This is a genomic window from Mesorhizobium sp. M8A.F.Ca.ET.181.01.1.1 (assembly GCF_004792025.1).
In the GTDB taxonomy this organism is placed as follows: Bacteria; Pseudomonadota; Alphaproteobacteria; order Rhizobiales; family Rhizobiaceae; genus Mesorhizobium.
The window spans coordinates 57,672-105,351 of the sequence record NZ_SRTV01000013.1; the positions used below are offsets into that span (position 1 = coordinate 57,672).

General features: G+C 60.7%; 42 protein-coding genes and 1 pseudogene (1 of these 43 running past the window's edge). 17 read left to right on the forward strand and 26 right to left on the reverse strand.

What is annotated here, in order from left to right; all coding sequences use genetic code 11:
• The 6 genes from tssM to EN824_RS30675 all read left to right on the forward strand — a co-directional run.
• On the forward strand, nt 1-2,101 hold the 3' portion of the coding sequence (gene tssM / locus EN824_RS30650; RefSeq protein ID WP_135917253.1) for a type VI secretion system membrane subunit TssM. Its footprint begins 1,448 nt before the window's first position; 2,101 of the gene's 3,549 nt are visible here — the last part of the coding sequence; its start codon lies beyond the left edge, outside the window; it ends in the stop codon at nt 2,099-2,101.
• A gap of 159 nt (nt 2,102-2,260) precedes the next feature.
• Nucleotides 2,261-3,034, forward strand: a complete 774-nt coding sequence (locus EN824_RS30655) for a PP2C family serine/threonine-protein phosphatase (protein WP_135880699.1) — start codon at nt 2,261-2,263, stop codon at nt 3,032-3,034.
• A gap of 5 nt (nt 3,035-3,039) precedes the next feature.
• Nucleotides 3,040-5,607, forward strand: a complete 2,568-nt coding sequence (locus EN824_RS30660) for a serine/threonine-protein kinase (RefSeq protein WP_135917254.1) — start codon at nt 3,040-3,042, stop codon at nt 5,605-5,607.
• Nucleotides 5,608-5,619: 12 nt separating this feature from the next.
• Nucleotides 5,620-6,126 carry a DUF1036 domain-containing protein gene (locus EN824_RS30665; RefSeq protein ID WP_245511664.1) on the forward strand — a complete coding sequence of 169 codons (507 nt, stop codon included), beginning with the start codon at nt 5,620-5,622 and terminating at the stop codon, nt 6,124-6,126.
• Entirely contained in the window at nt 6,123-8,546 is a 2,424-nt protein-coding gene (locus EN824_RS30670; protein WP_135907056.1) for a M23 family metallopeptidase, read from the forward strand. Before EN824_RS30665 ends, EN824_RS30670 begins: the two co-directional genes overlap by 4 nt.
• 186 nt (nt 8,547-8,732) lie before the next feature.
• Nucleotides 8,733-10,349 carry a caspase family protein gene (locus EN824_RS30675; protein WP_135907087.1) on the forward strand — a complete coding sequence of 539 codons (1,617 nt, stop codon included), beginning with the start codon at nt 8,733-8,735 and terminating at the stop codon, nt 10,347-10,349.
• Between the two features lie 10 nt (nt 10,350-10,359).
• Here EN824_RS30675 and EN824_RS30680 read toward each other — a convergent pair whose 3' ends face one another.
• Nucleotides 10,360-10,905: an OmpA family protein gene (locus EN824_RS30680; RefSeq protein WP_135880703.1), complete on the reverse strand. Its 546-nt coding sequence runs from the start codon at nt 10,903-10,905 to the stop codon at nt 10,360-10,362.
• A 190-nt stretch (nt 10,906-11,095) separates the two neighbouring features.
• Here EN824_RS30680 and EN824_RS30685 point away from each other — a divergent pair, with 190 nt between their 5' ends.
• On the forward strand, nt 11,096-11,671 hold the full coding sequence (locus tag EN824_RS30685) for a hypothetical protein (RefSeq protein ID WP_189521918.1): 576 nt from the start codon (nt 11,096-11,098) through the stop codon (nt 11,669-11,671).
• Between the two features lie 6 nt (nt 11,672-11,677).
• Here EN824_RS30685 and EN824_RS30690 read toward each other — a convergent pair whose 3' ends face one another.
• The 3 genes from EN824_RS30690 to EN824_RS30705 all read right to left on the reverse strand — a co-directional run bounded on the left by EN824_RS30690 (nt 11,678) and on the right by EN824_RS30705 (nt 17,114).
• Nucleotides 11,678-12,922, reverse strand: coding sequence for a caspase domain-containing protein (locus EN824_RS30690; protein WP_245521047.1), 1,245 nt, complete (start codon nt 12,920-12,922; stop codon nt 11,678-11,680).
• A gap of 7 nt (nt 12,923-12,929) precedes the next feature.
• Nucleotides 12,930-14,021: an OmpA family protein gene (locus tag EN824_RS30695; RefSeq protein WP_135907054.1), complete on the reverse strand. Its 1,092-nt coding sequence runs from the start codon at nt 14,019-14,021 to the stop codon at nt 12,930-12,932.
• A 543-nt stretch (nt 14,022-14,564) separates the two neighbouring features.
• A complete protein-coding gene (locus EN824_RS30705) occupies nt 14,565-17,114 on the reverse strand; it encodes a caspase family protein (RefSeq protein WP_135907044.1) in 2,550 nt (849 codons plus the stop codon).
• 1,637 nt (nt 17,115-18,751) lie between these two features.
• Between EN824_RS30705 and EN824_RS30715 the strand changes: the two genes are divergently transcribed.
• Complete coding sequence (locus EN824_RS30715; protein ID WP_135917255.1) at nt 18,752-18,988, forward strand: hypothetical protein; 237 nt, start codon at nt 18,752-18,754, stop codon at nt 18,986-18,988.
• A gap of 387 nt (nt 18,989-19,375) precedes the next feature.
• Here EN824_RS30715 and EN824_RS30720 read toward each other — a convergent pair whose 3' ends face one another.
• Together EN824_RS30720 and EN824_RS30725 are read right to left on the reverse strand one after the other, a co-directional pair.
• On the reverse strand, nt 19,376-19,615 hold the full coding sequence (locus EN824_RS30720; protein ID WP_135880709.1) for a hypothetical protein: 240 nt from the start codon (nt 19,613-19,615) through the stop codon (nt 19,376-19,378).
• A gap of 274 nt (nt 19,616-19,889) precedes the next feature.
• Complete coding sequence (locus tag EN824_RS30725) at nt 19,890-20,375, reverse strand: hypothetical protein (protein WP_135917256.1); 486 nt, start codon at nt 20,373-20,375, stop codon at nt 19,890-19,892.
• A gap of 478 nt (nt 20,376-20,853) precedes the next feature.
• On the opposite strand from EN824_RS30725, the gene EN824_RS30730 reads away from it, so the two are divergent.
• Complete coding sequence (locus EN824_RS30730) at nt 20,854-22,677, forward strand: adenylate/guanylate cyclase domain-containing protein (protein WP_135933045.1); 1,824 nt, start codon at nt 20,854-20,856, stop codon at nt 22,675-22,677.
• A 262-nt stretch (nt 22,678-22,939) separates the two neighbouring features.
• Here the strand turns inward: EN824_RS30730 and EN824_RS30735 are convergent, their stop codons facing one another.
• Nucleotides 22,940-24,493, reverse strand: a complete 1,554-nt coding sequence (locus EN824_RS30735) for a winged helix-turn-helix domain-containing protein (protein WP_135933046.1) — start codon at nt 24,491-24,493, stop codon at nt 22,940-22,942.
• Between the two features lie 109 nt (nt 24,494-24,602).
• On the opposite strand from EN824_RS30735, the gene EN824_RS30740 reads away from it, so the two are divergent.
• Nucleotides 24,603-25,064 (forward strand): cupin domain-containing protein, encoded by a 462-nt coding sequence (locus EN824_RS30740; protein ID WP_135917258.1) that lies wholly within the window; start codon nt 24,603-24,605, stop codon nt 25,062-25,064.
• A gap of 274 nt (nt 25,065-25,338) precedes the next feature.
• On the opposite strand, the gene EN824_RS30745 is transcribed toward EN824_RS30740, so the two are convergent.
• From EN824_RS30745 to EN824_RS30775, 7 genes are all read right to left on the reverse strand, one after another.
• Complete coding sequence (locus EN824_RS30745; protein ID WP_135907034.1) at nt 25,339-26,148, reverse strand: ATP-binding cassette domain-containing protein; 810 nt, start codon at nt 26,146-26,148, stop codon at nt 25,339-25,341.
• A gap of 19 nt (nt 26,149-26,167) precedes the next feature.
• Complete coding sequence (locus EN824_RS30750) at nt 26,168-26,860, reverse strand: ABC transporter permease (protein ID WP_135880714.1); 693 nt, start codon at nt 26,858-26,860, stop codon at nt 26,168-26,170.
• A gap of 2 nt (nt 26,861-26,862) precedes the next feature.
• The gene (locus EN824_RS30755) at nt 26,863-27,576 is read right to left on the reverse strand and encodes an ABC transporter permease subunit (protein WP_135880715.1); all 714 of its coding nucleotides are present in this window, start codon (nt 27,574-27,576) and stop codon (nt 26,863-26,865) included.
• Nucleotides 27,573-28,736 (reverse strand): FAD-dependent oxidoreductase, encoded by a 1,164-nt coding sequence (locus EN824_RS30760; RefSeq protein ID WP_135907032.1) that lies wholly within the window; start codon nt 28,734-28,736, stop codon nt 27,573-27,575. Before EN824_RS30760 ends, EN824_RS30755 begins: the two co-directional genes overlap by 4 nt.
• Nucleotides 28,729-30,273, reverse strand: coding sequence for an NAD(P)/FAD-dependent oxidoreductase (locus tag EN824_RS30765; protein ID WP_135933047.1), 1,545 nt, complete (start codon nt 30,271-30,273; stop codon nt 28,729-28,731). The genes EN824_RS30760 and EN824_RS30765 overlap by 8 nt, the downstream gene beginning before the upstream one ends.
• A complete protein-coding gene (locus EN824_RS30770) occupies nt 30,270-30,575 on the reverse strand; it encodes a (2Fe-2S)-binding protein (RefSeq protein ID WP_135880718.1) in 306 nt (101 codons plus the stop codon). The genes EN824_RS30765 and EN824_RS30770 overlap by 4 nt, the downstream gene beginning before the upstream one ends.
• Nucleotides 30,576-30,666: 91 nt before the next feature.
• Nucleotides 30,667-31,515, reverse strand: coding sequence for a transporter substrate-binding domain-containing protein (locus EN824_RS30775; protein ID WP_135907026.1), 849 nt, complete (start codon nt 31,513-31,515; stop codon nt 30,667-30,669).
• Between the two features lie 131 nt (nt 31,516-31,646).
• On the opposite strand from EN824_RS30775, the gene EN824_RS30780 reads away from it, so the two are divergent.
• Nucleotides 31,647-32,537, forward strand: coding sequence for a LysR family transcriptional regulator (locus EN824_RS30780; protein WP_135917260.1), 891 nt, complete (start codon nt 31,647-31,649; stop codon nt 32,535-32,537).
• A 267-nt stretch (nt 32,538-32,804) separates the two neighbouring features.
• Here EN824_RS30780 and EN824_RS35670 read toward each other — a convergent pair whose 3' ends face one another.
• Complete coding sequence (locus tag EN824_RS35670; RefSeq protein WP_210236373.1) at nt 32,805-32,951, reverse strand: hypothetical protein; 147 nt, start codon at nt 32,949-32,951, stop codon at nt 32,805-32,807.
• 221 nt (nt 32,952-33,172) lie between these two features.
• Between EN824_RS35670 and EN824_RS30785 the strand changes: the two genes are divergently transcribed.
• The 4 genes from EN824_RS30785 (at nt 33,173) to EN824_RS30800 (ending at nt 35,494) form a co-directional block, all read left to right on the forward strand.
• Complete coding sequence (locus EN824_RS30785) at nt 33,173-33,691, forward strand: hypothetical protein (RefSeq protein ID WP_135907022.1); 519 nt, start codon at nt 33,173-33,175, stop codon at nt 33,689-33,691.
• Nucleotides 33,688-34,086 (forward strand): phage holin family protein, encoded by a 399-nt coding sequence (locus tag EN824_RS30790; protein WP_135907020.1) that lies wholly within the window; start codon nt 33,688-33,690, stop codon nt 34,084-34,086. The genes EN824_RS30785 and EN824_RS30790 overlap by 4 nt, the downstream gene beginning before the upstream one ends.
• Nucleotides 34,083-34,952, forward strand: a complete 870-nt coding sequence (locus EN824_RS30795; protein ID WP_135917261.1) for a hypothetical protein — start codon at nt 34,083-34,085, stop codon at nt 34,950-34,952. Before EN824_RS30790 ends, EN824_RS30795 begins: the two co-directional genes overlap by 4 nt.
• A 341-nt stretch (nt 34,953-35,293) precedes the next feature.
• Entirely contained in the window at nt 35,294-35,494 is a 201-nt protein-coding gene (locus tag EN824_RS30800; RefSeq protein WP_135907018.1) for a plasmid partitioning protein RepB C-terminal domain-containing protein, read from the forward strand.
• Between the two features lie 409 nt (nt 35,495-35,903).
• Here EN824_RS30800 and EN824_RS30805 read toward each other — a convergent pair whose 3' ends face one another.
• The 8 genes from EN824_RS30805 to EN824_RS36590 all read right to left on the reverse strand — a co-directional run bounded on the left by EN824_RS30805 (nt 35,904) and on the right by EN824_RS36590 (nt 44,334).
• The gene (locus EN824_RS30805) at nt 35,904-37,037 is read right to left on the reverse strand and encodes a substrate-binding protein (protein WP_135907016.1); all 1,134 of its coding nucleotides are present in this window, start codon (nt 37,035-37,037) and stop codon (nt 35,904-35,906) included.
• Between the two features lie 71 nt (nt 37,038-37,108).
• Nucleotides 37,109-37,381 (reverse strand): hypothetical protein, encoded by a 273-nt coding sequence (locus EN824_RS30810; protein ID WP_135907014.1) that lies wholly within the window; start codon nt 37,379-37,381, stop codon nt 37,109-37,111.
• A 90-nt stretch (nt 37,382-37,471) separates the two neighbouring features.
• On the reverse strand, nt 37,472-39,049 hold the full coding sequence (locus EN824_RS30815; RefSeq protein ID WP_135917262.1) for an HD domain-containing phosphohydrolase: 1,578 nt from the start codon (nt 39,047-39,049) through the stop codon (nt 37,472-37,474).
• Nucleotides 39,050-39,316: 267 nt separating this feature from the next.
• Complete coding sequence (locus EN824_RS30820) at nt 39,317-40,315, reverse strand: sensor histidine kinase (RefSeq protein ID WP_135881131.1); 999 nt, start codon at nt 40,313-40,315, stop codon at nt 39,317-39,319.
• Nucleotides 40,316-40,400: 85 nt separating this feature from the next.
• The gene (locus EN824_RS30825) at nt 40,401-42,326 is read right to left on the reverse strand and encodes a PAS domain-containing sensor histidine kinase (RefSeq protein ID WP_135907010.1); all 1,926 of its coding nucleotides are present in this window, start codon (nt 42,324-42,326) and stop codon (nt 40,401-40,403) included.
• A 142-nt stretch (nt 42,327-42,468) separates the two neighbouring features.
• Nucleotides 42,469-42,771, reverse strand: coding sequence for a hypothetical protein (locus tag EN824_RS30830; protein WP_135880727.1), 303 nt, complete (start codon nt 42,769-42,771; stop codon nt 42,469-42,471).
• Nucleotides 42,772-43,351: 580 nt separating this feature from the next.
• The gene (locus EN824_RS30835) at nt 43,352-43,597 is read right to left on the reverse strand and encodes a hypothetical protein (RefSeq protein ID WP_135880728.1); all 246 of its coding nucleotides are present in this window, start codon (nt 43,595-43,597) and stop codon (nt 43,352-43,354) included.
• Between the two features lie 179 nt (nt 43,598-43,776).
• Entirely contained in the window at nt 43,777-44,334 is a 558-nt protein-coding gene (locus tag EN824_RS36590; protein WP_135917263.1) for a cold shock domain-containing protein, read from the reverse strand.
• Nucleotides 44,335-44,923: 589 nt separating this feature from the next.
• Here EN824_RS36590 and EN824_RS30845 point away from each other — a divergent pair.
• A pseudogene (locus tag EN824_RS30845) lies at nt 44,924-45,653 on the forward strand (IS5 family transposase).
• 144 nt (nt 45,654-45,797) lie between these two features.
• Here the strand turns inward: EN824_RS30845 and EN824_RS30850 are convergent.
• The 3 genes from EN824_RS30850 to EN824_RS30860 all read right to left on the reverse strand — a co-directional run bounded on the left by EN824_RS30850 (nt 45,798) and on the right by EN824_RS30860 (nt 47,123).
• Complete coding sequence (locus EN824_RS30850; protein ID WP_135907006.1) at nt 45,798-46,073, reverse strand: hypothetical protein; 276 nt, start codon at nt 46,071-46,073, stop codon at nt 45,798-45,800.
• 170 nt (nt 46,074-46,243) lie between these two features.
• A complete protein-coding gene (locus EN824_RS30855) occupies nt 46,244-46,453 on the reverse strand; it encodes a cold-shock protein (RefSeq protein ID WP_027145347.1) in 210 nt (69 codons plus the stop codon).
• Nucleotides 46,454-46,772: 319 nt separating this feature from the next.
• Nucleotides 46,773-47,123, reverse strand: a complete 351-nt coding sequence (locus EN824_RS30860) for a hypothetical protein (protein ID WP_135907004.1) — start codon at nt 47,121-47,123, stop codon at nt 46,773-46,775.
• Between the two features lie 192 nt (nt 47,124-47,315).
• Here EN824_RS30860 and EN824_RS30865 point away from each other — a divergent pair, with 192 nt between their 5' ends.
• Entirely contained in the window at nt 47,316-47,669 is a 354-nt protein-coding gene (locus EN824_RS30865; protein WP_135917264.1) for a hypothetical protein, read from the forward strand.
• Nucleotides 47,670-47,680 lie beyond the last annotated feature (11 nt).

The window sequence follows — 47,680 nt, forward strand, 5'->3', positions numbered from 1 at the left end:
TGTCGACCTCGAAAACGTCATTGGCCCACTCGACCAGTTGCGCGATCTGCCGGCCGGGTTCGAAACCGGCGACGTGCCGACACCGATCGAGGAAACGTTCGGCCTCAGCCAACGGGAAAGACTGCTTTCGGCATCCAGGACGGCTTACCGGCAAGCGCTGGAACGAATGTTCCGATCGCGTCTGCTGATCCAGGCGGAGCGGACGATCCAGGCCAAGATGGCCGATCCCGCCGCGCTCTACGAGCCGTTGAAAATCTATCTGATGCTGGGCGGCAAGGCGCCGAAGGTCGACGACGCGTTGATCGTCTCCTGGATGAAGCAGGATTGGGAGCAGAACCGGTATCCAGGCGAAAACAACCGCGCAGGACGCGAGCAACTTGAAAAGCACTTGCGCGCCATGCTTGCGCTGGACGACGCCTATGATCCGGTTTTCCAACTCAACCAACCACTCGTCGAGGCGGCTCAACGCTCGCTTGGGCGGATGAGCCTTGCCGACCGTGCCTCCGCGCTGATCAGGTCTGCCGTATACGCGGCGGCGCTGGATGATTTCTCCGTTTCAGCGAAGGGCGGACCGGAAACGCCGCTGGTATTCGAGCGTGTCGATGGCGGCGACCTGTCAGGCCTTCGTGTTCCCGGCCTCTATACCTATGCCGGCTTCAACCGTTTTTATCTCGGACAGCTCTCGCGCATTGCGCAGATGCTCGTCGACGACCAGTGGGTGCTTGGCGGCGGCGGCGAACAGGGCGGCATCGATCAGGAGTTGCTGAAGCTCGGCCCCCAGCTCCTCGATCGCTATGGCAAGGAGTTCGCAACCGCGTGGAACAGCGTTCTCGATGGGTTGAAATTCAAAGCGATGCTGAAGGACAAGCCGCACTATATCGCGCTTTCCGCCGTCGCATCGCCAACCTCGCCGATCGAACAGCTGTTTACAGCGATCGCCGCCGAAACTGCCCTTACGCGGGGCGCTGCTTCTGGCAAGGAGCCAGCCACCGGGGTTGAAGCCGGCACGGTTCAAGGCCCGTCGATGGCCAGGGGTCTGGCTCGGATCGGCATACAAATAGCTACCGGAAAATCGCAAAGCCGTGCCGGCACGGGATCTGCGGCGGCGCAAAACCAGAGCCCCGGGGGCAACATTGAAGCGCAGTTCCAATCGTTCCAGGCCTTGGTGAGCGGTCCTGCCGGGCGCCGACCGATCGATGCCTTGACCCAGAACTTCCGCGACATCTACAAGAGCCTGCAACTGGCGACCGACGTGCCGTCGCAGACGGATCGCGTCAACGCCAATCTGCAGCTGCAGATAGCCACCCTTCGTGCCAATTCCTCGCGCCTGCCCAAGCCACTCGCCAGAATGGTCAATGCGACGGCGGACGAATTCGAAGGCAACGTCGCCGAGACTTCGGTGGCGAATTTGAACCAGCTGCTCGACCGGGCGGTCACGGCTCCTTGCGAGGCGGCTGTCAACGGCCGTTATCCTTTCGCCGGCGATGGCACCGAGGATGTGGCGATGGCGGATTTCGCGAAACTGTTCGCACCGGGCGGGCTTCTGGACCGGTTCTTCGCGCAGAATCTCGCATCGCTGATCGACATGAGTGGCCAGGACTGGAGCTGGAAACAGGATGTGCGCTTCGGGCGCGACCTGTCGAAATCGACGCTGAAAATCTTCCAGCAGGCGGCCGAAATCCGCAGCGCCTTCTTTCCCCAAGGCGGTTCGACGCCCTCGATCAGCATCACCTTCACGCCGTTCTCACTGCATGGCGATGCTGATGCCGCGGTGCTCGATGTCGATGGCCAGACCGTCCAGAGCAACCAGGTGGGCAACGCGCCGAGCATCGTGACCTGGCCCAGCGGCGCGGCTTCCGGTTCCGCCAGCCTGAGGCTGACGCCGGAGATGCCAGGCCGCGAATCCACCATCAAGTTCGAAGGGCCGTGGGCGCTGAAGCGGCTCATGGACAAGGCGTCCATCACCGGCACCGACAATAATGTCCAAGCGCGCTTCGTGATCGGCGGGCGCGACGTCAGCTATACGATCCAGACCGGCTCCGGCCCCAACCCGTTCCTGCTTCCGGCACTTTCCGGATTCAGCTGTCCGAAGGCGTTTTGAGATGGGCTTCGAACTTTTCAATGCGGTAGCACCCTTCGGGAGGCTCAGGCGCCCGGACCTTAATTTCGATACTTTAATGGTCGAGCCTGTGGCAGACTGCCGTGAGCGAGCGCCCGGGATTGGGCCGCAGAGGACGCGTGAGAAGCGTTTGGTGGCAAGGTGAGCGATGTCGCCCTTCCCTTTGACAGTTTCGGCGTGAGCCACAAAGGCTGTGTCCGCGAGCACAATGAGGACAACTACCTGCTCGAGCCACGAACCGGGCTTTGGGTGGTGGCCGACGGAATGGGCGGGCATGAGGCCGGAGAAGTCGCCTCGGCCAGCATTGTCGACCACCTGGCCACGATCGGCATCGCAAGCTCCGCTCCGGACCTGCGGGCGCGCTTCGAGGACAGACTGAGCCGGGCCAATGCCGAGATCCGCGGCATATCGGAATCGCGCGGCATCACCATCGGCTCCACGGTCGCCGCCCTGTTGGCGATGGACGGACGGTTTGCCTGCCTGTGGGCTGGCGACAGCCGGGTCTATCTGATCCGCAACGCCGCGATCTCGCAGATTTCGAAAGACCACACCGAAGTGCAGGAACTATTGGATCGAGGCATGATCAGCGCGGCCGAGGCGCTGACCTGGCCGCGCCGCAATGTCATCACGCATGCGGTCGGCGTCAGCGACGACTTCGTCATCGATTTCCAGCAGGGCGAACTGATGCCGGGGGACATTTTCGTGCTGGCCACCGATGGGCTGACGGCACATGTCACAGATGCGGAGATCGAGGCCGCGGTGGTGTCGGCAACGCCTCAGGCGGCCTGCGAAAATCTCTTGCAAACGGTGCTGACGCGGGGCGGAACGGACAATGTGACCATTGTACTGGTGAAGATCGGAACCGGGCGCAATGGACAATCGCTCCACCCTGATCTGTCCAGAGCGGAGGGCTGAGGCCGATGAGCGCCGATGACAAGACGCGAATATCGCCGCAGGTGGCCAACACCGCGGTCGGCACGCAGCTCAGCGGCATCTACGAACTTGACGAGCGGATCGCATTTGGCGGCATGGGCGAGGTCTATCGCGGCCACAACATCCAGACCGGCGACCACGTCGCGATCAAGATAGTGCTGCCCGAGTTTGCCCGTGACCAGACGATCCTGTCCTTGTTCCGCAAGGAGGCCTCGATCCTCAACCATTTGTCGCATGACGCGGTCGTGCGATACCACGTCTTCACCATCGATCCCGGAATCGGCCGGCCCTACCTCGCCATGGAATTCGTCGACGGCGAGTCGCTGTTCGACATAATGCGAAGGGGGCCGATGCCGACGGAAGAGGTGCGCAAGCTCTGCCATCGCCTCGCATCCGGCCTAGCCGCCGTGCATCAAGCCGGAGCAATCCATCGCGACCTGTCGCCCGACAACATCATCCTGCCGGGGGGCCGGGTCGACCGCGCAAAGATCATCGATTTCGGCATCGCGCGATCAGCGACGGTGGGCGGGGAAACGCTGATCGGCGGAAAGTTCGCGGGAAAATACAACTACGTTTCACCCGAACAGCTCGGGCTGTACAGCGGCGACGTCAGCGAGCAGTCCGACATCTACAGCCTTGGGCTGGTGCTGGCCGCCGCCCTGCGCGGCAAGCCGATCGACATGAGCGGATCGCAGTACGAGATCATCGAAAAGCGCCGAACCGTGCCTGATCTCTCTGACATCGACGACGATTTTCGTGACATTGTCGAAGCCATGGTGCAACCGGATCCGCAAGACCGGCCGGTCAGCATGGCTGACATCGCCAGGATGACGCGCGGCGAAGACGAAGCGACAACACCGCCCCCATCCAGGACACCCCGCGACCGGCCGGCTTTGCCACCAGCCGAGCAAACCCTTGCTCCTGATCCCAAGCCCCAGCCATCCAATGTCGCGGGGCACAACGTGCCGGCGGCGACGGGCCCGGGCGAGCAGGGCTTCGTTCCGCATGTCCGGCCAGCGCATCTGTCCAAACCGTTGCCTTCGCCGGCCGCCAGCCCGCCGCGCACGGCCGCGAGCAATGTCCCCGGGAAACCCGCGAAGACCCGAACCATCGCGATCGCTGCTCTTGCGACGCTGGCTGTCGTCTCGGTCGCCGGCCTTTACCTGAGCGGCTTCATGACACCTGTGACGCCGACTGCCGGCAAGACATCGCTTTCGCCCGAACCATCGAAGCCGGCGCCGACGGACAAGGTCGCGAGCGCCCCCGAGCCGGCAATGACAGGTCCGGCCGCGGAGCCGGGAGCCAGCGTCCAGCCTACTGAAAAACAGCCAGATGCCGTGGCAACCCAACAGCCGCTGCCGGCCAAGCCCGCCGAAATCCCCTCGCAGGCTAAAGCCCCGAAGCCGCCGGCAATGGCAGTCCAACCGCAAACAGAGGCGAGCGCACCGCCGGCTGGAAACCAGGCAGATGCCAAGGCCGTGCAGACGGCAGAGCCGGCGAAGCCTATTGCTCTCCCGCAAGCCATGGAACCCCCAACGCCATTGGCAACGGATGCGCAGCAACCGTCCGCAAAGGCATCGCCGACACCCCAGCAGAATACGATGGTCAGCAACAGTCAGACGGCAGTTCCAGCGCCTGAGACGACAGCTCCAGCCGCACCGGCAGTTCCAGCCCCGCCAGCCGAGAAGGTGGCAACGCCGCCATCGGCCAAGCCAAAGGTTGTGGAGACCCCAAAGCCCGAACCACAGATCAGCCAGCCGGAAGCACCCAAGGTGACCGTGCCAGCACCCAAACCAAGCGTAAGCCAGACGGATACCGCGAACGCCGAGGGCCAAAACGCCTCGCCACCGCCGGCCAAACAGCCGGACCTACCAGTCGTCGCGTTGAACGTACCCAAACCGGCGATCCCCCCGGTCGTCGACGATAGCGCGCAACGTGTCTCCTGGGTTCGCGACTTCGGCGGCGGCGACTGTTTCTATGCCACCATGACGTCGTCGACCGACAAGGCCGCCGCGATCGAAGGCTTTGGCACGGCGGTCCAGCCATTCGAACGGATGCTTGGCGATTTCCAGGCAAAATTCCACGTAGAGCCGGACATCAGCGTCCGCCTCATCGAGCCGAGCCAATGCGAAGTCACCAACTTTCTGCGCTTTCTCGGGCAGACCACGGCCGACAAGCCGCAGCTTGTTCTCGACCGGACATCGGTGCCTGATGGTACGCCGATCAGCGGCACGCTGGTGACGCACGGCGGGCTCATCTCCAGTGTCCTGCTGATCGATCACAAGGGCATGATGTTCAATCTCGACGACCGCATCGTCGCACAATCCGACAAGGCCACCTTCAGCATCCCGATTGGCCTCGGCGCCGCCGACAAGGCCGCCGGGAAGGCCGTGCCGCAGATCATAATGGTGATCACGGGTCCGCAGGATATTCAGGCGGCAGCCTTCGCGACGCCGACGCCGGCCTCGGTGCTGCTGCCCAAGATTCTCGAAGAGATCGAGACCGACGGATCGCAATTTTCAGCCACTGCCAAGTATTTCCGGCTCGGCGGATAGCATGGGCGCCCGATGGAACGCTGCCGCTCGCGTTTCCCCAACTCGTCCGCCGACCTGCCCTTGGGGCAGCGTGAGCCGGCTCGAGCCCTGGTTGCCCTGACGGGCCGCATGAAGCTTGCGGTCATGGCAGGGGCGGCATTGCTGGCCGTGCTGGCGCCCGGCGAAGCGCGGGCCGAATTCACGGTCTGCAATCAGACACTCGACGTCGTCAATCTCGCGGTCGGCCAGAAGGTCGACAATGCGGACCAGACTGACGGCTGGTGGACCATCGGCGCAAATCAATGCGTGAACGTCATCCGCGAGGAACTGACGAACCGCTACATCTACATCTACGCGACTGATGTCTTTGGCCATGCGATCCTGACCGGGTCGACCGAGATGTGCATCGAGCGGCGGCGTTTTTCGATCCGCGGCATCGACGAGTGCTGGCAGCGCGGCCATATCGCAGCGCAGTTTCTCGAAGTCGATACGCTTGAACAGGTGCGGTGGACCTTCTTCCTGACCGGAAGCAATCCGTGACGCACAGTATCGACACCAGCTTCAGGGAGAAAAAACTGGCGCGCGCCGCGCTGCGCAGGCGCACGCTCTGGCGCCGGCTCATTGCCGGTTTCGCCGTGGTTGTCCTGCTATCGATCGCCACCGGTTTCTACCTCACAGCGGACTATTGGTCGTTCGGCGACGAAGACGAGGAGCTGCACGCGGTCGAAGGCACGGACGATGTGCCGGCAGATGCATCCGTCTATGTGCCTGCCATTATCGAACTGGCCGGAGATCCGATGTGGATCACGCTTGCGCCCGACGCCGACACGGCAAGCAAGGGCCATGCGGTAGCGCGCCCGTCCGAACTCGACAGTTCCGGCGCCTCACCGCAGATCGAGATCCTCTCCGACGTCATGCTGAGTGCCAGCGAAAAGTTCATGACGACGATCCCGTCGACGCAGGAGGACTTCGCCTTCTTCCAGGCACAGCGGCGGACCGCTCCGACATCGCCGGCCGCCGCACCCACCGAGCAGGCCGCTCCGCCTGCCCCGCCGGTGGCACCGAACGACCAGCAGGGGGACCTGGATAATGAGCTGGCTGCACCCGATGCGAGCGAGGCCCCGGCCGGTTCGGCGCCCAAGGCGGATGCCGGCGACGCGGAGGCCGGCTGGGGAGAGACCATCGATCAGGGCGAGGCAGCGCTGCCCGCCTTCAAGAAGACCCAGATCGAGAACAATACGACCGTCGCAACCGCGACCAACGAGTACCAGCGCTTCGAGGCGACCGAAGACACCTTCGTGAAGATCCTCAACGACCGCAGCCTGGACAGCGTTGCGCTCGATGCGCATTTCTCCGCCGACGATGCCAAGCTGGCGGGCGAAGCCTTGAAGGCGCTCTTCAACCGGGACGGCCTGGAAGCGGGTTATGTCGTCGCCATGCGCGGATTCCGGCCGAACCGCGAAACGACGACGATGTCGCTCATGCAGGTCTCGATCTACGCCAAGAATGTCTTTGTCGGCACGTTGACGCGCAATGCCCCTGGCGCCTTCGTGTCGGGTGTCGATCCCTGGGTGCAAGAGGATCTGTTCAACTACTCCGGTGCAGATCAAGGCGGGCCCAAGCGTCAATACCGCCTGCTCGATGCGATCTATTCGACGGCTGCGCGCAACAAGGTCCCGACCGGCGTCATCGGCGAGGCGATCATGTACCTGTCGCGAGGACAGGATCTCGACGCCTTCACCAGCGAGGACCAGCGCCTAGTGCTGATCTACTCGCAGACGCCGCGTGGCAAGGATGAGACGTCCGGGCGGGTGCTTTATGTCGGCGTCCAGGGCGGTGAGAAGACCATCGACTGTTTCGTCTTCCAGCAGAGCGACGGCCAGTACTCCTGCGTCACCGGCAATGACGAGGTGCGTTCGCTAACTGTCGCCAACGGCATGGTCACGCCGGTGAACGGGGTCATGACATCCACCTTCGGCCCGCGCAAGCACCCGATCCTCGGCGTCGTTCGTATCCACAAGGGCGTGGATTGGGCAGCCCCTGTCGGCACGCCGATCATGGCGGCCTTCGACGGCGAGATCAGCTTCCAGGGCGATGGCGGCAGCTATGGCAATCTGGTGAAGATCTCGCATGCGAACGGGCGCGAGACGCGCTATGCGCATATGCAAAAATTCGCCATTGCGAGCGGAGTCGGTACCAAGGTGAAGGCCGGCGACGTCATTGGCTATATCGGCACTACCGGGCTCTCGACCGGCCCGCATCTGCATTTCGAGCTCTACCAGAACGGCGAGGCGATCGATCCGCTAGGGACTGCCACCACGGTCGCCACCTATGAGACTGGCAATTCCGGCAATTCTGGCAATTCCGGCGATGTCGCCGTCGAAACGCTGACCGAGCGGATCGTTCATGTCGAGAGTGGCGGCAGCGCCCGCGCCAAGAACCCGAATTCCTCGGCGACCGGCGCCGGCCAGTTCATAACGAAGACCTGGATTCGGATGATGAATACCTACCGTCCGGACCTCGCGCGCTCGCTGTCGACCGCCGACCTGCTCGCCCTGCGCTACGACGCCACGATCTCGCGCGAGATGGTTCGCAATCTGGCGCGCGAGGGCGAAGCGTATCTTCGGGCGCGCGGTCACCAGATCACGGCCGGCCGGCTCTACCTCTGTCATTTCCTGGGAATGGAAGGCGCGCATCAGGTGCTGTCGGCGCCAGCTTCGGCACAATTGAGCGCCGTGCTGGGGTCCGCCGTCATCCAGGCCAACCCGTTTCTCACGGGCAAGACAGCCAGCTATGTGGTGGACTGGGCCGAAAGGAAGATGGGCCAGAAGCTGAGCCGTGTGGCCACCGACGCCAACCCGCCGTCGACGACTACGGAGATCCGCCAGACATCGCCGGAGTTCGAAAAATACAAGCAGGCCGTCACCGCCCTCATCAGCTCGATCCAGAATACGCTTTGACCCGGCCCGTGCGGCATCAGCCCCTCAGGCCATTGGTGTCACTATCTCTCGGGCCTCTGTGAACCAAAGTTGGGCTCAGCATCACATATGTCCAAGGATCCATTTTTGGCACAAGCGACCCAGTCGCCGACGAAATCTGGCATCCGCAGACATCAACAGTGCCCCCAGTGGGTAGAGGGCTGGTCCATGAAAACGATCACAGTCTTTCTGAGCGGGATTATCCTGGCTTTCGTTGCCGCCTTCGGCGCCGAGGCAGCCGTGCCTGACGCCAAGCGCGTCGCGCTGGTGATCGGCAACACCAACTATGTCCATGCGGTTACCTTGCCCAACCCCGCCAACGATGCCCGCCTCATCGCATCGACACTGCGCGATGCCGGCTTCGAGGTGATCGAAGGGGTCGATCAGGACAATGCAGGCATGCACAGCCTCATCAGCCGGTTCACCGAGCAAGCCTACGACGCCGACCTGGCGGTCATTTTCTATGCCGGTCACGGCATGCAGGTCGACGGCAAGAACTACCTGATACCGGTCGACGCCGATTTGACATCGCCAGCCTATCTCAAGACGCGCACCATTCAGATCGACGACTTCATGGCCGCGCTTCCGCCCGACCCGGCGATCGGCGTCATCATCCTCGACGCTTGCCGCGACAATCCGCTGGCAAGGACGCTGGCGGCCTCGCTGCCGAAAAGCCGATCCACCTCGTTGGGCACCGGCCTGGCGCCGGTCGAAGCAAGATCGGACGTCGTCGATACTGGTGGCCTGCTTATTGCCTATGCAACGGATCCGGGCGCCATCGCCTTCGACGGCGACGGGGTCGACAGTCCTTACTCCACCGCGCTCGCCAGGCATCTGACCGAGCCCGGCGTCGAAATCCAGAGCGCGCTGACGCGCGTGCGCGGCGAGGTGACCGAAACCACGCAAGGTCGCCAGCGGCCGTGGCATAACGCATCGCTGGGACGCGAGGTTTTCCTGGGTAAACCCGTCGCCGCTGCGGCGCCGCCGGCCGTAAATCCGGTAGCCGACGCATCCGCGACATCCGCCCCTGCCCCTGTCGCCAATGGTTCTCTTTCCTGGGAAGTCGAGCAACGTCTTTGGGATGAGGCCTCGAAGCACAATTCTGGTCCGTTCTACCAGGCCTATCTCGACCAGTTTCCGAACGGTCGTTTCGCCACCGTAGCGCGGCTGAACATCGACGAATTGGACGGCCCGAACGCTCAAAACCGGCAGGTCGCGGCACTCGATACGAACCAGGCGAACGCCGGTCCCGGCTCCGCCGTGCGCACCTCTGTCAGCGTTCCGGACGAGATGAAGCAGAAGCCGGGCACCGAGTTGACGGAAAGTGCGATGGGCCTCGACCGCCAGAGCCGCATCGACCTGCAGTTGCGGCTTGAAGCGTTAGGCAACGAGCTTGGGCTGATCGACGGAACCCTGGGCTCTCAGACCCGTGAGGCGATCGGCATCTGGCAAGCCGATAACGGACTGCCACAAACTACCTATCTGACGCGCGAGCAACTGGCGTTCCTGGTGATCCAGTCAGATCCCGTGATGGCAGCCGTGCGCGCCGGATATGACGCCGATCAAGCCCGTACGGCACAGCCGAGGAAGCCCGTCGTGCAGAAAGCCCGCGCGATGAAGCCGGTGGCACAAGGACCCCGCAAACAACGGCAGGTCGCTCAGAAGTGGCGCGACCGCGAGATCATGGTGCGGCGGGATGAACCTGCTCGGCCGCGGGACAATTTTCTCGCCAGGGCACTGATTTTCGGCGCTGGTGTGGCCGTGGGCAGCGTGCTCAAACACTGACCGCCGCGCGTTACTGCGCCTTAATCCGCATTTCCACGCGACGGTTGACCGGATCATACGGGTTGGGGCTGCGTGGATTCTTTTCGCCCATGCCGATGGCGTCGATGCGGGCGGGATCGACACCACTGGCCGTCAGGAAGGCTGCCACCGATTTCGCTCGTCGTTGCGACAGGCCCTCATTGTAATGCACAGTGCCAGTGGCGTCGGTGTAGCCTTCGACGACGAAGCTGAACGTGCTCAGCCGGCTGTCCTTCAGCGCCTTGGCGAACTCGTCGAGTTCAGAGCGCGCAGTGGTGTCGAGTGCGGCCGAATCTAGGCCGAAATTGATCAGCATATCGAGACTCGATTTCTCTCCCGGCGCTTCTTTTGCCTTGGTCTTGGTCTTGCTCTTGCACTCCTCCTCGGTGCCGACGCAAATTCCCCGCGACTTGCCGAGATCGGCCGCGCCGGCAAAGAACTTGACAATGTCTTCTGATTTCTGAACAGGATCGGCGAAAGCGTGGGTCGAGAAAAACACCACGACCGCCAAGACAAAAGTTGAACTGCCCCACTGCATAACGGTTACTCCTATCTGAGCATCCGATTTCGATGATGGCGATCATACCAAATTCCAGTGCAATTGTCTGTCGATAAACGCCGGCGGCACGATAGTGCCGTTGGCTGTTACCGGATCATTGGTCGAGACTTGACCCGCGCCGCGCCTGAGGCTTGAGTGACCAAGGCTTCTCGATGAAAGCGTGGCGGTCATGGCCAATGGGCTCCGATTCAAGACGGCACGAGATCTTTTCACGGCTTGTCCGGCTATTGCCGAGGACATGAGAACCCTTCCAACCGACCAAAACTCGATCGCGTTTTGCCGCCACCTGCTCGCCGGGCGCGTTCCCGAGGAAGCGATCACATTCTGTGCCTACCTGCTTGCCGAGCGGGCCGCGGTCTGGTGGGCGCATGAATGCCTGAGCCATCTGACCGAGCTGTTCGATGGAACCGATCAGGAATTGCTTGCGCATGTTCGCGACTGGGTGGCTGAACCGGACAATCCCCGCCATCAGGCAGCCGTCCGCACGGCCGCGACGACACCAGCAACAACGCCAGTCGGCTGGATTGCGCTGGCTGCTGGATGGCGGAACAATGGTTCGGCCATGGACGCGACGACAACACCGGCCTTGCCGCCATTACCTGCTGCCCACGCCGTCAATGCCGGGATTCTGGCCGGCCTGGCGCGTGTCGCTCTCGCGGACCGGTTTGCGGTTCTTTCCGCATTTGTCGAAATGGGCATCCAGATGGCGGAGATCGAGGCGCGCCAATCGGCTGATGCCTATTAGAGCCGCTTACTTGCAGCCGCCTTGCGCCCATTTGGCCAGCGCCACCTTGAAGCGTGTTCCCAGCGGATGTTGCAGGCGCAAGACAGAGACATCATTGGCGGCGAAATTCTTCGCCTGATCGCACAGCCGGGCCTCGTTCCATTCATGGCAGCCGTCGCAGTGCTTGCCTTCCCAGACCGACTTGTCCAACCCCTCCACCGGGCTGAACAGGGGCTTGCCCTTGATCAGTTCGGCGATGCTCTTGCCGTCGATCGCCGCATCGCCGAAGTCGACCGGATGATTGAAAAGGATCGGGGCATCCGACGCCAGTTTGGGGATTTTCTGGCGCAGCACATCGAGCGCAAGCTGGTCGTTGCTCGGGCCTGACGGACTAGCCGGGCTGGTGTTGCGCGCGTCGGAGCCGCCTTCGGCTTGAGGTGTGCTCGCCTCGCCCACGATCAATGGCGCATTGAGATCGACCTTGTGCAGGACGACCTCCGTTGTCAGCGAAACGTTGAGCCAGGGGCGCTGCTTGCCGGCGGTTGCCTTGAAGACATCACCGGTCACCCGGTTCATCGCCTCGGTGATGGAGACGTTGGCTTCGCCGATGTGCTGAAGCAGCGCCGCAGTGAACGGCGAATGTTCGCCCGACCCGTCATAGGCGACCTGATTGGGACTGGCGGCGAAAGCGACAAGCGTGCCGGCGCCACCGTTCTCGATCGGGATCTCGGCCAGGCCGCTCATCGCACCGTGGACGCCCGCAGTCTTGGCCAGCACTTCGGCGAGGGGATTGTCGCGGCAAGCGTCGAGGAACACCAGCCTGATGCTGGTCTCGCGTGACATCTGGCGCAAAACAAAATCAAACGACACGGCCTCGAAGTCGAGGGAAGTCTCGTCCTCCAGCGCGGCGTCGACCGGAAGCAGGTAGTTCTTGCCCGAAACCTGCAAGCCGTGGCCGGCGTAGAAGAACAGCGCGATATCGGCACCGCGCACCTGTTTTGCGAACTGGGCGATCGTCGCCTGCGTCTGCGGCTTGGTCAGGTCGAAGCCCGAAACCACCTCGAAGTCGAGCTTCTTCAAGCGTTCGGCCATGGCCTGGGCGTCGCGCACCGGATTGGCGAGGGGTGCCGCGTGCTGATACTGGGCGTTGCCGAGGACAAGGGCGACGCGGCGCTCGGCGCTGGCGGCCGTCATAGTCAACAGCAAGGCGAGTACCACGAGACCGGCGGCGCGAAAGAAGCGGCCGCAACGGGCGATCAGACCGGACCTCACCGCACCCTCAGAGCTTGGTCGCGGAAAACTCGATCCGCCGGTTGAGCGCCTTGTTCTTTGGCGTATCGTTGGCGGCAACCGGCCGCTCCTCGCCATACCCGGTCGCCGTGATCTGCGTGCGCGCAATCCCCGCGGCAACAATGGCATCGGCGACCGCCTGGGCCCGCCGTTCGGACAATTGCTTGTTCGCCTCCGGCGAGCCGTCGGAATCGGTGTAACCGGAGACCTCGACCTTGAGGCTCGGGCATTTGCCGACGACACCTTCGACCTCTTCAAGCAACGGCCGGCTCTTCGCATCGAGCCGCGCGCTGGCCGGCCGGAAGTAGATGGCGCCGGTGCGCGACAGCACGGCGAACCGGTTCAGGCATTCCTCGTCGCTGAAGTTCGCCTTGGCGGCATCGGTGGCAACGGGGCCAACCTCGGCTGAATTCGCCGCGGCGGTCGGAGCGGCGGCCGGCTTGCTGCCGTCAGCGGTGAAGACGAAATCGAACGATACCGACGCGGTCGGCACGATGTTGGTGACATTGGCTGCCTGTTGCAGCTTGTCAACGTTCGGCAACAGGCCGAAATCCTCGACATGGACAGCGACCGGAGCCTCCGAAGCAACCGACACCATGGTGTCGCTGATCATAGTGACGACGACGCTGGCCTCGAGGTCCTTGTCGACGCCGTGCAGATTGAGACGGAAAGGCAAGGTTGCCTTCACCCTGCGCTTTGTCGCGAGATCGGCGAATGCGGCGGGATCCACCTTCGCCGTCAGCTCGGCCGTCGGGTACTTGAATGTCTCGAAGAACAGGAAGCGCATGCGAACATTGCGCAGGTCGACGCCGGTATCGACCGAGTTGAGGTCGAATGTGACCTTGGCATCACCCGCCGCGCTCAGCGTGCCGGTGATGTTCCTGATCTTGTTGGTCTCGACGATCGTGTTCTTCTTGACCGACTGGTAGGTGATCACCGAAGCTGCGGGATCGAGCGTCCAGTTCGGCGCGGCGCTGGCGGCTTGCGACCCGAGCAACAGCAACAACGTGAGGCCAAGAGCCCTTGCTGCAGCAAGGCCTTTCGACGTTGTCTTCCACCAGAATGCGACGACTTCGAACATGGAACGCCCCTGCCCAGGACCACCGTATCGACCCGACATCAAGCGGGGAGCATAGAGCACTCGCGGTTGGTTGGCGAGTACGGCTGCAAATCCTAAGAATGCAGGATAATCGGCGAAGAACTGATGCTGCCCCATTCCTGAACTAAGCCTAAGCCGGTGTGAAACGATCCGGGAGTCAGTGCCGCCACGACCAGGACATGGTCGTAGCTACGTCCGGCATTCTTGAGGTTTGATCAACCTCCCCAACCGCCGCCTCCACTACCTCCGTTCCCGCCTCCACCCATGGACGGAGTGACTGGCGGGGGGACAGGTGCCGTTTCCTCAACCGGCTTGATCACCTTTTTGGCGGTGACCTTCTTCTGCTGGTCGATCTTTGGCGTGGACGTCGTGCGAACGAGCTTCTGTCTGTGCTTCGTCGTCGTCACCGTTGGTTCGGCCGTGGGCGAAACGGACATGCAGCCCGCTAGCGCCGCCAGGGCACCGGATAGAACCGTTGCAATCAATGCCTGCTTCACTGCCGTGCCCACCATTGCCTCCTTGTGATCAAAACAAGTCCCGACGCGGATTGGCTTGCTCCCAGACCGCTCTGGCCGTCTTGACCAGTTGGTCGTCCAGCGAGCCGTTCGCCGCGATCTTCGACTTGAGTTCGCCGTGCAATTGCTTCAGCGCCGCCGTTTTCGCCTTCACGCCGAATTTTGTCAGCGTCGCCTGGGCGCCCGGCAATTCCTTGCGAAGATCGAGTGCCACCGCGAAGGCCAGGTAGCGCACCGCTATCGCCTGGTCGGCCTTGTCGCCCTTCTGCATTTCGAGAGCCGCCCGGTCATAGGCGCCGGACTGATCGCCGCGGGCCGTGGCCAGTTCGAACAGTCTCTGCGCTTCATCGAGGTTCTGCCCGACGCCGACACCGTCCCGGTACATGCGCGCGAGGCTAGCCGGAGCGTAAGGCTGGCCGAGATCCATGGCCTTCTGGAAGAGCCCGTGCGCCTGGCTGGGATCCTTCCCGACACCTACGCCGGCGAGGTAATTTCGGCCGAGCAGGTTCATCGAATACATGTCCTGCCGCTCAACGCCCGCCTTCAAGAAGGCCACGGCGCGGGCCGGATCGGCGGGCACGCCATTGCGGCCCTCCGTGAAGATCGCGGCAAGATCATTCATCGCGTAGGTATGGCCCATGGCTGCCGCCTTGAGCAGAAGGTCCAGCCCCTTGCCAGTGTCGCGCTCGACGCCATAGCCGTTGAACAGGGCACGTCCCCATGACGTCATCCCGTAAGGATCGCCCTTGTCGGACGCCGCCGCATAAAAGGCATTGGCTTGCTTGCGGTCGGCAGGCATTCCCGTGCCCGTCGCGTTGAAGTAGCCAAGCTCGAACACGGCACGGACGTGACCATTGTCGGCTGCCGCCTGGACGGCTTTCTTGGCGTACTCGACCTTGCCGGCTGCCAGCAGCGCTCGGCCCAGTTCGTAGCGGAAGCGGGCGACGTCGGGATAGGCTTTCACCGCCGCCTCGCAGGCCTTCACGGCCTCGGTGCCGATTTCATTCGGAAGCAGGCCGGGGACGACGCCTTGCAGGTCGAGAGGCTCGCCGGCGGCCTGGTCGCAAGGATCGACGCGTGGCGACAGCTTCATGGTGGCGGGCTTGGATGAACTGCTGTCGGCGCGGATTTCGAAGCCGACCTCTACCGGCTGGGCAGCACCGATCTGGGGTTCGTAGCGCAGCTGGTCGACCTCGTCCGCCATCAGGCTCGACTCCGGCGACAGGGCACGATCCGGCAGGGACAGCGTTCCCGTTGCCGGATAGCTCGCGAGTTTCAGGCTGACGGAGGGATCCTTTGTGGGGAAATCCAGATTCAGCGGAACCGGGCCTACTCCGACCGGGACGCTGATCTCGCGGTTTTCGATCGCCTCGGCGGCGCCGGTGATATGAATGCCCCGCTCCAGCACCTGCTGCTTCTGCTCGGTCTCGAGCGAAGCCGCAATCTGTTCGCCTTGGGCGCCGTGGCCATCCTTGACACGGAACACCATGATGCCCCGGGCTTCGCCACCCCAATTGTCATGCGTGGCGTAGGCCAGCATGTCCACCTCTTCGGGCGCACCGGCGCCCTTGGGCACATCCATCTTCAGGCGTGGCAGGTCCACGCCCTGAATCTCTTCGCCGACCTCGACGGCCCTGCCGTCCAGCAGCAGGCGTCCGAGCACGGGCGGCCTTTCGATGCTGACGGTGATCGATCCGCCATCGACATCGACCGGTTCCGGCAGGTCAAGGGCAACAGGCCCGACACCCGACGGCACGACTTTCTCAAGAACCGGCGGCAGCGAAGGCCGGCTGGCACGGCGCATCAGGACAACTTCGTCGATGAGCGAGGAGTTTTCCCAGGGAACCTGCTTGCCGTCGGTGGCCTCGACCACATCCCGGCGCACCGCGGCCATGACCGTGCGTATCTCTTGGTTCGGCGCCAGCGCCCGACGCGAAAATGCGGACGAAAACGGGCTGAGGTCTCCGCCTCCATCATAGGCGACCGCCCCTGGCTCGGTGGCAAAGGCGATCAGCGTATTCAGCGAGCTTTTGACCTGTGCAAGACCGGTGTTGCCGGCCGTGATCAGCTGGTCCCTCAGCCAATAATCCTTGCGCGGAAACGGATTGTTGCGACAGGCGTCGAGGATGATCACCTGGATCTTCGATTTCGCGCGCAATTGCTGCAGGACATCATCCAGCTTGACCGCCTGGACCTCTATGTCGGCTGCATTCTTCAGCGAGGCATCGACGGGGATCAGGAAATTCTCGCCACCAATCTGAAAGCCATGACCGGAATAGTAGACGACGGACAGATCGGCGCCGTCCGCCGCAGCAAGGTAGTTGCGGAACTGCTCCTCGAATTGCAGCTTTGTGAGGTCCTTGGCAACGAACACTTCGAAGCCGGCCAGCCGAAACGTCTTGGATACGTCCTCGGCATCCTTGTCGGGATTCTTGAGGGCGGGGATTTCCCGGTACTCGGAATTGCCGATCACCAGCGCGACCCTTCGATCGGCCGACGCATCGAACGTCGTGAAGGCGGCCACGAGGAAAACCGCGATTAATCCGCACAGCCGGAGCATGGCAACCGCCTCAACCGCCGCGACCTGACGACCACAAGCTCCCCAGATTGCGGTATCAAGGTCTGATGAAGAACTCACAATCCGCCGAAACAGCAACAGGAAAAAGACTGAAAAACCATCGCGGCAGCAGGCACCTTCGGAATGTGCAAGGTACCTCAGAGCAGACCCATCCGCAATGAGTGTCTAACCGCACCGGCATGGCCGTCCGGATCCGACGCATTCACCAAGCTTGAACCCAGAGACGGGGTGCAGTGAAGTCGGAAGGCCTCGTCATGGGATGGCCAAAGACAAGACGAGCGGCAATTCCATTCCGAAGTGCCGGATGCGCCAGATTGTCGAGGAAAACTTTCAAGCCATGCCGGCAGGCAGCGAGTGATGCAGGATTCCAATATCAAACCATCGCTGCTGGTTCAGCCGCCTATGTGCACGTCATTGTACGCCAAAGCGCGACACGGTTCTAAGGACGCTTTACATCAATGCTTGACATGTTCAGCATTCAGCTTTGCCACCATCTTTTGGGAGGCGACTGATACTGGATGCAATGGGTAGAAGCGAAGGCTACAGTGCCGAACCCGCCCTATCGCCGCCGTTTCCCCTGCTCCCACTCGATCGTTTCCAACCCAGCTAGGACCTTGATCTAGCTTGGTTTTTTCTTTCCTGCGGCACTGAAAGCCGACACACGGCCCCTCAAAAAGTTACACTATTGACTTTAAACGGAAAATCGCCGCAAAAAAAGTTTTGAGGTTTCATAGACTATCGGAGCCAATCGGTCGGTTTTCGCTCTCTCGGTGCTCAGTCGCACACTCGACCCGATCTCAAAAAGTACCGTCAGCACAGTCTATCACGCCCCGCTGGAGCGATCCATCCATCGCAACCAAAAGAGCCAGCCTGCTCCATTGGCACTTGGTAGCGCCATCATTCATGCAAGCCCCAGTTTCGATCAGGGTCGTTGCGTCGATTGTCGGCCTACGGCGGGACCGTCTCGGAATGCCGGGGCTGACCATCCGATCCTGTCCAGTCAACCGAAGGCGCCAACCTGTGCTCTTCCCGCTATCGCTCTTGTAGCCGATGACCTGCTTATGCACAGTGATGCCCGCTAACACCATCGGACCTGATCCGGTGCCAATGTTAGCAATAAACACGCTGTCGATCAGGCGATGCATGAGATCTCGCTCTAGAATGAGCGATGGGTCTTTAACCGCTTGCTCTGCTCCTTCTCTCCGCGAGTTGCTTCCTAAGTTTGTCTCCTTCGGCAAGATAAGCTTCTGCTTGAGGCGAATTCGTTGGCGTACAGCCTCTCTTCATCGGAAGGCGCCCGTTTTTGTAGGCTAACAGGATCGCTGCGGCTGCATCAGGACCAACCTCAAGAACGAGATCGAGCCAATTCCTTTCGGGTATGTAGATGTCGGCGCGCTCAGCTTTCGACAGAACATCTCCTTCAAGAACGAGCCTTCTCGTCTTAATGGGCATGATACCAGGCAGGCTAGCAAGGAAGTCCGTAAGAGAGCGCATCGCCGATTACTATAGAGTCACTCGTAGGCGGCTAGAGCAGCCGATGTCTTACTGCTGTCGATCGATCAATATTGCGCCAGCCTTCCCCCATGATCCAAATCCGACTACAGAGGGATGCTGACCCGGTGACCTTGCAGGAGGGTGATTTCGTGAGACCGCACTCGACCACTCGTCGTCCGGTCACTACCGAGCGCATCGAACGAGTTCTCGACCGCATCGCAGAAATCATCGTCGCACGCGGCGAGCAAGGCGAGGCATGGCTTCCGCTATATGACCACCTGGAGGCCGCGCTGCAGAATCTTCAGGCGAAGGAAAGGCGCCTTTCCGCAGTGCGTGAGCGAGTCAAACGTTCTAAGGGTTGAACGAGGACTCGACCTATGGCCCGAAGCTTAGTCCAGGCATTTTTCACCCCAGGGCTTGCCAATACATAGCGAAGAGACGCGTTTGTCATAAGGCCCCGTTGGCTGGGGTCGATATGCGACATAAGAATGTTGTTTTTATTTAGTTTTATCACAATATGTAGCACATTCAGGGCAACTGCCGTAAACTGTGTCGATGAACACCTTCCGGCGCGACCCAGCACGACTGGCTGCAGCTTATGGTCGGTGCAATCGGTGCGAAATTCCGCTCGCAATGGGAGCGGCCATTGGCGCGCGTGGCCGCGAGGGCTTGAGCCCGCAAGCGGACGGGTCCGCACTTTATTCCGCGCGTGACGATCCCAGATGACAATACTCGCTGGCTTGGGCTGATCACGCGATGCGCAACAGCTTGCGCAGGCGGACAGGCAGTCGGGGCGAGGCTTGAAGCTCAGCACAGCTCGCCTCCCATCGCTTCAGATACACGGCGATCGGGATACCGGTTCGGCCGGGCCAGCGGTTGAGTGCACCCAGCGCCTCGACACAGTCCGGCGCCGCCTCGTACTTGAGGTAAGTGTGACGGGTGCGATCAATGAGACTGAGACGAATAGGTCCAAACCAGTGGATAAGCATCGCAATATCACAATAGGTAGCACAATTTGTAGCACAAACTTTGGGCTCCCCCAACATTTATGCTTTGAAGCTTTATGTGGCGTTTGGGTGGATCTGAATTGGTCAGACTCGATTGTTTCAACCCAGCTAGATCATTGATCTAGCTGGGTTTTTTGCTTACGGCACCGAAAGCCGACGCATGGGTCCGTCAAAAAGTTACGCTGTTGAAAGGCTTCAGAGCGCCCTCGCCCGCAGACGGAGGTGAATTGACGCGTTGTGCCATACAGATCTGTGCTTACAGCGACTGCAGTCGCGCGATGTCCTCGGGTGTTGCAGCACGCTCAACTATAGTGCGCCCTGAAGGGTCCTTCACCTCCAGGCGGCCATTCTCAATCTCTTCCTTTGTGCCGTCGGGATGGGTGACTTCGGTCTTGTCACCTGAAATCTCGACCTTATCGTCTGCCGCGTTCACGTGCTCCTGCCCATCATGCCCAATGTCGTCACCGGCATCGTGGTCTGCACCATCGTCGCTGCCACTGCGGCCAGAGTTGCCGCCGTGCCCAGAGTCGTGATCTCCATCGCTGCCAGACCCGGAGTTGCCGCCATGACCCTCACCACCACTACTACTGCCGCCGCCACCCTCGCTCTTGGCATACGCGGCGGCTATTTGGATCTTGCCCGAGCTCACAAAGCTGAGCTGATAGGGCGCCACCACCAAAGCCAGGACAGTTGACGCCCGAAGGGCGAGCAGCAAGGTTCGGGTTAATTTTGGATTCTGCATGATAGGTTTCCTCCTCAATACATTGAGACAACGCAGAAGAGACGGAGATATTCCCACTATGCCCAGAAAAAGGCGAATGCAGGACCTTCGCTGGCGCTACCTCAGGACTTAGGTCGGATATGCACTGAAAGCACGCTACGCGTCCAACCTCGGCTCGGCGCAGAGGTCCAACCATAACCCGCCGCAATCACAATATCCGCAACCGGTTGGGTCACGCATGCTGACATCGTGGCTAATTAAACGGCGGGCGATGATCGAGGGTGGAAAGCGCCGATAGGTGGCCAAGACCGATCATACGCTGCCGTTTCCGATAACCGATTTGAGGCCGAGTTCTGACTGTCGGCTTACGGGCGTCGAGCTTGAATAGCTGCCGTTAGGCGCGCTAATTTCAACGACGACTTTCGCCAGGATCGCACCCATCGAATGGGGAGGCGCTCAACGGTTCGTTGTGCTAACCTCGATAGCCGCGGAGGGCGCTATGGGTGAGAATCGCAAGCTAGCCGCAATTCTAGCCGCAGACGTGGTCGGATATAGTCGGCTCGCCAGCGAAGACGAAGATCGCACCTTGGCGAGGTTGCGGGCACTACGCAGCGACCTGATCGATCCGACCATCGCCGTGCACAACGGGCGCGTGATCAAGCGCACCGGAGATGGAGCGCTTGTCGAGTTCCGCAGCGTGGTGGATGCCGTGCGCTGCGCTATCGAGGTGCAGAACGGAATGGTGGAGCGCAACGCCGGTGTACCGCAGGACCGTCGCATCGAGTTCCGGATCGGCATTCATCTGGGAGACGTTGTCGAGGAAAGCGACGGCGACCTGATGGGCGATGGTGTCAACATCGCGTCGCGTCTGGAGGGCGTTGCGGCGCCCGGGGCCATCTGCCTGTCCGAAGATGCCTATCGCCAGGTCAAAGCGAGGCTCAACCTCTCGGTCGCCGATCTCGGCAGCACGCAGCTCAAGAACATCGCCGAGCCGATCCGAGTTTATTCGCTGGCGGTCGGTGCCGCCGGCGCGAAGGCGATCGCGACGTCGGAACCCTCGACGAGCCGGCCCGGAGGATCAAAGTCGGCAAAGCTGTCGATCGCCGTCCTGCCGTTCGCCAATATGAGCGGCGACACCGAGCAGGACTACTTCGCCGACGGCATCAGCGAAGACATCATAACCGACCTGTCGAAGGTCGCCGGCCTCTCGGTCATCGCCCGCAACTCCAGCTTCACCTACAAAGGCAAGAACATCGATGTCCGGACGGTCGGGCGCGAGCTCGGCGTGACTGCGGTGCTCGAGGGCTCGATCCGCCGCGCCGGCAACCGCGTCAGGATCAATGCCCAGTTGATCGATGCGCGGACCGGGACCCATGTCTGGGCGGACCGCTACGACCGCGACATGACCGATATCTTCGCGCTGCAGGACGACGTGACGCGCCGCATCGTCGAAGCCCTCAGGGTTGCCCTGACCCCGGCCGAGTCGGCGCGCATCGCCCATACACCAACGAGAAACATCCAGGCGCATGATCTTTTCCTGCGCGGGCGCGAGGTCTTGTCCGGTCCTGATAAGACAAACGAGACATTCGAGCGCGCGGTCGCCTTGTTCATCCAGGCGATTGAGCTCGACCCCGACTATGCCGAACCGTATGCCGGCCTGGCTCACGCTTACAACCACGACTTTCAGAACCACTGGAGCGGGCGCACCGACAGCAAGGAACTCTCTGCCCATTATAGTCGGCTGGCGCTCGAGAAGGGCCCCAACCTGCCCTATGGGCATTACATGGCCGCGCTGGTGAAGTTTTGGGAGAAGGATCCGGCCGGACATCGCGAGGAGGTGGAGAAGGCGCTTGCTCTCAACCCCAACTTCGCACTGGCCTTCGGCCTGCGCGGGGTGGGCAACATCTACAACGGCGCGCCGCTGGAGGCGATTCCGGATCTGGAGCACGCGCTGCGCCTCGATCCGCTGCAGGGCCATTTGACCTGGCACTTCATCGGCTCGGCTTACCTCCTGGCCGGGGAGTACCAGAAAGCGGTCGAGGCATTTCGCGAGCGTATCCGCGTGTCGCCCAAGACCGACCTGTCGCGGGGGCTCCTTATTGCCGCGCTGGGCCACCTCGGCGACGTCGATGAAGCACGGCGCGTGAGCGCCGAGCTAAAAGAGATAAACCCGAGCTATCGCTTTTCAGAGCACGTGGGGCGGCTACCCTTCAGCAATCCGGCCGACGCCGAACGCATCCGGCAGGGGTACGCCAAGGCGGCGATACCCGAATACGCGGACGAAAGCCCTGCGCCTGCACTAGAGGTTTCGAGGGGCCGCTAGGTCGGCGGCGCGATGAAGGCCGGCACCATTATTAAGTGGGTTTCCCCCGTCTCGGTGTTGGTATTTTTGATGGTATCCAACCACCTGATGTATTTTGGCGATTGGCAGGATGAAGGACCAAAAATCCTGGCTTAGTGCCGTTTTTCACCAGTTTGGTTGCACCCATAGAATCCGGCAACCGGAATTGAACCGCCGCCAACCGGCCGTCTCATGCGACATCCGCTCATTGGCCCGGACCGATCATACTCACGAGAGCGCCGCGCTATTCTGGTAGCCCGGCAGCATGAAGCGCATCACCAAGGCATTCCGCGAGCGCCTGAGCGCAGTTCACGCCCGCAAACTGGCGACCGTAGCGAAAAGTTGGGTGCAGTTCGAGCACCCGTGCGGCAGCTGCCCTCGCTTCTTCCAACCGGCCGAGTTTGGCAAGCGCAGCGGCCAATTGCACATAAGTGATGCTGTGTGCGGGATTGGCCTGAACGGACTTGTAAGCGGCGCGACAGGCTTCGTCGTAGCGGCCGCACAGCAAATGACTCATCGCCTGCGCGTCGAAAGCGGCGAAGGCCCAAGGATCAAATGGGCTTAGCCGCATGCCTCGTTCGCTCCACTCGATGGCTCGCTCTGCTTCTCCGCTCCATCCGAGGACGACGCTGCCGAGAATGTAGGTCAGCGCCGATGACGGGCTGATCGCAAGCGCGGCTTCCATTGCAGTCAAAGCAGCGCTGCGGTCATGACCATCCATGCCGAGGGAAAATCCCGCGAGAGTCAATGCGGACGCATCGTCCTGTCCATGAAGGATGGCGGAGCGCGCATGGCGTATCGATGCGGCGCGGTTGGCTTCCTCCAAGCCCCTTCGGAGGAAGAGGCAGTGGTGACACATCGCAGCGTTGCCGTGCGCCAGCGCATAGGCCGGATCGAGTTCGATGGCGCGTTCGAGCAGCACGAGCGCTCGCATCGCCCGCTCAGGCATTCCGGAATCAACGTCAAGCTGGGCCCGAAGCACAAGGTCATAAGCATCCAGGTTATCCGGACGCCTGCGCCTCACCCTGTCGATTTCGGCACGCCGCAGGCTCGGTGCGATTGCGCCGACGGCCGAAATGGCGATCTCATCCTGAAGCGAGAAGATATCGTCGGAGCTGCGGTCATATCGCTCGGCCCATACATGAGCGCCGGTCGATGCATCGATCATCTGGCCGGTCACGTGCACGTGGCCCCCGACCCTCCGCACGCTGCCTTCGAGTACATACCGGACGCCAAGCTCGCGGCCGACCTGCTTCACGTCCAAGGCGCGGCCCTTGTAGGCAAAGGTCGAATTTCGCGCGATGACGAGCAGCCAGTTGATGCGCGCCAGGCCGGTGATGATATCGTCAACCATACCGTCGGCGAAATAATCCTGCTCCGGATCGCCGCTTAGGTTCGAGAACGGCAAAACCGCGACCGAGGGTTTGTCCGGCAATGTCAGCGTTGCCGGTTCTGCTCCATCGACTCTCGGTTCGCGGCTATCGGCTGTGACCGCCGGCCCGATATAGCGGTAGCCGCGTCGCGGCAGCGTTTCGATCCAGCATGCGCCGCCCGCCAAGTCCTCAAGGAGCCGCCGTGCCGCCGCAATCTGGACCGTAAGGTTGCTGTCCTCAATGGCCTGTCTGGACCACGCCGCCTCGATCAAAGCTTCTTTCTGAACCGGCGCACCCGCCTTTTCCACAAGCCGCGCAAGCAACGCGACCGCCCGCTTGCCGAGCGGCGTCGGCTCGACGCCGTGGAATAGAATTCCCGCATCGGCGTCGAGGCGAAACGGGCCAAATGCAAAGCGTGTTGGCATTTGCGAAGAAGATACCGTTTGTGAATTTTTCGCAACGATTTCGGAACGGCCTAAGGACTTGCCGAAACGCCAAGCACATCTTGCCCACATGTTACCAATGGAGGATCAGATGAGCGTCGCTCCCGTCATTCGCATGCCCGAAGAGAACAAGGGGGGCATGCTACGTGGCTATCCAATGGTGTTCCTCGTCACTGGCGAGGATACGAAACATACGAGTATGTTCGACTGGACAATCCCGGCCGGGTTCGCCACCGGCCTTCATGTTCACCGCGTGCAGGAGGAAACCTTCTTTGTGCTTGAGGGCGAATGCGTGTGGCATGTAGGGAACAAGACGATCCACGCGACCCCAGGTACTTTCCTGTTTATTCCACCGGGGGCGCCGCACAATATCACCAATATCGGCGAAAAGCCTGCGCGGGTGCTGATGACCGTCTCTCCGCCTGGGCATGAACACTATTTCGAAGAACTTGCCAAACTGGCTACACACAGCTCTCCGGATCCGAAAGCGCTTGCCCACTTGCGGGACCGTTACGACACTGACCAGCTCTCGACCCTGACAATAAAAGTGTAGGCTTTGATTTGCGGTATCGCGTAATGGCGCAAGCCGCGCATCGTCGGCACCTGCGATGTCCGCTTCTGAGGGTGTACAGGCGGCCCTGAACGACAGGGATGAGGCGCATTACCGCCGGGCAGCTGGAGCCGGAACCGGGCTGTCAGCTTCCAGCTTCATCACAGTGACGTCGGCCCCTAGCCCGCTCCCTCCGGCCGCGCGCTTGATCCGTGGTGGACGGCCTTGCCATGGTGCAGCCCCAGGGCCGAATCTATTGCAGATCAGAGTATTTGCCTCAACCTTGGTTAAACCGGGAAACAAACCGGTCGAACCTCTCGTTTGCGCCGCCACCAAACAGACGATTGGGTTTGCCTTCAGCCTCGATCCGCCCCTGATCCAGAAACAAGACTCGGCTCGACACGTCGCGTGCGAATGCCATTTCATGGGTGACGATGAGCATGGTTCGGCCCTCCGCCGCTAGGTCGCGCATTACCTTCAAGACCTCCCCAACCAGTTCGGGATCAAGTGCGGATGTCGGTTCGTCGAAGAGCAAAACCCGCGGTTTCATGACCAGGGCCCGAGCAATGGCTGCTCGCTGTTGTTGGCCGCCTGACAACTGGGCTGGGTACGCCTTGGCCCGCTCCAGCAGGCCCACCCGCTTGAGAACGGCCTCGGCCTCGTCCCGGACCTCTGCGCGGTTTCGGCGCTGGACGTGGAGCGGCGCCTCCATAAGGTTATCGAGGACGTTCATATGGCTCCAGAGGCAAAAATTCTGGAAGACCATCGCCACTTGCGTGCGGAGCCGATCGACCTGTTTGCGATCCGCGATTGATAGGTTGCCGTTCGTTGCCCGCAGCCTGACCTCCTCGCTAAAGATGCGCAGGTGTCCCGCCGATGGCATCTCTAGAAGGTTGAGACAACGCAGAAAAGTCGACTTGCCGGAGCCGGACGCCCCCAGAATGGAGACCACTTCTCCGTCCTTGGCCTCGAAATCTATACCCTTCAGGACCTCCACACTACCAAAGTGCTTGTGAAGGCCTTCAACTGAGATAGCGGCAGTTTCAGCAGTTCTATTTGAGGCGGCGGAGGCGGCGACATGAGCCATGTGGGTCTCCTATGGGGTGCTAGGCTTTGCGATGTGCGTGATGGGCGTGCAGTCTCCGTTCGACCAGCGAAAGAGCTGAACTGAGGAGGAAGGTGAGCGCCAGATAGATCGCGCCGCTGACCACGAAGATTTCCAGGACGCGATAGGTCGAGGAAATCAGTTTGTAGGCGACGCCGGTCACCTCGGTCAGGGTGATGATACTGGCCAAGGATGTTGCCTTGATCATCAGGATCACCTCGCTGCCATAGACTGGGAGCCCCTGGCGTAGCGCAATCGGCCAGATGATCCGGCGACGCAGCAGGAAGCCCGACATGCCGCACGAGCGAGCTGCTTCGATTTCGCCCGGCGGCACCGCCTGGACCGCACCGCGAATGATCTCGGCCGTATAGGCTGAGGTATTAAGTGCCAGAGCCAGGATTGCGCACCAATATGGCTCGCGCAGGAACGGCCAGAGAAAGGACTGGCGCAAAATGATGATCTGGCCGAGGCCGTAGTAGATCAGGAATATCTGCACCAGGAGCGGCGTCCCACGAAACACCTCGACATGAGCCCGGGCAAGCCATTGCAAAGGCGGCAACGGGCAGGCTGCGGCCGCAGCCACCAACACTGCCAAACCAAAACCTATCGAAAGCGACAAGGCGGCAAGCTGCAGAGTGAGCGGCAGGCCGGACAGGAGCTGCCGCAGGACATCCAAAAGAAACGGCCAATCCATGATCAGCGACTCCAGGGTTTGGCGAGGCGGCGTTCCATTCGCATCAAGACGATGCCCGTTGACCGGCCGATGATCAGAAACACCAGGGCGGCAACGCCATAAAACAGCAGCGGCTGACGGGTCGAACCCGCGGCTGTCCCGGTCTGGCGCAGCAACTCGCTCAGCCCAATCACTGATAGAAGTGATGTCTCCTTCAGCGCCGACTGCCAGACATTGCCTAGCGCGGGCAGGGCAAAGCGCAGCGTTTGCGGCGCGATGATGCGCCGTAACAGCAATAGTCTGGACATGCCGCAAGAGGCGCCGGCTTCTATCTGCCCCCGGTCGAGGCGCAAGTAGGCGGACCGGTAGCCCTCGGTTTGATAGGCGCCGGATACGACCCCGACGGCGATGGCGCCGGTTGCAAAGGAAGGCAGCGAATAAAAGCCGGGAAAGCCACCGACGTTCATCGCCTTTGAAAGAACGACACTTCCGCCAAAATAGAACAGATAAACGACAAGGATCTCAGGGACGCCGCGAAAAACCGTTGTGTAGAATTGGCCAATGGCGCGCAAGAAGCGCGATCGTGCCAGTTTCAGGCTCGCACCACCAATTCCAAGGACGCTGCCAAGAAAGAAGCCACAAATCGCGGCCGCTAGGGTTATCCCTGCCGCTTTGAGGAGAGGTAGACCCCAGCCCTGTGGTCCGAAGCCCAACAATTCTATGAAGCTCGTCGTCATTGCAAGGCCTCATGATTGAGCGGTGGTTTGGTGCGAAAACGGTCTGCTGCAAATGGAGCAAGCCTCGAGTCGGCAGCCCCGGAAATCAACGACTGGGCGACAATCTCTCCAATCGCAGGCGCAAGCTGAAAGCCATGGCCACAAAACCCGAACACGTGCCAGAGGCCGTCATGCTGGGTGCTGGGTCCGATGAAGGGGATACCATCAGGCGTTGCGCCTTCGAGACCTGTCCAGGTTCTTAGAACTGGCACACCTGCCAGAGCGGGAAACGCAGTAATCGTGGCGATCGCGCTTGAGGCCATGCGGTCCATGATGGTGAACGAGGTATCCTGATCCGGGCAGGGCTTACCCGAGATGCCGCCGCCGATAACCAGGGAGCCGACGGCGCTCTGTTTGAACGATAGCGGCTGGTCGATTCCGATCACCACCGGCGTAACGAAGGCCTGCACACGCGCTGTCACCATCATGGTGAGAGCCAGAATTTTCATTGGCAGTGTCTCGCCCACGAGGGCCGCTACGTTCGCGCCCCATGCGCCGGCGCAATTGATGATGCGCTCCGCTTCGAGAGACCCAGCATCGGTTTCAGCCGCCCAGTTGCCTCCCGGTGCACGTCGCAGTTCGCGTAAGGCACAGCGCTCAACAATTCGCACGCCAGCCGCCTCGGCAGCATCGCGGAAGGCACGAGCAGCGTTGGCAGGATTGGCGTGTCCATCGCGCCGAGAAATGAGACCGCCAAGCGCTGAGCGCGCGAGGCCGGGCAGCAAGCGGTGCAATTCCTCCGGACCGATCAATTCCTCCGAAAAGATGCCGCGACGTCGCATATCCTGAGCGCGCACCTCAGCCCAATCCAGTTCCGCAGCATCCATGGCCAGCGCGATTTGCGATGTGCCCAGGCGCACTTCGCAAGCCTCGGCGCCTGCAGCCCCAACGTATTCGGTGAGATTTTCCCACATCTCCATAGCGCGCAGAGACAGCGGGTATTCACGCACATCCCGCATCAGGAGCCTAAGGCCGCCGGCGTTTACCCCTGAGGCATGACGCCCGGCAAGGTTCTTCTCGATTACGGTGACTTGCCTGCCAGCCCGCGCGAGAAACAGCGCGATCGAGCAGCCTTGCAGACCGCCACCGATGATCAAAACATCATCGACAGCCCTACGCATAGGAACCGTCCGAGGACGCCTCTGGCTTATCATCAAGCGAGACAATCTCGGCCAACTGCGGATCGAACCCGGTCAATCCGGCAAGCGCCGCCAAGGGCAGTGGTCGCAGCGGTGGTCGCGCCCGGAAAGGAACAGGAAACTCCGACTGTTGCGTCACTGTCTCCTCAAGGAGACGCGCCAGTGTAACCGAGCAGGTCCGGCCCTGGCATGGGCCCATGCCGCAGCGCAAAACGCCACGGATCAGATCCATGTCGGTAGCACCTTGGCGAATAATCGCGCGGAGAGTACCGGCAGTTATCTCCTCGCACCGGCAGATGATTGTTGCATCCTCGGGTAGTTGCGAAGCGAGGCCGGGCGGAAAGGCCGTATCGATGAACGGCCGAGCGGCAATCGCGCGCTGAACACACACAGCAGCCCCCTCGACGTCACTGTCTACTTTCAGGCTTGATGCACCGGAGAGCTCAGAGAGGATTGCCCTTGCTGCGTGGCGCCCATGGGCAATTGCGGCGTCTGCCCCACCGATCATGCGAGCGTCGCCTGAAACGTGGATGCGGCAAGGCCCAGTGGTCAAGGTGGCGCCTGGCGCCAGTTGCGCCCTGCCGTCCCGCGCGGTTTTTGGCCGCCAGCATGCATCGGCTTTCTGCCATTCCAGCGCCAGGCCGGCACCATGCGCCAGATCGACAGCGGGGACGATACCGTCGTGGACGACCAGCAGGTCGCAAGCCAGTTCCACCCTCATGCCCGCGACAGTCATGCTCACGCGCTCTACCTGGCTGCCGCCATGCGCTTGCAGTTCGGTGATGCCCGATCGCATGGGGATGCCGGCAAACCGCAAGCGGGTAAGCCAGCCCACGCCTTTCAGAAGTGCGGGAAGGCCCGCAAGACGAAGCCGGGATAGTGCCGCAATCTTGTGCCGCAGCCGGTCCGTGCGGGCAATAAGCGCTGGCCTTACCCCGAGGCGCCGCAATTGCTCGGCAAGAAGGAAAATCAGGGGGCCGGTGCCTGCGAGCACGACCCGGCCCTCTGGCTGGAGACGCCCGGCCTTGATCAGGGTCTGCACAGCTCCGGCCGTCATCACGCCGGGCAAGGTCCAGCCGGGAAAGGGAGTTGGGCGCTCCATCGCGCCATTGGCAAGCAACACATGCCTCGCCCGCAAATACCCGGCCACCTCTCCTTTGAGCCAGCCGACCGTGCCATCGGCGCGCAGATCCCAAACGGCGGTTTCAGGGCGATAGTCGATGCGAGGCGTAGTCCTGAATTTTTGGATCAGCGTGTGACCTGCGGCGTAGGTCGGGCCAAGCGCTTTGAGAAGGACCTCGGTCCCTGGACGATCCTCAAAGTTCGCGTCGAGCGCGCGAAAGATCTGTCCGCCGGGTGCCGGCTGTAGGTCGAGGACGACAACCTGGCTTCCCGCAGAAGCCAGTTCGACAGCAGCCGCCATTCCTGCAGGGCCTGCGCCAATGACGATGACATCGGCATCGGGCACCCGTCCGTTTGGTACTTCGCCGGGCGAAATTGGATTGGTCAGGATGGTCATTGTGATCCTGCTCCGGTTATCGTCGTGACACCTTTCTGGGTCCGAACCCTCATCCCGTCCCGGACCTGCGAAAGGCATGCCTGGCGGCTTCCAATGCCCTCGATATCGATCAGGCAGTCGAAGCAATGACCGATCATGCAGAATGGCAGCCTGGGAGAACCGCTAACCGGCGTGGTGCGGAAATGCGAAACGCCGGCCCTCAAAAGACAGGCAGCAATCGTCTCACCCGAACGAGCGGCAATCGGTTCGCTGTCTAAGAAGACAGTAATAGTCGCCTCGGAGGACCCGATGGGCTTGAACATGCCAGCACCTGTCGAAATGTCTTGAGGGACCGCTTGCGCCTACCGGAGCATGCATTGGTCCCCTCCCTTGAAAGGGAGGGGACCGGGTCAATTACTCGTGGATCGAGATGTCTACGCCGAACCACTTCGCGGTGAGGGCCTTGTTCGTCCCATCTTTGTTTATCTCGGTGATGGCGCCGTCGAATGCCGCCCGTAGCGCATCGTCTTTGAGGCGGAGCGCAACGTTGGTCGTGCCGAGGCCGAGCACGCCGCCGGCAAAGGTTGGACCGGCAAAGACGAGCGCTCCCTTCGCATTGGCGTCGATCACGGCCTTGAAGGCCGTCACGTTGGCGATTGCCACATCGATGCGTGCCGCGGTTAGTTCCAGACCCAGTTGCTCGAACGACGGGTATTCGCGGATCTGAAGATTTTTGAAGTACTGGCTGGCAAAGGTCGCCGCCGTCGTCCCAGTCTGTACGCCGATCACCTTTCCGGCGAGCTTTCCTTTCAGGACTTCCATTGCGGCCTCGGCGTCCTTCGGAGATTTCGCGAGGTCGAAAGACTGACCGGCGTCTGGTAGGTCCTTCAGTGCGTTGTCGCCCGCAGTCAGAAACCCGTTTGGCGCCTTCGCATAGGGCTTGGAGAAGGCGACGACCTTCTTGCGCTCTTCGGTCACGCCCATGGAGGCGATGATGGCATCGTACTTACCGACGGTGAGGCCAGGAATGATGCCGCTCCATTCCTGTGGAACGACGTCGCATTTGATCTTCATGCGCTCGCACAGAATCTTGGTCAGGTCGATTTCGTAGCCGCCCAGCGAACCATCGGAGTTGGTGTAGTTCCAGGGAGGGTAAGCCCCTTCAGTAGCGATGGTGATATGGTCAGGTAGGTTCTGGGCGACCGCCGTGCCGGCCAAAAGCGGCATAACGGCCAGCGCGAGTATCGTGCGTCGAATTTGCATTCCCTGTTCCCTTTCTTATTGCGTTGGAATGGACGGGTCCTTCAGCCCGCCTGAATATGCCACCCAACGGGGCTTCGCTTGAGACAGTATCTCGTTGCTCTAAGGCTAAGTTGAGCTTATGCTGCCCGATCATGTCGGCGCTGATCCCGTCCTTGAATTGGCTTCGCGTGTTTGAGGCATCCGCGAGGCATCAGAGCTTTGCTCGCGCGGGCAAGGAATTGAACATGTCGGCGGCGGCGGTGAGCCAGCAGGTTTTGGCTCTGGAAACCCACTTGGGTCGCGCGCTATTCGAACGGGCGGCGAACCGGATTAGCCTTACTGCCGAGGGACGTGACTTCCTGCCGACAGTTCAGGTTTCGCTGGGTGCGATCGAAAGCAAGGCCGCTTCGATCTTTGGCAAGCAGCGCGCTGAGCGTGTCGCCCTTCTTGCAAGCCAGTTGATGGCCATGAGTTGGTTGCCGCGGGTCCTGGCCGAGTTTGAGCGCGAGAACCCGTCAATTTGCGTTGATCTCATGATGGAGGGCACACAGCGCAAGACGGAGCCAGATCTGGCGATCCGTTTCGGAGAAGAGCCGCACCTTGTCCGTCATCCCAACTGGCTTATGGGAATGTCGCATGTCGTTATGTGCCGCAAGGAAGATGCCCCGAAAATAACGGATCTTGAGAGCCTGCTCTCGTTTCGATTGTTTGATGTGATCTCGCATGCCATGGGCTGGACCGCGCTGCTCACCCATAACTTCGGGCCGATGCAGGGGCGCAATCTCATGCTGGAATCAGTCGATACGACTCCACTGGCGCTGATGATGGTCAGCCAGGGACTGGGCATTGCAATCGGCCATGTTCCTGTATGTGGCCCATTGGCGGCCTCTTTGAACTTGGGCGTCTGTTCCTTCGTGCCGAAAACGCCGGGACCAGGGAACTATTATCTTGAGCAATCGGTGAACCGCCCAGGACGCGCGGCTACCTTGCATTTAGAGCGCGCTCTCCAAGCTGCCGCCCAAACATCGATGCGCGCCCCGTGAAGGATTGGAGGGGCCATGGCTTTCAACAATCAGGCGGAGCTCCGATTCGTGTAAATGGCGTGCGCTGAAAGGTCTCGTGAAGAGGACTGCTTTTAGACAGCTGCTTGGCCTCTCGCAACGACCGATATGAGGCGCATTTCAGACGGGCGGCAAATGGCCGCTTTGCGGACTGTCCGTTTTCGGGATGGCGAGACTAAGCGGATTGACGCGTCCGTATCGCGGACCTTTGCGCCAAGAGCCAGCGTTGATAGTCGCCTGTCAGCGACTTCAAGTCTCGCGCCACGACAGCGCGCCGTCACGCAGCTCCCTGATGCCCGGGCCAATCTCACCAAATGTCGACTCTCGTCGCCTGCTCTGCTTTTTTTGCGGCGCCGTGTCCAGTTGTACCTGCCCTTCAAAGGCTGCCAGGTTCATGGTTCGAGCAAAGAACGGATGTGAGGAGACTCTCAACGCACCTCTCACCGACACCATAAATCAGCGAACGCCGGAACGTTTGAGGAAATGGCAAGTTGCCCCGTCTGGAGGAACACGCACATGAACGGTGTCATTTATCTGATCGGATTGGTGGTCGTCGTGCTCGCGATCCTCTCGTTTCTAGGCCTCCACTGATGGTTGGCCCGACATGGGAGACTGGCATGGCATCTGAACCGAATCCTAACCCCGATTTCTCGCGGGCCCAGCGGGAGATTGCCGGCCGCGCCGACGAGGCGGGGCGCTTGGCCTCCGAGATTTTCGGCTCAGCCAAGGAAGATATTTCACAGAAAGCCAAGGAAGTGGCCGCAGAAGGCAAGGACGCGCTACTCGACGAGGCCCAGCTTGCACAGAATACCCTGACGGGTGCGGTCGCCGCGCTTGGCGGCGCCGTCCGCGCGGCCAGTGACCACCTAGCCAACAGCGACCAGAAAGCGGCGGCAAAGTTTGCCCTTGAAGCAGCCGGCAGTCTTGAGCGTATGTCCGCGTCGCTCAAGGACAAGCCTTTCGAAGAAGTCCTGGCTGAGGTCCGCGCTTTCGGCGGCAGCAATCCGGCGGCGTTGTTCGGTGGAGCAATGGTCGCGGGTCTGGCATTGGGTCGCTTTATCAAAAGCTCGTCGCCAGGTCCCCACGCTAAAGATCGTCCCCAACCCGATGTGGCAGCCGGGAGTGATACGCCATGACCCCCGGCAGCCAAGAGGACCGCAGTTTGATGACGCTGATCGGAGACCTGTCGCAGCAGGTTGTTACGTTGGTCCAGACCGAGGGCAGGCTCCTCAGAACTGAGCTCTCGGAAAAGGCCGAAAAGGCTGGCGCGGGTGCAATCGAGGTTCTGGGCGGCGCCATTTGCCTTCTGGCCGCCTTAATGGTGCTTCTGCAGGCCCTGGTCATCGCGCTCTCGAAAACCCCTCTCGGACCAGGATGGTCGTCGCTGCTGGTCGGCATCGTAGTCGCCGTCCTTGGCCTCGTCTTGGTGAAGACAGGCTCCGCAAATATGAAACCATCTGAATTAACGCCGGATCGCACCGCCGCGCAGCTGAAGAGCGACGCAAAGGTAATCAAGGACCAAGTCAAATGATCGAGAAATCATCCGCCGAACTTCAACGTGAGGCCGAAATCGCGCGGGCCAACGTTTCCGACACGGCCGAATCCATTCGCAACAAAATGACGCCAGGCCAGCTCATCGACGAGTTTTCCGGGCTCTTTACAAGCGGCGATGGCAGCTCGATGCTCAGTGCCCTCAAGTCACAGGTTGGTGCGAATCCGCTTCCCGTCGCTCTCGTAAGCGTTGGCTTGATGTGGCTGATGGCAGGACAAGGAGCCCAGAAGCCGGTCTCGGTCAATGATTCGGCCCGCTCGAGCTTGCGTCCTGACTTCGCCGGTGATGCCGGAGCAGTGGATCTCCCATTTGACAGCGAGGGTCTGATAAGCGGCGTGTCAGACGCTTTGTCAGGCGCCGCCGACAAGGCAAAATCTATCGTCGGAGATGCGGCCGATGGCGCGCGTTCGTCCATGGCAGGTGCTGCTTCGAGCGTTTCGCACAGCGCCAGCCAATACGGTGATCAGGCTAGTAAAGCAACGGCCGCAGCCGTGGACCTGATGCGCCGGGAACCGCTGATGCTGGCGGCTCTGGGCCTGGCGTTCGGGACAGCGGTAGGAGCAATGCTTCCACGCACCGAATTCGAGGATCAACAGCTCGGTGAAACGAGCGACGCTATCCGCGACAAGGCGAACGACTTGCTCCATCAAGGCGTCGAAGGCGCCAAGGATGTTGCCGCTCAAGCCTACCAAACAGTCAAGGACGAGGCCGACAAAAAGGGCTTCGGCGCCGATCCTGCTTCGATCATCAACACAGTTTCTGACGTCGTCAAAACCGCAGCCTCGGAAACCGAAAAGGCCGTCAGGGACAAGATCAGCGACGCCAGCGGAGAGCGGGCGACGTGAGGTAGGTTTTCGGCTTGCTTTCACGATCAGGGCGCGCGTCCAAGCTAGCTGCAGCGTGGATGGCCAACCTCAAGCCACGTTGGTCCATGCCTGCCTTGCCAGGTCGCATTTAGCGACGCCGTACCGCCAGCGGTGCCAAGTGCATTGGCACAGAAAATCCAAGGCTCACGGCCCGCACAGCGGTCGCCTCAACCTGCCTCTGTAGTGAGCGCCTCCCAGCTCCGCGCCGGCGAGCTTTGCCCGGAAGCCATCTATCTGCTGCAGGATTGCACGGGCGCGGAAAGCTTTTCGCTTTGCTGCAGCTGGTCGTTCCGGTCACGCAATAGAGATCGCACGGCCGAATGGCGGAGATGGAACCCGAGTTGGCTAGGCTCGGTTTGGCATTTCTACGCGCGCTCGAACCACGTGGCTCACCGAGCCTGGAGCTGGTCGCGGCCAGCAGCTATTTTGACCGTCTGATGGATAATTCCAAGGTGGTGCGGAATCTGGCCCGGAATTTCCCGGGTCAGTTTGAGGAATTTCACAGGCTCTCGGCGGGCTGAGTTTCGAACTGCTGCGGGTGGCTTTGGCGGTGTTGGGAACTGGAGCATGCACCCCCCGGGCGTTAGCTCGGATGTCCGCTTTTGGGATGCGCCTAGGCTCAGCTCATAGACTTACATGGGGCGCATTTCAGACGGGCGGCAATGGGCCGCTTTGCGGACTGTCCGTTTTAGGGATGGCGAGAGTGGAAAGCGGACTGACGCGTCCGGCATATCGTGGACCCTTTGCGCCAAGAGCCAGCGTTGATAGTCGCCTGTCAGCGACTTCAAGTCTCGCGCCACGACAGCGCGTCTTGGTATGTCGGTTGCTCTAGTGGGGGTGCCTGATACAACCACCATCGACCCGTTTCATGGCGAGGGCATTATCTAGCCGCCCCCGCCATATGGAAGAATAGGTGCTAGACGCCACCAGTTACACTGCCTTGCTTAGCTGGAGTTCGTCGCTGAGTGCGCGTTCGTTGGGGTCGATCGGACCCAGGTTCTTGACGACCCGGAATCGACCGCCCTGCGCCTGCGCAATGTACATGTTCATGCGAACATGGTGCTGGCCGGGGACCATCTCGGCCCGGCCACCTGGTCCCTCGCTGATTCGCGCGTGATCGAGCGCCCGGATGACCGCATCGCGCTCCACCGTGCCGGCTTCGGTCACCGCCGCTTCCCACATCTTGATCGCTCGGTAGTGGCCGGTGCAGCCGCTGCCTGCGGTCAACATCGCGCTGCCGGGGAAACGGTCTTGGTAGCGATGCAAGAGGGCGCGGCCAAACGGATCATCGAGTTCCTGATAGTAGTCGAGGCAGCTGTAGAGGCCTTCGATCTGCTCGGACGGCACAAGATTGAAGAAGTTCTCGTCGAAGTAGGTGCAGATGATCTTGCCGCCCCGCTTGCCGAAGCCGGCCTTGTGCAATTCGTCGAGGAACGGCGTCAGGCCCGGCGGAACGAGGGTGTTGAATACCACCTCGGCGCCACTCGCCATGATCTGCTCGACCGTCCGCCGGAAATCGACTGTATCGAGGGGGAAATATTCCTCACCGACGATCTCACCGCCGTTCGCGCGCACAATCTGGCTCGCCGCCTTGTTCAGCAAATGAGGCCAGATGTAGTCGGCCGATGGCAGATAGAATGTCTTTGCCCCGGTCGTCTTCATGAACCATGGGATCAGCGGCTCGACCTGCTGCGCGGGCACTGGACCCGAGCAGAAGATCAGGGGATCGTTTTCCTGTCCCTCATACTGCTCGGTGTAGATGTAGAGCGTCCTGCCCCGCACGACTGCCTCGCTCTTGATGGCCTGGCGGGTCGAGCTGTAGATCCCGCCGACGACCAGGTCGACTTTGTCGACATCTATCAGTTTCGCGGTCCTTGCCTTGGCGACGGTGTCGGTGGTTTCGCCGTCCTCGATGACAAGCTCCAGCGGCCGGCCGAGCAAGCCGCCTTTGGCGTTGATGTCGTCGACGAGCATGGTGGTGAGGTTCGCATTTGCGATGCCCATGAAAGACAATGGGCCGGTGAGTTCGGCGATTAGGCCGATCTTGATGGGTTTCGGATCCATTTGATTTTTCCAAATCTGGGGTTCATCGGGCGCGCCGCCGCCGGGCGGCGGGCGGCGCTCAGGGCGGGACCTCAGGCTTCGTAATGGCCGAGGAGCAGTGCCGCCTGCGGCTTGCCGACATGGCCGGCTTCCTGCAGGATCGCTGGCACCTCCGGATCGGACACGAAATTCTTCCAGCCCTCGGCGTCCCAGTCGAAGATCGCCCAGACGCGATCGGGCTCGCTGGGGTCGCGGAAGACGGTCGCGCCGCTCGAGCCGTGCAGCCGACGCTTGTCGGCGCCCTTGGTCGAAAAGATACGGATGAAGTGGTCGACATCTGCCACTTTGGTCGTTGCGAGAAGCATCTGATTTCCTCCTGTCGGTCGCGGCCACCATTGGTCCGTCGACAGGATCACGATGCGCGCCCGTGAGCGGGTCCACATGGGGTGGATTCCCTATGCCTGCGTTTCGCCCGGTCGGATAAGGCCGTGCTCGACCGCATAGAGTGCCGCGGCGGCGCGGGTGGTCACGCCGATCTTGGAATAGACGTTCTGGATATGGTGGTCCACGGTCTTGGGCGAGATATCAAGCTTGCGTGCCGCCTCTTTCGCCGTGAGCCCGGCGGCGATCAGGCGCAGCACCTCGATTTCGCGCGCCGTCATGCCGGCCAGCGCCCGCGGCAAAGCCCGCCGCGACTGCTGTCCCGCGAAAGACAACACGGCCTCTGCGGCGTCAGGGCAGATACAACCGTCACGCACGGCGGCGCGCAACTGCGTTGCCGCTGCCTCGCTGGATAAGGCCTTGCGATGTGGACGTTCCTCCCGTGATGTCTGGAAGGCTTCGGCTGCGGCCAGGATCCGTGCCGCCGGGGACAGGTCTGAGCCGCCGACCTTGCGGTGATAGCCCGAGCCATCCAGGCGTTCGTGATGGCGGAGCACGAGGGCGGCCATCGCATCGCCCTCGCGGCCGAACGAGGCCAGCGCCCGCTCACCATAATAGGCGTGAAGCTGCGCCGCGTCGCGCTCGCGCACCGACAGCGGACCGTTCCGCATCCAGGTCGCCACCGGCACGACGAGTTCGCCGATGTCATGGATGCAGCCCGACCAGCGCAGCGCGCGAACGTCAGGATCGGGCAACCCGCTCCGTTTGCCCGCACCCGTGGCCAGTTCCGACACCATCCTCGAATGGCCCTGCGTAAACGGCATGCGCATGTCGATCATGTCGGCTATGGCCAGGAACGCCTCGTCGCAAGCCTTCTCGTCAAGCGTCACCGGCGGATCGGGCTCAAGCGCCAAAATGGTCTCGCGGTCGACAGTCGCGCTGATGCCATCCATTAGGATCGCCGCATTGGACGAGACGAGTCGAGCCAGGCCCGCTTCGTATGGGCCATCGGCACGACCGGCGATGGTTTCGGCCATCCCTTCGATGCCGACGGCATCGCAAAGCGCGATGGCATCCTGCTCCAGCGTGATCAGGCGTACGGCGGGCAGGACATCGTCACTGCTCAGCCCACGCGGCAGGCCCTTGCCGTCCCAACGTTCGTAGATTTGCCCGAGATTGCGCCGGATCTCGTCCGACAGGCCGAGCCGCTCGCCTATCCGCTGCGCGACCTCGCAATGCGCTGTGAGCACCGGGCGCGCCACCACGAGCGCTTGCGACATCGCGGCCTCGATCGCCCTCGCCTGCGCGTCAGGCTCGAGATCGTAGTAGAACCGCTTGAACGCCTGCACGAAGACCCTGCCCAATTCCGCACGATTGCCCATGTCGAGGCCGACAAGGTCCTGGCGGAGCGCAATTTCGTCGCCGAAGGTGGCCGACAGAAGGTCCGTGTCGGCATTGCAGCCGACATAGCGCAGCATGGACTGGTGGTAGGCATTGCGCCGAACCTCATTGGAAACACCCGCAAGCTCGGCGATCCGCATTGCAAGTACGCAGGATTTCAGTGCGAAGTCGCGAGAATGGCCCGTGGCGAGGTCCGAAGCATAGGCCAGGACCATCATGAAATCCGCCCGGCGTATTGAGACGTCTGTCATCGCCCACCCCCAGTGAGCCTTATGCTAGCCGCGTGCGCCGTCCTTACCTAGGGGAAAAATTCCAAGCCTGATGTGGAGCCTGCGAGAAACAGAATGTTCGGTTTCTAGGCTTCATATATTTATCTGCCCCATCCATCATTGCCACCAACAATGGCTCCAACCTGCTGGTGACGCCGCATGCCGACGACAGCAAAAGATCGCGTCCTCAATAGTGGGTCTTGCGATGTAGCGCTCTACTGACTCGAACCCCGGGAAAAAGATTACCATTCATTGGGACAGTTTTTCGGCGTTCATCCTGACAGTCACGATTATACCTTCATTTGACCAATCCGTGACGATCGAGCCTCCAAGCTGGCCAGTCACACTGCGGTTCAGCAACTGGCTGCCGTACCCCTCCCTGCCGGACGACGCTACGAAGGGACCCCCGCGCTCGGTCCACACAATACAAACCTCGTTATCAGATGACGTTCCCGAGACGTCCAACATCCCCGATCTCACAGAGAGGGCGCCGTATTTGAGGGAGTTGGTAGCGAGCTCGTGGATCACAAGGGCCAAGGTCATGGCAGACTGTTCACCTACGCCCATTCGCGGAACGGCTACACGGATACGACCGCTGAAAGCTCCTTGATCATCATAGGGAGCCAGCAGAACGGCTATAAGATCACCGATCAGTGCGGCGCGGCCCTGGTTACCCGCTAGCGGTCGAACGACGTCGTGCGCCCTTCCTAGGGCGGTCAGCCGTTGTGTGAGTTCCCTCGCCATTTCCGTGACTGATGTCGCGGAGCGAGATGTGATGTTGGTCAAGCCAGTGGCAATCGCCAGCAGGTTCTTGACCCGGTGGCTCATCTCTCCCGCCAGGAGTTCATGCCCCTCTTCCGCCTGTTTGCGGCCGGTTACATCGAGGAATACCCCCGACATCTGCCCATTGTGCAATCCCTCGTCATTTCCAAGACCACGCGCAGAAATCCAACGAATTTCCTCGCCAAGGATGATGCGGAAATCGATTTCGTAGGCGCCTACCAGCGCCCGCGTTGCGGTGAATGCGGCACGCACCCTGTCCCGATCCGCAGGATGGATCCGGGACGATAAATCCTCGAATGTCACCTGATCCGCCTGTGGCAACCCCCACAACCTGAATCCTTGCTCATCCATGGCAAAAGCATCGGTTTCGACGCTCCATGACCAGAGAGCAACCCCGGCAGCATGCAAGGCGCGCTTGAGGTTATCAACCTGGTTGAGGGGATGGTCTTTGTCGCTGAACGGCATGACGACTTTCATTGGGCAAAATTTGCAAGCAGCGGTAGCCCAGGAAGCGTTGTACGTGCGTTGTTTGAGCAGGACAACAGGCCAGCTATAACGTCAGCGTCCGCCCAATCGCCACTTTCAGTTCCTGTTCGCTAAACGGCTTCCCCAGACGTTCGAATTTGCCTTTGTAGTCGTCTGGCATTTGCGCGTAGCCGGTGGCGATCAGGACCTTGATGTGTGGCCAGCGCGTCGTCGTCGTCGCGGCCAACGCGCCACCGGTCATTTTTGGCATCGAGTAGTCCGTTATGAGGAGGTCGATGCTTTCCTTATCAAGAATGGACAGGGCTTCTTCGCCCGATGTTGCCTCGAAGACCTGATGTCCGAGATCCTCGACCATCGTCACGGTGTTCAGGAGCACGAGAGCATCGTCATCCACGACAAGAACGCGCTTGCCATCCATTGCCGTGAACACCGGCACGGCGGCCGGTGGTTCGGGCGAACTGAGTTCACCGGGCGCCAGCGCTAGCCACAACTCCGCTCGCGTTCCGTTGCCGGGCTCGCTGGACAACACGAATCGTCCGCCTGACTGCTCGGCGAGCCCATGCACCATCGAGAGACCAAGGCCTGTCCCCTTGCCAACACCTTTGGTCGTAAAGAAGGGCTCAGCTGCATGAGACAACGTGGTGGCGTTCATCCCTTCGCCGGTATCGGTTACCGAAAGCACCACATAGCGTCCGGCCCGCCGAGCGTCGTCACGGGGAGAAGTCTCCTGCCGTTCGGCAGCTATGACCAGCGTGCCACCGTCTGGCATCGCGTCGCGCGCATTGACTGCTAGGTTGAGCAGCGCGAACTCAAGTTGCGCCCGGTCCGTATGGACCAGCGGCAGGGATACCGGAAACCGTGTCGTTACAACAATGGATGGGCCAAGGGTGCGATCCAGAATGTCCGCCATGCCACGCACGGTATCGACGAGATCGACGGCTTGCATCGCAAGTTCCTGCTTGCGGGCAAAAGCCAGCATGCGTTGCGTGAGGGCAGCGCCCCGCCGAGCCGCCTGGATAGCGTTATCAATAAACGGCGTAACCTGGGGATCAGGCTTGCTGCGTCGGGCGACAATCTCGAGACTGCCCAAAACGGCCATCAGGAGATTGTTGAAATCGTGTGCGACGCCCCCGGTCAACTGGCCGATCGCCTCCAATTTCTGGGACTGGAACAGGGCCTCGCGTGCCTGATCGAGCTGCCGCTGAGTGTCACGACGGTCCGTGATATCCCGAATGACCTTGGCGAAGCCGATGAGGTTGCCCCCATCATCGTAAATAGCGTCGATTACGACATGGGCAAAGAACAAAGACCCGTCTTTGCGAACGCGCCAGCCTTCCACCTCTGTGTTGCCCGCCGCCCGGGCAGTTTCGAGATTCTTCTGCGGCTCGCCACTCGCGCGATCTTCCTGAGTATAAAATAGCGAGAAATGCTGCCCGACGATTTCTTCCTCGGTATACCCCTTGATGCGCTCGGCGCCCGCGTTCCAGCTTACGACATTGCCCTCTGGGTCGAGCATGAACAGCGCGTAGTCCCTTACCCCTTTGACCAGCAACCGAAACTGCTCCTGACTTCGCCGCAGTACCGCTTCCTGGGCTCGCTTCTTCGTCAGGTCGCGTGTGATCTTGGCAAATCCCACCACGGTTCCCGCTGGATCAACGATGCGATCGATGACCACACTGGCCCAGAACCGCGAACCATCCTTGCGGTATCGCCATCCCTCCTCCTCGAAGTGCCCATCCCTGGCCGCCAGTTGGAGGTTGCGCTTGGGCACGCCCGCGTCGCGGTCCTCCTCGGAATAGAACCTTGCAAAGTTCTGCCCGACGATTTCCTCCGACCGGTAACCTTTGAAACGCTCCGCCCCCGCGTTCCAGCTTACAACGGTGCCATCTGGATCCATCAGGTATATGGCATAGTCGCTAATCGACTCAACGAGGAGACGATATCGGGCCTCGGAAGGCTCTACCGCATGCTGATCATTAAGCAGGCTCATCCCACACCCCGGCGCTCTGAAGGCACATCGGGTACGAACGGACCGGGTGAAATATAGTTCCACTCAACAAGTCCGCAGCGACAAGCCAATGTCGTTCCAGCCTCGCCCCCCCAAGGGGCGAAGACGAATGATGTGTGGGGAGCTAGGTGAGCTCGGTATAAAAATCGCAAATCAAATCGGCGACTTTAACGGCTTCAAAATCCGTCATGTGCGCCGCGGTCTCGACCGCAACCATTTCCATATCGTCTTGGTCGACAGCCATGAGATCAAGAATCTTGGCAAACTTGATTTTGAGCTCGCGGTCACCGTCGAATTCATCGATCGTCACATTGAGAATATTAACATTGGCATCAATCAGACGCGTTTGCACGCTCTCGGAGGAGGCAGCCAATGTCCTGATTGCAGCGAAAAAGTGCTCGCGCGCGTTGGCATATTTTTCGCCCATTTTCGTTCCTTCCGCGTAAATTTTGCGCTTTGGACGCCAAGCGCAGATTGCGTCATATGGGCGTCTACACACAGCAGTCAACCCAAACTGCGTCCTACCCCACCCGCGCCGACGAGAATCTTCGGCGATCACAAGCGTGCGGCCGCCCAGGCTTTCGTGTTTATGTTGGATAGTGGGTCTTGCAATGAGCCATCTAACGACCCGAAGCCGCGACATGTATGAGTTAGTCCTTGCTGCTCATCAGGTGAGAGAGCAGGCGCTTGCCGGCAAGTGCGGCCAAGTAAATGCACCATGCTTCGCTTCTTTCTGACGCGATCGACCGGCCTCCAGTACCTGACATGAGATGGCTTCCTGCTTGCTGGCGCAGGCAGCTTGTTGCGTGTGATGTAGCCAGCGTTAACGCCAAGGATCGAGTGGTTCAACGTTGACCCTCAGCGCATGGATCACCGCTGCAAACCATCCCGCTCCCGCCCCACTACCCACCCACATTGCGATGCCGTCGATCTAGGACTCGATCACACAAGCGTCTAGCCGACACCCGATTCGTTGGCGTATCGTTCGATCCTTGTGGCCAGATTTCTCACCCTGATCCTCGTTCGTTCTGCCAGGCCTTTTCGACACTGTTCTGTTCTTCGCCACCGTCCGGCCGGTTCAGCGTGACCGTGCAGCGGATGAGCGTATTCCAGTCGGGTCCGTGCTCGATGATCAAGTGCAGTTCGGTAATCTCTTCCAAGAAGTGCTCGATGGTGATGGGTCCATTCTCGTGCTGATATTCAAGCACGGCTTTCCACCGCTTGTCGCCGTGCAGCGTCACCACATTTGTCATCGGACACTCCCCGTCGGCGACACCGAATCTATCTTAAAACTCTTATACCGCTTCCCCGGTGTTACGCCGCTGCAGTCTTGTTATGGGATGCACGACGCAAGTACTGGATGCAGCGTCCGATCAGCACGGACGAATTGTTCGCGCCTCAAGCCCCTTATGGCCTCGACTGTAAGTGATCATCACCTTCTGGCCGACTTCGAGGTTTGCCACGCCGCTGCGGTCAAAGTAGTCGCGTGGACAAACACGTCCTTCTCCCCGCCATCCAACGCAATGAATCCGAACCCCTTGTTCAGATCGTATCGCTTCACGACGCCGGCGGCTTCCTGCCCGTCGTGTTCCTGCATAGGAACCGAGGCTTCGGCGGATCGCTTCACAACCTTTGGGGAGGACGCACCGTCTCCCAGGCTTACAGAGACAACTTCGACAACTTGGGCTCCTTTCTGGCCGGGTTCGGTTCGGACCTTCAGGCGTGCCCCCTCGGGAAGGCTGTCATGTCCCGCAGCCTGCAACTTCGAGAAGTGAATGAAGGCATCGGAACCATCGCTGAGCCTCAAGAAGCCGAAACCCTTCTCCGCGTTTAACCAGAGTACCTCAGCATCATGTAAGAAGGTCGTCGCTGACGAAGTCTGGGGTGGTGCTGGCCTGCGGTCGAAATAACTCGGTTCCGAACTCTCATGATGATTATCGCTCTCGAAGCCTTGGCTCCGCGACTGACGGTGTTCCCGATATTTGCCCATTCCAGCACTGACCCTAGAGGAAAAGATTGCATTATCACCGGCAGTGAACAGCGAGCAATATCAATCCAGTTGCTGACGTGGCGCACTGGAAAACTCCCCCGTCGAAGGTGCGGGAGAAAATCCGTTCGATGGAATCGGTCAGGCATCAGCCCGATCTGGAGCCCCGCTGAAACCGCGTGAAGGATTATGCTTGCTCTAGCCTGTGAACTCATAAATGCGGAGTGACCAAGAGGGGTGGAATTCGGACGGTGCTTGTCAACCCGTAGCGAATTCAAGGAATTCAGGCTCTACGTAGATCGTGTGCATATACGACGGTTCACCTAATATCTCTCCGACATCCAAAGCAGCCATGCCGTCTAACATTTCCCTGACTGGGAACGTCTTTCCGAGGCATAAGCGGAAGAGAGTTGCGGTTTGAAGATCGTCTGCATCAACAAGATTTGGCGGCGTTCCAACTAAACGAACATGTGTTCCGACGCTGAAGGACCTTTGCATACATGGAGTTATATCGCTGCAGCCATTGTCCGCAATGGGGTCGTTCGCCTATTGGCGGCTTTTAAATTGCAATGGAATGTGATTCAGCCTCTGCATGAGCCGCTATGACCTGACCGATTCCGAATGGCTTGTGATCGAGCCGCTCTTGCCCGAGGTGTTGCCGCGCGTAGACGATCGCCGCGTGTTGAACGGCATCTTCTGGGTGCTGCGACCCGGTGCGCAATGGCGCGATCTGCCAGAGCGATACGGCCCCCGCACCACCTGCTACAATCGCTTTGTCCGATGGCGTAAAGCAGGTGTGTGGGACCGCCTCATGGACCCCGTCACCAAAGGCCATGACGGCAACGCGCAGATGATAGACACCTCCATTGTTCGCGTCCATCAGCAAGGTGCGACGGCAAAAAGGGGGCCGAGATCTTTGTCTCGGTCGCTCCCGAGGCGGGCTGAGCCAATGGTAGGCCGATCAAACTGATGCTCACGGCAAGTCAGATGAGTGACATCGCCTCCGCAGCAGACATGATCACGGATTTGCGTGAGGGTGCGATGCCGCTCGCCGACAAGGGCTATGATGCCAACGCCTTGCGCAACGCCGTCACCAGGCGAAATGCATGGGCCAATATCCCGCCAAGGCCAATCGCAAGGACCCGATCTGCTTCAGCCCCTTCCTCTACAAGGCGCGCAACCTCGTCGAACGCTTCTGCAACAAGGCCAAGCAGTTCCGTCGCATCGCAACTCGATACGACAAGCTGGCAGAAAACTATCTTGCCGCCCTCAAACTCGTCTCCGTCCGCATCTGGCTACGCGGTAATGAGCCTACGTCCTAGGGTGTGCGAGCACATTCGGGCGGGCTGATGCATGTGCCGGAATGAGCGTGCGATTTCGCGACAACTACATGGAAGCTTAAATTAAAAAGGTGCCGTGACGCGCAAAGGCCAACGAGGCGTTCTCGCGAAGGCTGCCGTTGGCGCTCAGACCTGATTGAATGTGAAGGATGTCAGAAGCGAAGTGACGAAGTTGCTGGCCTTCTCTTTAACGAGAAGCTCCGTCCACTCGTCGGTTCCTCTGAGCATCAGGCCAGTGTAAATGCTGTCGACCGCAGCCTCTTCGATGCGCTTGATATGTGACTTGAACGCAGCCTCGCCGTCTATCCTGTAGATATCCCTCACGACCATTCGCAGGATTTCCTGGATGGCGATCTGCCAGGCGGTATTGATGGTTTGAAGTTCGCTCGTTTTTTCGGACATCCAGATCTCCTTGATCTTGACGGCCATCGACAAGAGGCGGCGGAACACGCGCGAGCTGGTGGGTCGGTCGGCCGGACATAAAAAAGGTCAGGCAATTCTGCCTGACCTCGCTTGGTCTCATGCTTTCAACAGTGCCAGTACATCCGTGGTCAAAGGAAAGCTGAACCCGATCAGACGGCCTGCAGGTTGCAGGCGGACATCTTGCCCGACTTGTTGTCGCGCTCCATTTCGTAGCCGATCTTCTGGCCTTCGACGATTTCGCGCATTCCTGCACGTTCGACGGCAGAGATGTGAACGAAAGCGTCGGCGCCGCCATTGTCAGGCTGAATGAAGCCGAAACCCTTGGTGGAATTGAACCATTTAACTGTGCCAGTGGTCATGATGAACCCTTTTCATAGCAATATTGGACGTCGGCAACGCGAGAGCGCTGCCGATTTGTGACGATGACGATTTTGAAGGGAAGGTTCGTTCAGGGCGCGGTGCCAAACGCGCGATAACCAAAGCTCAGCAAGCAATATCGACAATTGAATTCATATCCTCCCGCAATGGCGACGTCAACTTTTGGTTTTGGAAATTGTCACTTCAACTTTTTTGGCGTCGGCGCCGGTTTTGATCGGATCTTTTCTCGCTCCCGTCACATGAGTCCTGCTTTCGATGGCAACAGTACGGCTGCTTTCGCCTCAGCCAGGCGTGTCATCCTCATCGCTTTCCCTTAGCCGGCAAGGTTTGGCTTCGCCCTTTCATATGAGTGAGCTCGGTCATCGGACACAGCAAACGCGGCCGCTTCGGATCGGAGATATCGAGCATATCCCAGGGGATGCGATAGAAGCCATCTCGCCGGCGCAGGCTGAAAAGATCGAGTAATGCGGAGCCGATAGCGAAAGCAGAAAGCCGCTCGAGCGCTGCATAGATGCCTACGTGAAATTCGGTCACGACGAGATCGCCGCCTACCTGTTCGGCGCGTATCTCCTCGATATGGCCTACGCTTTTGCCGCGTGGCGACAGCACGCGCCTGCCGGAAAGATGTTCGAGGTTGACGGTGGTGGTCATGCCTACGCCCCCGGTCCGCCAAGATGGGCTGAGCGTTGCATCGAGCGATATCAGCGGTCGTTCTGTCGCCGCTTTCGCTCGGCTTCGATTTCTTCGGGTTCCTTGTCGTCGATCTTGGCTGTCGTGCTGTCTGCCCCCACCGAGGCGCGTAGCGGTTCGTCGAGCTTGGCATTCAGGGCTACGGCCGCAGCCGTGGACCTGATGCGCCGGGAACCGCTGATGCTGGCGGCTCTGGGCCTGGCGTTCGGGACAGCGGTAGGAGTAATGCTTCCACGCACCGAATTCGAGGATCAACAGCTCGGTGAAACGAGCGACGCTATCCGCAACAAGGCGAACGACCTGCTCCATCAAGGCGTCGAAGGCGCCAAGGATGTTGCCGCTCAAGCCTACCAAACAGTCAAGGACGAGGCCGACAAAAAGGGCTTCGGCGCCGATCCTGCTTCGATCATCAACACAGTTTCTGACGTCGTCAAAACCGCAGCCTCGGAAACCGAAAAGGCCGTCAGGGACAAGATCAGCGACGCCAGCGGAGAGCGGGCGACGTGAGGTAGGTTTCG

Excerpts from the sequence above, each read along its gene's own strand:
- EN824_RS30760 (WP_135907032.1), bottom strand. The coding sequence starts at position 28,736 with ATGCGTAGGGCTGTCGATGATGTTTTGATCATCGGTGGCGGTCTGCAA.
- EN824_RS30795 (WP_135917261.1), top strand. The coding sequence starts at position 34,083 with ATGATCGAGAAATCATCCGCCGAACTTCAACGTGAGGCCGAAATCGCG.
- EN824_RS30810 (WP_135907014.1), bottom strand. The coding sequence starts at position 37,381 with ATGCTTCTCGCAACGACCAAAGTGGCAGATGTCGACCACTTCATCCGT.
- EN824_RS30780 (WP_135917260.1), top strand. The coding sequence starts at position 31,647 with ATGTCGGCGCTGATCCCGTCCTTGAATTGGCTTCGCGTGTTTGAGGCA.
- EN824_RS30660 (WP_135917254.1), top strand. The coding sequence starts at position 3,040 with ATGAGCGCCGATGACAAGACGCGAATATCGCCGCAGGTGGCCAACACC.
- EN824_RS30730 (WP_135933045.1), top strand. The coding sequence starts at position 20,854 with ATGGGTGAGAATCGCAAGCTAGCCGCAATTCTAGCCGCAGACGTGGTC.
- EN824_RS30785 (WP_135907022.1), top strand. The coding sequence starts at position 33,173 with ATGGCATCTGAACCGAATCCTAACCCCGATTTCTCGCGGGCCCAGCGG.
- EN824_RS30825 (WP_135907010.1), bottom strand. The coding sequence starts at position 42,326 with ATGAGCCTGCTTAATGATCAGCATGCGGTAGAGCCTTCCGAGGCCCGA.
- EN824_RS30860 (WP_135907004.1), bottom strand. The coding sequence starts at position 47,123 with ATGACCACCACCGTCAACCTCGAACATCTTTCCGGCAGGCGCGTGCTG.
- EN824_RS30755 (WP_135880715.1), bottom strand. The coding sequence starts at position 27,576 with ATGACGACGAGCTTCATAGAATTGTTGGGCTTCGGACCACAGGGCTGG.
- EN824_RS30830 (WP_135880727.1), bottom strand. The coding sequence starts at position 42,771 with ATGGGCGAAAAATATGCCAACGCGCGCGAGCACTTTTTCGCTGCAATC.
- EN824_RS30815 (WP_135917262.1), bottom strand. The coding sequence starts at position 39,049 with ATGACAGACGTCTCAATACGCCGGGCGGATTTCATGATGGTCCTGGCC.
- EN824_RS35670 (WP_210236373.1), bottom strand. The coding sequence starts at position 32,951 with ATGAACCTGGCAGCCTTTGAAGGGCAGGTACAACTGGACACGGCGCCG.
- EN824_RS30735 (WP_135933046.1), bottom strand. The coding sequence starts at position 24,493 with ATGCCAACACGCTTTGCATTTGGCCCGTTTCGCCTCGACGCCGATGCG.
- EN824_RS30680 (WP_135880703.1), bottom strand. The coding sequence starts at position 10,905 with ATGCAGTGGGGCAGTTCAACTTTTGTCTTGGCGGTCGTGGTGTTTTTC.
- EN824_RS30745 (WP_135907034.1), bottom strand. The coding sequence starts at position 26,148 with ATGGCTCATGTCGCCGCCTCCGCCGCCTCAAATAGAACTGCTGAAACT.
- EN824_RS30750 (WP_135880714.1), bottom strand. The coding sequence starts at position 26,860 with ATGGATTGGCCGTTTCTTTTGGATGTCCTGCGGCAGCTCCTGTCCGGC.
- EN824_RS30705 (WP_135907044.1), bottom strand. The coding sequence starts at position 17,114 with ATGCTCCGGCTGTGCGGATTAATCGCGGTTTTCCTCGTGGCCGCCTTC.
- EN824_RS30720 (WP_135880709.1), bottom strand. The coding sequence starts at position 19,615 with ATGCTTATCCACTGGTTTGGACCTATTCGTCTCAGTCTCATTGATCGC.
- EN824_RS30740 (WP_135917258.1), top strand. The coding sequence starts at position 24,603 with ATGAGCGTCGCTCCCGTCATTCGCATGCCCGAAGAGAACAAGGGGGGC.
- EN824_RS30805 (WP_135907016.1), bottom strand. The coding sequence starts at position 37,037 with ATGGATCCGAAACCCATCAAGATCGGCCTAATCGCCGAACTCACCGGC.
- EN824_RS30800 (WP_135907018.1), top strand. The coding sequence starts at position 35,294 with ATGGCGGAGATGGAACCCGAGTTGGCTAGGCTCGGTTTGGCATTTCTA.
- EN824_RS30790 (WP_135907020.1), top strand. The coding sequence starts at position 33,688 with ATGACCCCCGGCAGCCAAGAGGACCGCAGTTTGATGACGCTGATCGGA.
- EN824_RS30770 (WP_135880718.1), bottom strand. The coding sequence starts at position 30,575 with ATGTTCAAGCCCATCGGGTCCTCCGAGGCGACTATTACTGTCTTCTTA.
- EN824_RS30685 (WP_189521918.1), top strand. The coding sequence starts at position 11,096 with ATGGCCAATGGGCTCCGATTCAAGACGGCACGAGATCTTTTCACGGCT.
- EN824_RS30820 (WP_135881131.1), bottom strand. The coding sequence starts at position 40,315 with ATGCCGTTCAGCGACAAAGACCATCCCCTCAACCAGGTTGATAACCTC.
- EN824_RS30850 (WP_135907006.1), bottom strand. The coding sequence starts at position 46,073 with ATGTCCGAAAAAACGAGCGAACTTCAAACCATCAATACCGCCTGGCAG.
- EN824_RS36590 (WP_135917263.1), bottom strand. The coding sequence starts at position 44,334 with ATGGGCAAATATCGGGAACACCGTCAGTCGCGGAGCCAAGGCTTCGAG.
- EN824_RS30665 (WP_245511664.1), top strand. The coding sequence starts at position 5,620 with ATGGAACGCTGCCGCTCGCGTTTCCCCAACTCGTCCGCCGACCTGCCC.
- EN824_RS30675 (WP_135907087.1), top strand. The coding sequence starts at position 8,733 with ATGAAAACGATCACAGTCTTTCTGAGCGGGATTATCCTGGCTTTCGTT.
- EN824_RS30775 (WP_135907026.1), bottom strand. The coding sequence starts at position 31,515 with ATGCAAATTCGACGCACGATACTCGCGCTGGCCGTTATGCCGCTTTTG.
- EN824_RS30855 (WP_027145347.1), bottom strand. The coding sequence starts at position 46,453 with ATGACCACTGGCACAGTTAAATGGTTCAATTCCACCAAGGGTTTCGGC.
- EN824_RS30725 (WP_135917256.1), bottom strand. The coding sequence starts at position 20,375 with ATGCAGAATCCAAAATTAACCCGAACCTTGCTGCTCGCCCTTCGGGCG.
- EN824_RS30835 (WP_135880728.1), bottom strand. The coding sequence starts at position 43,597 with ATGACAAATGTGGTGACGCTGCACGGCGACAAGCGGTGGAAAGCCGTG.
- EN824_RS30695 (WP_135907054.1), bottom strand. The coding sequence starts at position 14,021 with ATGTTCGAAGTCGTCGCATTCTGGTGGAAGACAACGTCGAAAGGCCTT.
- EN824_RS30765 (WP_135933047.1), bottom strand. The coding sequence starts at position 30,273 with ATGACCATCCTGACCAATCCAATTTCGCCCGGCGAAGTACCAAACGGA.